Source organism: Sphingobacterium bovisgrunnientis, assembly GCF_009829085.1.
GTDB lineage: Bacteria > Bacteroidota > Bacteroidia > Sphingobacteriales > Sphingobacteriaceae > Sphingobacterium > Sphingobacterium bovisgrunnientis.
This window is the reverse complement of record NZ_WUQY01000012.1, coordinates 1-57,671: the sequence shown is the minus strand read 5'-3', so window position 1 is coordinate 57,671 and position 57,671 is coordinate 1. Positions and strand designations below refer to the sequence as shown.

Sequence of the window (57,671 nt, the reverse complement as noted above, 5' to 3'; positions counted from 1 at the left end):
CTATTACTTTAAAATTTTTTTTAATGTCGTGTGCGTATAAGCTTTCTTTAGATCCTAAACATAGAAAACCAAACAAACTCAATGATTCATAAAATAAATTAAGTACTCGCTCTTGTAATTCTTTGTCAAAATAGATCATCACATTTCTACACATAATGAGTTGAAATTCATTAAATGCTCCATCTGAGACAAGATTATGCGTAGAAAACAGAACTTTACTTCGGTATTCTTTATTAATGATAGCAGCATCATACATCGCTGTATAATGGCTTGAAAAGTCTGTAACGGGCTTTGTTTGTAAATAATTCTCTGTGTAAGATTTGATTTTATTCAGAGAATACACTCCCTTACGCGCAATCTCCAATGCTCTTGGACTAATATCAGTTCCATAGATGAAGCTACGATCTAAAATGTCCATTTCGTTTAAAAGTATTGTTGTCGAATAAGCTTCTTCACCAGTTGAGCTTCCTGCACTCCATATACGGATTTGCGGATAGGTTTTTAGATACGGAATCACATTCTTTTTTAAGGATACATAAAATTGTGGATCACGAAACATTTCAGTTACGTTAACCACAAGCTCTTGTATGAAGTAATTATGAAAATCTTTTACATTCACAATTGCGTTTTTAAGATCAACCACATCCATTTTTTCAACTTGTAAAAAGCGCTCAATTCTTCTTTTAAGTGAAGATTTGGAATATCCTGACAAATCTATTTCCGTTACATTTTTGAGCAGATAAATGATGGATTCAAGATCATCATATTCAATTAAGATACTGTTATTTATCCCAACCATACTTGTAACAATGATGTCAATTTATCAATATCAATAGGCTTACTAACATAATCATTCGCCCCAATCTGAATTGATTTTTCTCTGTCACCTTTCATCGCTTTGGCTGTGACAGCGAGTATCGGCAAATTCTTATATTTTAATTCATTTCGAATAATTTGGATAGCTTCATAGCCATCCATTTCAGGCATCATAATATCCATTAATACGATATCTACACCATGATTTGGATTTTTCAATATATCAACTGCTTCTTTTCCGTTATTGGCAATCTCGATATTCATATCATAGTTTTGTAGACTAGTGGATAATGCGAATACATTACGCATATCATCATCTGCGATCAACACACGCTTACCATTTAAATTATTGGTCTGCGTAATAGTTGGTACTATTGCTGCAGGTTGATTAGCGTTGGTATTAAGCTTATTCAAAAACAAATTCACTTCGTCTATAAGTCTATCTCTTGATTTGTCTGATTTGAGAATGGTCGCTCTGGCATCTTTGAGAATTTTATCATATTGTTCTCTAGGTAATTCGTATGCCGTATTGATTATGATTGGAATTTGCGACAATGAACTATCTTCTTTGATTTTTTCAATTAGATCCAAGCCATTGCCATCGGGTAAGCTTAAATCTAGTATAATACAATCAATATTTTTCTCCTCATTTAATTTTGCCCAGGCTGAGTTTAACGAGAATGTTTGAATTACATTAATATTGTGACCAGCAAAAGAATTTTTAATATAATCGCTTTGAAGCTCTTGATCCTCTACTAAGAGAATTTTTTTAACAGATTTACTAAGATTAATATTAATATTCTCAAATGTACTCTGTATAGTATCTTCTGTCACAGGTTTGTGCATGAAGCCTATAGCGCCACGTTCCAAAAAGTCTTTTTTAGAGAATGTAGCAGCAGACATCATGTGAATAGGAATATGTTTTGTGCTGTCCGTGTCTTTTAATATACGTAGCACCTCCCAACCATCTGCAATAGGTAACATTACATCCAATATTATTGCACTTGGTAAATGTTTTTTTGCTAATTCTATACCCTTGGCTCCATCATGTGCTAATAGCACTTCATAACCATAGTCTTCCGCAAATCCTTTCAGAATATCAGCAAAATTTATATCGTCTTCAATAATCAATATTGTCTTACGATCTGCTACAGGAGTTTGAGCTTCTTTTTCCTCCTCATTTGCAACTTTAATATCTTCTTTTGGTAAGATGATAGGTTTTGGCGTAGGAGCTAAACTTCTTGTTTCTTTCTTATCTGACAATTCTGCTATCTGAACTGGGATGATTAGTGAGAATTTACTTCCAACTCCAATCTCACTTTCCAGTGCTATTCGACCGCCTAATAGGCTAGCAATTTCTTTACTGATGGATAGCCCAAGACCTGTTCCACCGTATTTACGACTCGTTGATCCATCTTCTTGTCTAAATGCTTCGAAAATTAAATCTTGCTTTTCTTTGGAGATTCCTTTGCCTGAGTCAATTACATCAAAGCAAAGGTTATTGGATTGTAAAGAGACTTTTAGCTGAACTGTACCATTTGATTCAGTGAATTTAAATGCATTAGATAGGAAGTTTTTAATAACTTGTTGTAGTCTATATTCATCTGAAAGAAATTCTTCAGGAACATCATTGTCAATAATAGTTTGAAATTTTATGTTCTTATCTTTCGCAATCGCCTTGAATAATTCTTCAATATCTTTGACAAATTCGCTAGATGAGATATTCTCAACATTTAAATCAACATGTCCTGCTTCTATTTTTGCTAAATCTAGCAACTCGTTAATCAATTCTAACAAGTCAGCCCCAGCATCATGGATTACTTTCGCATACTTAACTTGTTCTTGGTTTAAGTTTTGTTTTTTGTTGTCTTGAAGAAGTTTTGCTAAAATCAAAATACTATTTAGAGGCGTACGTAGCTCATGACTCATGTTAGCCATGAATTCTGATTTATATTTACTTGCCAATTCTACTTCTTGTATTTTTTGCTCTACGAGATTTTGTGTCCGGTTTAAATCTTGATTTCTAGACTCAAGTTCTTCTGCTTTTTTGTTTAATTCTAAGTTTGTCTGTGTTAGTTCTTCCTGTTGTACACGTAATTCTTCTTCCGAAGATTCTAACAAGTTAGTTTTATGTACTAATTCTTCATTAGTGATGCGTAATTCTTCTTGTTGAGCTTCTAGTTCTTCTGTTTGTCTTTGCGTTTCATCCAACAATTCTTGAACCAACAAGTGACTTTGTCCAAATTTAATTCGAGTTGCGATTGTTCTGCTAATCCGATTAAAATAGTCTTGTAGTCTATCCTTTAATTGTGCATCATAATCTGCCAATGCTATTTCAATCAACCCCAATGTAACACCATCGTGTACTAAAGGGCAATATAAAATAGAGTATGAGGAGTCTTTGATAAGTGTACTTTGAATGTTGAGGTGATCTTTTGGTTGATTTTCTAATACAATAATATCCTTATCTTCCGTGATTTTACCAAGGAAACCATCGCCTGAAATAAAATCTCTGATTGCTAAATTTCTATTTACGCCGTGATCTGCGCACAGTGTAAATACTGGAGAGTCAGGTTTACATACATAGATGGCAATGGCTGGAGTTTGTAAATGTTTATTTAATATGTTAATGACTACATGACATATTTCGCGCTCATCATCAAGACCACTGATTCCTTCAGATATGAGGGCACTTTTCTCTAATATCCAATTTGTGTTCTCAATTTTTACTTTTGCTTGAACAAATTCATTATTTATTGACGTAAGATTATCTGTCGTCTCCTTTAGCTTTTGTAACGTTTGAATTACTTTATAAAATGTGAATATAATGAAGATGATGATTAGTGTGATTAAAACAACTATTACAATCTTGGCTATATTAAAAGATTGTTCGTTATTCTCCATTTCAGCCACCCTATGCTCAACAACATCTTTAATGAATGTGTTTACAACAGTTAGTGTTTTCTGATCTTGTGCATTCCAATAAGCAATTAATTCATCTTTATCTGTGTAAATTGGATTTAAGGATGATTTTATTAAATCTTTTGTGTGGAGTTTTAATGGAATAACATATTCATTACCCTCCTTTGCTTCTTCTAATTTAGCAGTTTCTGTTTCTAATACTGTTGCTATATTTCGAATGTTTTGTTTTTGCGAATTAGGAGTTCGAGCCTCATCCATATTCGCATGAATCAATTCTTTTATGTGGGTATTGATTGATGTCGATATATATAATTTTTCTTGTGTATTACTAAGAATTTCTTCGTTCTTAGTCGTGAATACATTGATACTGTAAAATAAATAAGTAGCTCCAAATAACATAATTAGCAGAGATATTATACTACTCGAAATGAGCTGACTTTTCATTCTGTTATTTTTATTCATAATACGTTAATAAGTCTATTTTATACCATATTTATCATCATTAAAATAATATAAATGGCACTAATATGTTTTCAATAAAAGTAAGTAAACGTTGTGCAATATAAGTACAATGCAATAATAATTTAGATTTATATAAAAAATATAAAGAAAAACAGGATTTTTTATCGAAAAAATCGATAAAATAAAATTAATTAATATCTTTAGAAAAGTGATTATTGATTTAAATACATAATATTTATGAATCCTGAAATTAGTGTTATACTTACTATCGTAGGTGCAGTTGTAGCTTTATCCATCTTATTGTATTTACTACCTGTCAATTTGTGGTTTACTGCTCAACTTTCCAATGTGCGTATCAGCCTTCTTAATCTTGTATTAATGCGTCTGCGTAAAGTTCCACCTTCCTTGGTCACTAATGCAATGATTACATCCACTAAAGCAGGTCTAAGAATAACTACCAATGATATCGAAACGCATTATCTCGCAGGAGGTAACGTGAATAAAGTTATAAAAGCACTCATCTCAGCTGACAAAGCAAATATTCCATTAGATTTTAAATTGGCAACAGCGATAGACCTTGCAGGTCGTGATGTGTTTGATGCAGTGCAACTTTCTGTTAATCCTCAAGTGATCAATACACCTCCAGTTGCTGCTGTTGCAAAGGACGGTATCCAGTTGATCGCCAAGGCGCGTGTAACAGTTCGTGCTAATATCAATCAGTTGGTCGGCGGTGCAGGTGAAGAAACAATTTTAGCTCGTGTAGGTGAAGGTATTGTTACAACTATTGGTTCTTCGGTTGATCATAAACAGGTATTAGAAAACCCAGATCGTATATCGAAAACTGTTTTATCAAAAGGTTTAGACTCTGGTACTGCCTTTGAAATCCTTTCTATTGATATCGCTGATATTGATATTGGTGAAAATGTTGGTGCAAAATTGCAAACAGATCAGGCAGAAGCAGACTTGAAGGTAGCAAATGCTCGTGCAGAGGAACGTCGTGCGATGGCTGTCGCGACAGAACAAGAAATGCGTGCTAAGGCTCAAGATGCAAAAGCGAAAGTAATAGAAGCGGAAGCGCAAGTTCCTATGGCATTAGCCGAAGCATTTAGAAATGGTAATTTGGGTATTATGGATTACTATAGAATGCAAAATATCCAAGCGGATACGGATATGCGAACTTCTATATCTAATCCTAAAAGTTCGGATAAGAAATAATTGGTAAAAAACAAAACCTTGACGATGGGCGCCAAGGTTTGCTACTAACCAATTATAAACCTAAATTATGAAAAGACTCTTTTATGAACAATTCAGAATATTATTCCTGAGTTGTTGATACAAAGGTACTACAAGAATCAACACGTGTCAATACTTTTAGGTATAAAAGTTGTCCTAACAACTAGTTTGTGACAGTTTTGTGATTTTTTTGTATTATTTAGTCTCGTCCGACAAATAATATGTCCTTTTTGAATAAATATTTTTTTGTTTACTTGAGAATTAAGTAGTTACTTTGGCTTAATATGATATATTCAAAGTTGAAAAACATCAAATGCGTAGTGTTAGATGTCGATGGCGTATTAACGAGTGGAGATATTTTGGTAACAGATGAAGGTAGTCAACTTCGTACTTTTAATGTGAAAGACGGTTATGCTATTCAATACGCGATCAAACAAGGTTTAGATTTGTTTGTTATTACAGGTGCTAAATCACAAGGAGTTAAGCTTAGATTTGAAGGGTTAGGTGTTAAGGAAACTTTCTTAGGAATAAGTGATAAGTGGACTTTATTACAACAGCTTTTGGGAAAATACAACCATAATCCAACGGATGTCTTGTTTATTGGTGACGATATGCCCGATTATATCTGTATGCAGCAGGTTGGAGTTGCAGTAGCGCCAGCTGATGCGGTTGAAGATATTAAGAAGATCAGCGATTATGTTTCTAAACTAAAAGGTGGGGAAGGTGTGGCTCGTGAGATTTTAGAAAAAATGCTACGTTTACAAGGGAAATGGCATGCAGATGTATTAACTACAAGTGTTTAGCATGTTGGTAGATGCATTGAAAAATATAAAGGTGATTTTAGGTTCTCAATCACCACGCCGAAAAGAGCTTTTAGCATCCTTAGACATTGATTTCGAAGTCATTATTAAAAGTGTAGATGAAACAATTCCCGATGATATAATATCAACTGAAGCTGCTGAATATGTCGCTTTAAAAAAAATACAAGCTTTTAATCGGTTAGCATTTAATAATTCGTTAGTTATAACTGCAGATACCGTTGTCGTTGATGATGAGAACAATGTGTTGGGAAAGCCCAGTTGTGCAGAAGAGGCTATTCGGGTTTTAAAATCACTATCAGGAAATTCACATCAAGTTTTTACAGGTGTAGCACTACGTTATGGAGAACAAATTGAATCTTTTACGGAAGTTACTCGAGTTTACTTTTCTACGCTTAACAGTGACGAAATTCAATATTATGTAGATAAATATAAGCCTTACGATAAAGCTGGTGCCTATGGTATCCAAGAATGGATAGGTCGCGTGGCCGTGTCTCGCATTGAGGGTTCTTATGAAAATGTGATGGGGTTACCAACTGTAAAACTCTACAAAACCATTAATGAAATGATATAATATAAAAGGAGGCATCAGCCTCCTTTTATTATTTAATATGGTAACGGATACCCGAATAAAACATACGTCCTGTTAATGGTCCCCACAATAAGTTGGTGTCAAAATATTGTCCAAAAGGTTGATCAAATGCTAGAATTGGATCTTTCTGGAATGTATTTGATAGATTTTCGCCGCCTACATAAATAGTGAAGTTTTTATCCTTTCCAAATGATTTACTGATTTGTGCATTCATAGTAATATATGCATCAGAATTTGCAGCCAATTGGTATATATCTGGATTTGCTGTTGTGGACGGCAAACGTTTCGGACCTACTGTATTAAATGTATAATCAAAACTCCATCCGCTGTGCAAATTGTAAGCGAGATTCACAAAACCTCTGTGCTTTGCTGTCAATGGTTTCTGCAATCTGCCTTCTTTATAATCCGTTTGCACGTCTAATAATCTATATGCCATTCGCGCTTCTAGATGCGGTGCTGGCATAAAACGGAATTCTGCCTGTAAACTGTTAGAAAATGATTTTCCGTCAAGGTTATAAATAGATACTTCGCGCGGATTTTCCCAATCGACTACCACTTGATCTTGAAAATTGTTGTGAAATAGTTCTACTGAAATACCAGACTCGCGACCCAAGAATTGGAAATTTTGATCAATTGTGATCCCTGTATTCCATGAGACTTCAGGGCTTAGACCATATGCGTTATTTTGGTTTTGCAACGAAGTATAGTTTATCGACCGTGATGAAGCCAACATACTCATATTTTCTGCGAAAATATTTGCTGTACGTTGTCCTCTTCCTGTACTAAATCTAATGGTATTTCCTGTAAAAGGATTGTATCGAGCAACCAAACGTGGGGTCGTAAACCAACCATACAATGAATTATAGTCTTGCCTTAATCCTAGTACCATATCAAATTTTTCAGAAGGACTAAATGTATATTCCGCAAATACACCGGATACCGATTCTACGCGATCGAAGTTCCTAGCTTCTACATTTTCTTTGTATTTATCATAAGTTATTGATCCACCAACTTTGTATTTGTGTGCAACTGTTCCTATGATATCTTGAAAAATCAAATTAGCATATCCATTTGTTTGTTCACTGTCGTAATTGCGAAGACCAAAATAACTATCTTGTTTGTAGTTCGAGGCAGATAGCAATAAGCCAATACTTCTTAGACGATTCTGAGGAAATACGTAGCCTATTTTTGCAAAACCTTCTATACGCTCATTGTCAAATCCTAATCCGTAAATATCAGTTTTTCCTTTATCCCTGTCTTTATCAAAATCAACTTGACCACCTGTTCGATCATCTTTCAAGTATTTAATCCCGAATTGAGCGATAGTTCCTTTGCCATTCTCATAGTGCCATCTGTTGATACCGGAAAATAGATTTCCGACGGGAATATCTCTGAAACCGTTGTCACTGAAATTCATGTTTTTGTTATACATGAAATTGTCGTGAAGCAACAAGCCTACAGACCATTTCTCATTAATTTTCTGCGCTAAATTTAAATTGACATCTGTGCGTCCCATATTATTGGCGTACGCATTAAAATATAAACGTTCGGAATTGTGTGGTTTTTTCAATTCCACATTGATTTGACCAGCCATATTTTCATAACCGTTTACGACTGATCCGATTCCTTTACTGATATCAATTGATTCTATCCAAGTTCCTGCTATGCTATTCAATCCCAAAGGCGTCGCAAAGCCTCGAGGTCCTGGCAGATTTTCGACTGTCAATTGGGTGTAAATACCGCTAAGTCCCAACAATTGAATTTGTTTGCTGCCTGTTACAGCATCATTACTAACTACATCCACAGATACCGTAGTCTCGAAGCTCTCACTAAGGTCACAACATGCAGCTTTAAATAGCTCTTGTGCGGTTAATATCTCTGTTCTATTTGCGGATAAGGAATTAATATAGCTTGATTTTTTGCGGCGTGAAACGACCACTTCGGATAACACATTGTTTTGAGCATGAACCACTAATACTTCGTGGAGATTCTTTACCTCAATCGTGTCTGGCTGCATCCCTGCATAGGAAAATACAAGATTTTTATTTCCTTTTTCATGCTTAATTTTAAACACCCCATTTTCATTGGATGACGTTTGAAACTTAGGACCTTCAAGCCATTTTACGTTCACATTTGAAATTGGAGTTAGCTCAGCTTTGTTATCTTCATTTACCACTACACCTGTGATGATATGGTCGTGATCATGATCTTCCTCGTGTGCGTCTGTACCATTCGTCTTTGCGTGCGTTGCATGGTCGTGATCATGCGCATCACCTTCATCATGTTCGTGCGTGTTTTCACCTAATCTTTCGTAGACACAACACTCATGTAGCTTTTCATATACATCGTCTGGAGCTCTAAAATTAGGCGTATCATGGCCTGCGCTAGCGATTGCTTGTTGGATTTGCGCTAATTTTATTTTCGAAGAATTGTATTTAACCGTGATTTGATGATTTTCAACATTCCAAATCGCACTTTCTACACCTGATAAGGTTGCGGCTTTTTCGATTCTTTTTTTGCACATGCCACAATTTCCCGCAACTTCAAAAGTGGAAGTACTATCTGATTGCGCATAAATTGAGCTGGAAAGCACTGTGAATAGTGCTAATACGAATAACTTGATATAACTTTTCATTCTTAATTTTCTATTATTTAAATACAATAAAATTATAATTCAACTGCTGTTGATTATTTATTATGTTAATAATAGAAAATTCTAAATTCTAAAAATCCGATTTTGGATATATATGGGTGGAGATGAATCCGTATAAGAATAAAATAATTCAGTTTGCTGCTGTTTATTATAATCTTGTACGGGAATAATAAAGTTAACAATCCACAATAATGGCGTGATTGCTGGTGAAAAGTGTACAAAAGAAACTTGCTTTGTGTTGAAGTTTTTGTCGGTTAATTTATTGATATCTAGAACCGAATCTTTACATTCTCCCGCACAATGTTCATCCTTCTCAGCGGCTGATTTGTGGTGTTTCTCGCAGAAAGGACAGCTTTCTGTGTCTATTTGATTATAGAGACTAAGCATAGTCGCTTCTTTACATTGATGCAAATAAATATTACCACCTAAGGATACAAAGGTGAATATTATGCACACAAAATAAATAAGTAGTCTCATTGCGACAAACTTAATAAAAATTAAATTTATTTCTTTCATTAAATTATATATTTTTCTATATTAGAATTCTTGAAACCGATGAATTATGATACACTTATTCGATGATCCAAATGTGGCTGTAATAGGAATGCTAGGACTAGGAATTGCTGGTTTTGCGCTTGTTAAAGTCTATTCTAAGGTAATTTCCAAATTACACTAGAAATTTAAAAAACAATAGAAACTCTAGCTTAGGCTAGAGTTTTTTTATGGAATAATACGCGCTCTGACATCATATTGATATATAACAAATTTATAACCTTAATTGTTACTATCATGGTGTTTTTCAAATCATCGATTTATTCTAAAGATTGGATGGATATAGTATTTGCCAATCGAAATAAAGAATACGGCGCTTATCAATTGAGACAGATGTCTGGAAAAGCGACTAATATAGCTTTGCTCGTTGTTGTTACAGTCGTAGGTGGCTTGTGTGGTTTATCTTTTATCGATAAAGAGGAGAAAAGCTCATTAACATTGGACAACACATTTTCACCAACTGTCATGATTGAGCCTGAGACTATTTTGAAAGAAGAAATCGTCGAAGTTAAGCAAGAAGAGGCGAAAGTACAGCAAGTCGCAAAGGATGTTTCGGCGAAGGATCTAATCAAATTCACTGAGATCAATCCGACTGATAAATCCAATGTTAAGGAAGATATTACAGAGGAAAAGGAAGTGCTTGATAAGCAAAAATTACTTTCATCTTTTAATGCCAAAGGGCAGAAGGGGGGAGAACTAATTGCTAGAGGGACTTTTAGTACACACAAGCAAGAAGGTGGATCTATCGGTCGATCTATAGCGGATGAAGATGGAGAAGATGCGAGCGGGACTTTTACCACGGTAGAGATAATGCCTGAACCGAAAGAAGGTATGCCTGCATTTATACAGTGGATTGCAGCGAATTATATTTTTACACAAGCTGCGTTAGAAAATGATGTAAAAGGACTTATTCAAGTCAAGTTTGTAGTAGAAAAAGATGGGAGCTTAAGTTCCATTGAGGTATTGCGCGATATGGGGTATGGTACAGGTAAGGAAGCTGTGAGGTTGTTGCAGAAAGCAAAAAAATGGAATCCAGGTATTCAAAATGGAAGACCTGTACGTGTTACTTTCTCTCTTCCAATTCGTCTTAGTTTACAATAAAGTCAATATTTAATTCTGAAGAAGTTTTATTTATAAACTTCTTCAGAATTTATTCGAATAAAAATAGGATGGTTAGGATCTTTATTTTCCCAAGTTGGACCATTCATTAATATTTCTCTGATGTGTTGATTTATTATTTTATCGGATGATGATTTAATTTCAATAAGAGTTGGTTTTAGTGAGGCATCAAGAGAAAACGATATGTTCGCTTTATACGACGTTAAACCTTTTTTGTTGAGTTGCTCTTTTATATATGTATTAAATTTTGCCCAACCAATAATCGGATTACCATTTTGAATAGGTTTTGATATTATAGTTTCAAAAGTCTCCTTGCTAGATATAATACGTGAATCTGCACTAGCTTTATTTGCTAATGTATTCCCACTTATTAAAACATCGCTAATAGTACTTTCCGTTTGTTTTTCTTTTACTTCGACTTTATTGTCTTGCGCCTGACGAGCTAATATAGCTGTAAGATTTGCCTTTGTCTGAGGGTCGAGATCGAGTCTTTGTAAGTCGGCTTGAGTTTTTACTATAGAATTTGACGTTATCGGCTTTTGACTAGAGGAGCCTACTCTAGCATTCAAAACTTCTGTTTGAAATGCTGTGATGTCACTCTTGCCTGCAATTTGGATGATCTCTTCGTCTTGTTTTTTTAGATATCTGGGTCCTTCAATAATGACTTCCAATTTTGGTTTAGCAGAATAAGCCATTATTTTTTTTGGTGAAGGGGTCTCTTTTTTAGATGCAGTTTTCTCTCTTTTGATGGTTGGAGGAGCTGCGCTACTAATTTCCTCCGAATGGGAATCATCAGAATATGCAATTTGCGATGAATCAGGTATTAGGTTTTCTGTAATTTTATTTTCTAAAGGCACTATTTCCGGAGCTGTTTGAGCAAGCTCTACATGCGGCTCAGGTTTTAAAAAGTATAGTGCACCAGCAGCTAAAAGTCCAATAACCGAAGCAGCAACAGTTAACTTTCGAATATTAAAAATCTTGAATTCTTTCTTCTTTGCTGTGCGAGATTTAATTTTCGCTTGTAAATCACGCGCGGGATTTGCAGATTTCAGCGCTTTCTCTATTTCTAATCCTTCAATGATATCCATTAGCATCTCATCTGTATGCATAGCACGTTCAATCTCATACATTTGGGTAGGAGAGAGTTCGCCATTTACATATTGACGCAAATAATCGATATTTGAACTGAATTTACTCATCTGCTTTTTCCATGCAATTCTTTAAATTTCTTTTTCCGTTTTGAATATAACTTTTTACATCATTCATCGAGAAACCAGTAATTTCAACGACTTCTTTATAACATTTTTGATTGATAAAAAACAAATCAATGCTAATGCGTTGCTTTTCGGGAAGCTTCTCTATACAGCTTTCCAACTGCGATAATCGTTCCTCTTTTTCCGCATAGTTTTCTTGTGGATGCAAATTATGTGGAAATTCCACAAATTCCGATGTAGAAACTTCAATTTTATTTTTGCGCGCGCGCAATTCCATCAAGCAAAAATTCTTGGCTACCACATAAAGCCATTTCGGGAAATCTTGAATATCCTGTTTTTTTACTTTGACTATGAGTTGCTCGAAAAGTTGCATTACAGCATCTTTACTTTTTTCTTCTTCTTTGAAATAACGTAAGCAAACATAATACACCATCTCACTATGTCGTGCATATAACTCACCCAAAACCGCTAAATCTTCCGTGGACAAATATTTTGTCAACAAAGATTCATCAGATTCTAAAGAAGGGGATGAGTCATTTAGCTTCATAATCGGGGTGAAAATAATTTTTTTTTCTTGATTATGGAAATTTCATTTTTTCTGCATCCGTTAGGAAAATTAAATAAGGATTTAATATGAAAAGGCTACTAATATTATGTATGGTTCTATTTGCTATAGTAGCAAATGGCCAAAGTTTGATCGAAATCAAAGGTATTGTAATTGATAAAGATTCCAAAAATTCTATCGCTGGTGTATCCGTGCAGTCAAGTAAGAATAAAAATGTCCAAACCAATGAAAAGGGTGAGTTTTCAATCTCATCTTTCAAAGGTGATACGTTACGTTTTCAATTTTTAGGCTATAATACTTTTGAGCATATCGTTAAAAATGAAAAAATAATTAAGATATCTCTTGAACCAATAGCTAATACGATGGATGAAGTCGTGGTTGTAGGATATGGTACTCAAAAAAAGGAAACTTTAGTGGGATCAGCTAGTTATGTACAAGGAAATGTAGCAGGTTTGACCGTTAGTAACAATAAGAACGTAAGTGGGAGTAATTTAATGATTAGAGGAATAGGCAGAGTAGAGCAAAATACAGAATCTTATAAAGGTTTTGTGGAAAATAGTTTTGTCAGTCCGAACAAGGAAGCACTTTCAACATTCGCAGCAGATGTGGATGTAGCTTCTTACAATAATGTAAAAAGATTTTTGAACTCCGGAACTTTGCCTCCTGTGGACGCTATTCGTGTAGAAGAAATGATTAATTATTTTCAATACGATATGCCTTCGCCAGAAGGAAATAATCCAGTAGCTATTAAAACGGAATTGTCTCCTTCGCCTTGGAATAGTAAACACCAGCTTTTGCGCATTTCGTTAAAGGCTAAAGATATTCCGAAGGATAATTTACCAGCATCGAATTTTGTGTTTTTGATTGATGTTTCGGGATCGATGTATGATTCGAATAAATTGCCTTTGGTAAAATCATCTTTAAAATTGTTGGTGGATCAGCTTCGCGATAAGGATAAAGTTGCAATCGTAACCTATGCAGGAAATGCAACAGTTCGCTTGGAAAGTACTTCTGGTGGTAGTAAGATGAAAATTAAAGAAATCATCGACGGTTTGGAAGCTGGCGGGGGCACTGCTGGTGGTGATGGAATGAAAATGGCGTATTCCATAGCACGTAAAAATTTTCTTTCGGAAGGAAACAATAGAATCGTCATGGCTACGGATGGAGACTTTAACGTGGGTGCATCCAGTGATTCGGACATGGAAAAATTGATTGAGAGAGAACGCGAATCGGGTGTAAATATTTCTATCCTGGGTTATGGCATGGGGAATTATAAAGATAGTAAATTGGAACTTTTGGCTAATAAAGGTCGTGGAAACTATGCTTATATCAATGATATTTCGGAAGCGCGCAAAGCTATGATTTCAGAATTTGGCGGAACAATGTTTACGGTTGCAAAAGATGTTAAAATTCAAGTGGAGTTCAACCCGAAGTATGTACAATATTACCGTTTGGTAGGTTATGAAAATAGAATGATGGCTGCGGAAGATTTCAACAATGATAAAAAAGTAGGTGGCGATATGGGTGTGGGACATGTGGTGACAGCTATTTATGATATCATTCCGACTGGTGTCAAATCTGATGAGATTGGAAATGTTGATCCATTGAAATACCAAGAAAATAAATCAAAATCGATTTCTAATTCTTCTGCTGAATTAGCTACTGTGAAGTTCCGGTACAAAGATCCTCAAGGAGAAAAATCAAAATTGCAAGAGGATGTTGTATTGCACAATGCTGTCAAACCCATGAGTGCGGATTTCAATTTTGCTACAGCGGTAGCAGAGTTGGGGATGTTGTTGCGTAATTCTTCATACAAACAGCAAGCGAATTTTGATTCTCTTATCAAACGTGCGAAAGCAAGTAAAGGACAGGATGATGAAGGTTATCGTGCTGAATTTATCAAAATAGCAGAAAATGCAAAAGCTTTAATGAAAAGTAATGATTTGGTGCAGAAGTAAAATATAGTGATTCAAAAATGTCATGCTGAACAAAGTTAAGCATGACATTTTCTTTTTAGAGTGTGTTAGTTTTCTTCTTATAATTGGTCCACACGACTACAACAAGAATAAATCCAACACCGAGCCATTGCAATAGGGACACATTTTCATGCAATATGAAGTAGGACATAGCAACAGCTACAGGTAATTCGACTGCGCTTAAAATTGAACCCAATGCCAAATCGATTTTTGGCATGCCATAAGCAAATAGAAATGGAGGTAGAACGGTGCCGAACAACGCTAACAAAATCCCATATTTATAGATTTGTGTGTCAATATCGGGTTGAAATAATGTTATCGGTTGTAATAAAACTAAAATCATTAAAAAAGCTCCTGTGACCATCAATGCACTTTTCTGTACAGGTGGATAATCGTTTCCAACTTTTCCATTTACCATCAAAAATATGGCATACGCCAAAGCAGCAAATAGTCCATAAGCAATTCCTACTACAGAAATATCGTGAATCGAAGACTCAAGGGCACCAGTAGCAAATAATGTAGCAATCAAAATCAGGATAATTCCAATGCTTTGCTTTCTGGATGGTCTTTGTTTAAAAACAATGAAATTAATTAAAGCGCCTATCCAAATAAATTGCATCAATAATACGATGGCAATAGAAGCGGGAACAAGTTGTACACATTTGTAATATAGCACACTCACCACACCAGTCGAAATTCCTGAAATTATGATTTTCCAAAAGGGAGTTTTACGCGGATAATTTGAAAAATCAACTTTTCCAATTTTCATCATCATGAAAATTGTCCACAATATTATCATCCCCAACATGGCTTGCACACCCGTTACTTCACCCAAGGAAAAACCTGCAGCATAGGCTTTTTTTACAAAAGTAGATAATACGCCAAAACTTGCTGCGCCAATGAAAACAGCTAGAGCGCCTTGAAATTGTTTCATCTTGCAAAAATACCTAACTCATACGGATAAAAAGAATTAGCTGTTTCAGTTGTTTCATTTTGTTTTGGTATTTTAGACTATTATTATGAGACAAATTCAAATACTTATACTGCTGATCTGTGTGTTGTTGTTCTTAAACTCTTGTGGAATAAAGCGGAAATCTTCTGTTACAACAGCAAATAAAACAACAATTGAAAGATCTAATTCTGGCAAGAAAGCTGATGTTAAACAATATTATGCAGATTTATTGGGCACCAATCCAAAATTTTTAAATACTTCACTTTACGAGTTTGTGGATGAATGGATGGGAAGTCCGCATCGTTTGGGTGGGCAGACCAAATCAGGAATTGACTGCTCGGGTTTTGTAGGAATGGTATATCAACAAGTATATGGAAAAAACTTACCGCGTAGTTCGCGTGATATGGAAGAAGTGATTAAGCGGAAATATGATGACCAGTTAAAAGAAGGCGATTTGGTGTTTTTTTCGTTTGGAGGTAAAACGATAGATCATGTTGGCATTTATTTACACAATGACAAATTTGTACATGTTTCCACCAAACAAGGTGTCGTAATTTCTAATCTGAAAGATCCTTGGTATTACAAATATTTTACACGCTGCGGCACACCTGAATTATAATTAGAGTTGACGGAAGTAATACAAATGTCAATTGTAAGTACATAATCTACGAATACATTAATAGTGAAGACAATTTGTGTATTTTTGCCAGCATATTTTAATTAAGTCATGACTAGTAAATCAAAAAGAATCTTTTTAGCCATTTGTATTATTGTTCCATTTATTATTTATTGTTGGGTTTATTACTCTTCGATGATTAAAAATGCGCCTTATCGTTTTTCAGATTTTGAATCTATCGAATTGACTTTTGGTACACCGGATGAAATGTTGAATAAATATGATTCTAAAACTGCTGAATATCAATTTTTGACAAAAGATGATAAAGTGATAAAAGATACAGTGAAATTTAGAAAGGATGATTTGCTATACTTGCACCGCAAAGCGATGGAATTGGGATTTTGGAATGTGGATGATGATATGACTACACCAAGAGCAAATGCAGATGAAGGTAAAAATGTACCACGTTATATCTTGAAATATACGTATAAAGAAAAATCTAAAGAAGTTGTCCTGGACGCCGATTATGCCGGCACGCAAAAGATGAAAGATGCTGCTAAATCTACAATAGATGCAGTAATCACCATGATAGCAGAAGCACAAGCGAGACAATAAAGAATACATTTATAAAACAATAAAGGGGAAATCAGCTGATTTCCCCTTTATTGTTTTAATGTGTAATATTATCCACTTCTTGTGGATTGTGTTTGTGTTTGAATAGGATTGCAAAGGCAATTACTATTAATAATGTATATCCTGCAAATGTCAACCAGATGTTATGCCAATCCTTTAAATAAAGTACTTCGTTGAAAATCCCATCGTTGATGCTAATGCCTTTACTGTTTATAAACTCCAAAAATTTAGAATTATCTACTGTTGTTTCTAAGCGTTTTGCCAAGTCATTCACATTGCTGAATCCTTGTGTAAAATATTTATCGATCAACCAACCTGAAGAAATTGAGCCAAATACAGCACCAAAACCGTTGGTCATCATCATAAATAAGCCTTGCGCAGATGATCTGATTTTAGAATCTGTAGAACTTTCTACGAAAAGTGAGCCAGAGATATTAAAGAAATCAAATGCTAAACCATAGACTACGCAAGATAAAATAATCATCCAAAGTCCGTCAGAAGGATTGCCGAAGGCAAATAATCCAAATCGCAATACCCAAGCCACCATCGCAAATAACATTACATTACGAATTCCAAATCTTTTCAAGAAAAATGGGATAGCCAGAATAAATAAGGTTTCGGATATTTGAGAAATCGACATAATAATTGTTGAACCTTCTACTACAAGTGAGTTGGCATATTTCGGGTAAAAAGAAAATTCACTTAAAAATACATCTCCATATGCATTCGTCAATTGCAATGCTGCACCTAAAAACATGGAGAAGATAAAGAATAACGCCATTTTGTAATTGGCGAATAATTTGAAAGCTTCCAAACCTAAAAGTTCTGTCCATTTAGAATTTTCCTTTATTAAACGCTGCGGTGGACATTTTGGAATCACAAATAGTGAGTATAATGCCAGCGTGATAGATCCTGCTGCGGCAATGTAAAATTGAAACTCTGTCGCTTTATTTCCAGAAAGATTCGTAATCCACATAGCAGCTATGAAACCGACAGTACCCCAAACACGAACTGGAGGAAAGGCTTTAATTAAATCATATTTTGCTGCTGTGAGGGAAGAGTAAGCGATGGAGTTGGAAAGTGCTAATGTCGGCATGTAGCAACACATGGCTGCAAGCATAACATAGAAAAATGTGTTTGGATCTTCGACTCTAGCCAAATAAATCAAGCACAGGGCATATAGAAAATGTAAACAGGAATAAAGTTTTTCCGCATTGATCCAGCGGTCGGCTATTATACCAATGATAGTCGGCATAAAGAGTGATGCAATCCCCATTGTTGCGAATATGGTTCCAAACTGGGTACCATCCCAATTTTTAGTCCCAAACCAATAGTTGGCTATTGTAATTAACCATGCTCCCCAAACAAAGAACTGTAGGAAGTTCATGATGGTGAGTCTTAACTTGATAGACATAGTGTTATTTTATGATTTTCTTTTTTCTATTTCGTCGCGGATCTTTGCTGCGACTTCGTATTGCTCGTTTGCAATTGCTTTTTCTAGTGTACTTTCCAGTTGTTCTAATGTCAACGAGGCATAAGGAGAAACCTCTTTTGGCTTTTCGAACTCTTTTTTTGGAGATGGTGTTGTTACTTCTGAAGTGTTAGCGGAACTCAAATTTTCTAAAAAAGCGAAATCATTACTTTCGATAACGATTCCTGCAGACGACATGATGAAATCATACGTGTAGATTGGACACTCAAATCTAACTGCCAAAGCCACAGCATCGGAAGTGCGTGCGTCGATTTCATGTGTTTCATTCCCTTGGCTACAAATTAATTTCGCAAAGAAAATTCCATCTACTAAGTTGTAAATCAAAACTTCGTCAATGCTAATATTAAAAGTTTCAGAAAATGATTTGAAAAGGTCGTGCGTAAGTGGACGACTAGGTGTCATCTTTTCGATTTCCACCGCGATAGCCTGCGCCTCAAAACTACCAATGATGATAGGAAGGCGTCTGTTGCCATTTATTTCGCCCAAGACAAGTGCGTATGCTCCTGATTGTGTTTGGCTATACGATAAGCCAACAATATCTAACTTAAGTTTCTTCATCCGAACACCTTCAATGATACAAAGATGTGAATATTAATGCCAAAAAAAAAGTAGCACGCGCATTTTTTGTACGTACTACCTTAATTATAGATATGATTTTGTTTAGTTTCCTTTATATGCTTTTAACGCTTCTATCAATTTCGGAACTATGACGAAAGCATCGCCTACGATTCCGTAATCAGCGACCTTAAAGAATGGTGCTTCCGGATCTTTGTTGATGACCACAATAGTTTTCGATGAACTAACACCAGCCAAATGTTGAATAGCGCCTGAAATGCCTATTGCAATGTATAAATTTGGACTTACGACGATTCCTGTCTGACCGACATGCTCCGAATGTGGTCGCCAACCTGCATCAGAAACGGGTTTTGAACAAGCTGTAGCTGCCCCTAATACTTCCGCTAATTCTTCAACCATTGCCCAATTTTCTGGTCCTTTCATTCCACGGCCTGCTGACACAACGATTTCTGCTTCGGGAAGTGATATCTTATCTGTTGCACGAACAATATCTTTTACAATTGTTCCAAAATCCGATGCTTCTACAGGTGCAGAAAAATTCTCAACCTGTGCAGAGCCGCCAATCTCTTTTGCTGCATAGCCATTTGGATTTACCGTTATCACTTTTACGGCTGACTCTACAATGATGTTTGCAATAGCTTTATTTGAAAATGCAGTTTTCTTAATTTCAAATGTATCACCCGAAATCGTCGGAATAGTCGCTGCTCCAGATACTAAACCTGCTTCCAGTTTGGTCGCTATACGCGGTGCCAATCCTTTCCCACTAAAAGTGTTGGAAAGTACTACCACATTAGCATTTTGTTGCTTCGCTGCGGATGCAATGATAGCCGCGTAGGCTTGATTAACAAATGATTTTAAATCGTCATTGGATACATGTAATATTTTAGAAATACCATAAGCGCCCAATTTGCTCAATTCCTCTTGAGGAATATCCCCAATTGTGATACCTATAGCTTCTGTGCCTAATTGTGTAGCAATGTCTTTCCCGTATGTTGCCACTTCAAAAGCAGACTTCTTTAGTTGCCCTTCTGTATTTTCTATGTATACTAAAACTGACATAATCTTTTCTTTATTCTATGTTAGATAACTTTAGCTTCGCTGTGTAATAGATTCACTAACTCATTAATGTTGTTTTCGTCGATCAATTTTACGTTTCCTCGCGCTATCGGTGTGCTGTAATTATTGATTTTAGTCAATGGTTTGACTTCAATAGGTTCAACGACTTCCAAAGGTTTTGTTCGTGCTGCCATAATACCACGCATATTTGGAATTTTCGGTTCAGCAACCCCTTCTGCCGTACCCACTACTAAGGGTAATGATGCAGAGACAACTTCTTTCCCCCCCTCAATCTCACGTTCTATACTAGCTTGACTTCCTTCAATGTTTAATCCTTTAGCAATAGATACCGAGGGTAAACTCAAAAGTTCAGCAACCATTGCGGCAACTTGAGAACCATTGTAATCTATGGATTCACGTCCTGTTAATATCAAATCAAAAGAATGCTTTTTGGCATAATCGGCAATTTGATTAGCCACAAACCACGCGTCAGCTGGATTTGTATTTATTCGAACTGCATTATCCGCGCCAATAGCCAATGCTTTACGAATCGTTGGTTCGGTAGAGACTTCGCCCACAGTGATCACCGTTACAGTCCCGTTTGCACCTGAGTTTGTAAGTTCTATTGCTTTTGCCAAAGCAATTTCATCGTAAGGGTTTATGATATATTGGACTCCCGCTGAATTAAATTCAGAATTGTTATTCGTAAATGTAATTTTAGATGTAGTATCTGGAACATTACTTATACAAACTAATATTTTCATGTTTATAAGGTTTTGAATTAAGTTTATGTAGTTATGCTTGCTTATCAAATATAGACAAATAATTTTAATTTACTATGCAAGCATAGGAAATTATTTTGTAGAATATGTTCTTTTGTGTTGATATAGTTTATTTTTGTAGTATGAATCGAATTGAACAGTTAGAAGAGTTTTTGCGTGAAAGCCCACAAGATCCGTTCTTACATTATGCTTTGACCATGGAATTCCTAAAAGGTGATGATACTGCCAGAACACGTGCGGGCTTTGAGAATATGCTAACTAATTTTCCTGACTATGTTGGTAGCTATTATCATTTTGGAAAATTCTTGGAAAAATTAGGGGAATCGGAAAAAGCAGAAGAAGTTTATAAAAAGGGTATTTTAGTGGCTACAAAAATGCGCAATAACCATGCTAAAGGAGAATTGATGGGGGCTTTGAATATGTTACTTGGGATGGATGACGACGAAGATTGTTAAATTTTAAGAAAAAAAATTAATAACCAGTGTTTTGGTATTCTTTTTGAATAGCTTAAAACATTATGCGTTGGTTGTTATCTATATCGTTTTTGCTTATTCTGATAGCTGTTGCTCTTAGCTGTGTCAACAATCAGAAGTCTGTCGCGGCAAAGGATAAAACTGAAAGCATGGAGGTTTTATCAGCTAATTTGGCTGGATATTACAGTGGTGATTTACCTTGCGTTGATTGTGAGGCGATAAATACAATGCTCGAATTGCATAAGGATAACTCCTATGTTTTACGTTACATGTATGAAGGCAAATCCGAAGATCAATTTATAAAAGAAGGGGAGTGGTCGATCAAAAAAAATATGCTGACCCTGGAAGGTGTTGATTATCAGTATAAAATAAATCCGGACTATTTGATTCAACTTGATCTTGCTGGCAACGAAATCAAAGGAGATCTAGCTGAGAAGTATCAATTGTTACGAATCCGATAAATTTAAGTATATAACAACACAGGGTTGAAATTTTTCAGCCCTGTGTTGTTAATTGTGTTCGCAAATTTCTTTCAACTTCGCGACTACGGTATCAATTTCTTCTTTTGTATTATTCTTACTAAATGAGAATCTGACCGATGGTCTATCTGGATTGGCATTAATTCCACGTAAAACATGGGATCCGATGTCTGAACCCGAGCTACAAGCGCTACCGCCAGAAGCGGAAATACCAAAAATATCCAGATTGAATAACAACATATCGCTCATATCTGTACAAGGTAAGGAAACATTTAGTACAGTATACAAGGAATTAGCTGGATCAAGATTTCCATTAAATTGTATTGTCGGAATTGCTGTTTTTAGTGCGTCAATCATATAGCTTTTCAATCCTTGAATATAGGCATGATGCTCATCCATTTCGCGGTAAGCAATTTCCAGAGCTTTTGCGAGTCCGACAATTCCATACACATTCTCCGTGCCACCACGCATATTGCGTTCTTGTGCACCACCGAAAATTAGTGGTCTTATTTTGTTATTGCCATTAATATATAAAAATCCTACGCCTTTTGGACCGTGGAATTTATGACCAGCTCCGGTGATAAAATCAATTTTGAGCTCAGACAAATCATGCTTATAGTGTCCCATTGTTTGTACCGTATCCGAATGGAAAATAGCATTGTATTGCTGGCAGATTTCAGAAACTCTTTTGATGTCTGTAAGATTGCCGAGTTCGTTATTAGCATGCATTATGGAGACTAAACTGCGTGGATTTTTCGCCAACAATTCCTCCAGCTGATTTAAGTCAATATTTCCTTGTTCATCTAAGCGTAACAAATCCAACTGAATCTTGTCATTCTTTGCTAATTCTTCCAGTGTATGCAAAACCGCATGGTGTTCTATAGGAGTGGTAATCGCGTGAGTAATGCCGTATGCCTCAATCGAACGAACGATAGCCATATTATCTGCTTCTGTACCACCTGAAGTAAAGAAAATTTCTGCTGGTGAAGCATGTAGAAGATTGGCAATAGTCTTTCTTGCTTTTTCAACTATAGTTTTAGCCTGACGACCATGAGCATGAATTGATGAAGGGTTTCCATATTCATTTTTCATGGTTTCTACCATTACTTCAATTACTTCTGGGTCTAAAGGAGTGGTAGCGGCGTTATCTAGATATATGTGCATTCGGCAAAATTAGGCATTTGAAAAAAGTTTTCGAATTATTTTTTGTATTTCGAAATAATCAACAGAAGAAATGACAATAAACTACCAAATAACCCGAAATATACAATCAAATCTCCATTTTTTGTATAAAATGTCTTTTCGTCGTTTAAATTAATTTCTTGCGACAACGCAGTGGGTACCCACCATTCCGTATGCTGTACGATATCACCTTTTTGATTTATAAAGCCAGAAATTCCTGTATTTGCGGAGCGTGCTACCCAACGTCTATTTTCTATAGCGCGAAGTTTTGCATAAGCCATGTGTTGGTCTTTGCCCGAAGTATTTTTCCACCAACCATCGTTAGTCATTACAGCGATAAATTGCGCACCATTTTTTACATATTCTGCAACATAATCACCCCAAATGGACTCGTAACAAATTGTTGGTGCTGCACCTATTCCACTTTGAGAATATAACACTTTCGGCTCTGCATCTTTACCATAACCTCCTGTTGTGCCACCAAAATGATCGAACAATGGTGTCATAAAAGCCAACCAATCGCCAAATGGCAATTGTTCTACACCAGGAACAAGTTTTGATTTATGGTAATATTGTAAAATACTTGAGCCATCTATTAAGGTCGAACCATTGAAGCTATCTACATAACTCGCCCCAAATGGTCGTGAAGTGTTGGTCTGTTTATCTTGATAAATTCTGTAACTTTCGATTCCTGATAATACATTTCCGTTATGGTATTCGCCTAAGAAATTCACAATTCTTGTATAAGACGGGTATTGTCTAAAATCTTCTTCGTTAATACCTCCGCGTTCGGAAATGGCTGTTTCTGGCCAAACAAAAAACTCGGTATTGGGCTTCGCGACACTTTTCGAAAGCGTAATCAAATTTTCCAATTGTTCGGCTGGAGAAATGGATCCAAACTTTTGGTAAGGATCAATATTAGGCTGTACAACGACTATTTCCGAAGGATTAATAGGTTCTTCGTAGCTGTAATATTGAATTGCCGAAATTAAAATCGGCAAGGCGATGTAACCAATTCCTAATGAAAGAATAATCTTCTGCGAATATGCTTGTACCTTGTGTTTGTATTGCCAATAAAATAAGAAAGCCAAAATATTCACAATCCATATCCATAATGTACCGCCATAAACTCCCGTCACGCTGTACCATTGAATAATTTGATGAAAATTTGCGAATCCGTTTCCTAGCGTCATCCATGGAAATGCTAAATCCCATGTCTGGTGTAAGTATTCGTAGCCAATCCATAGTGATACTAGGCCTACAAAAGATATTAAAACAGATTGTTTTTTACGAAGTTCGTAATACATTCGAAATACAGTTGCCATAAGTAATGGTGCCAGTCCGAATGGGATGAGGGATATTAGAAGTGATACCCAAGATGGCAATACGGCATTCAATGAATTAAATACCCAATATATTGAAGCTGTGTTCCATACAAATCCTGTCAGAAACGATGTCCAGAATATTTTAGTTCCTTTTTTCGCAAGATCGCCACGAATAATATTTTCAACTGCTACCAATAAAGGAACAAAACCCACCAAAAGAAGTAGGCTACTATAGGGGATAGGAGGCCATCCTAACCAAAGAATAAAGGCACTTAAAAGTGCCAGTAAATAATTTTGTTTCACGTGCTATATTATAACTGTGCTAGAATTTCTGCTTTTTTATTTTCGTATTCCGCTTGCGAAATCAACTGCTTATCGTAAAGATTTTTCAGTTTCTTTAGTTTTAACGTCAATTCATCTTCGACTTCTTCTACCTCAGCAGCTGGCGGAGTGTAAATTGGAGTTTGATAAGTTTGATTCACAGGCGCAGTATACGTGTGGTCTTGTATCACAACAGGAGGCTGCTCGATTTCGATAATTTTTGGCTGTTCTTCGAATTTTGGAAGTGTAGTTTCTTCAACTTTTTCGCCATAAATATCACGAACTGGAACGACTGGTTTTGAAATTGATGGCTGTGTTTCAACAACTGGCTTTGGCTCAGTCTTCTTTGGACTTGATTTTATTTCTTCCAAAACTTCTTTGATAAGCTGATACAAACGTCGCGCTTGCGTTTTGGGGATATAATCTATGCTCAGATTTTCACTCGTAAATGGGATAACAGTTACTTTTGAACCAAATATTTCTTCTTTGAAAGCGATATCTTTAATATCTTTCCAATCAAATATTTCAAAATTTGTTGCCAAACCCAATTTTGTGAATTCACACAAGAATATACGTTTGTTACTAATCGCAATACTGTCCGGCAATAAAGTTACAGCTGGTTTTTTCTGTAAAGCAATATAGCTAACCACTTCATCTTGATTCAACATCGTTGAAATCTTAGTGTATATTTTCTCGATCACTTTTGGATCTTGACCATCTTGTACAAATTTATCTAAGCTCATAGTAAAGTGATAAGTTAAATTCTTGTTTATTTATTCTGACCCTGCTACACAAAATACAAATTCTCCCTTAATCGCATTGTTTTCAAAATGTAATTTTAGATCCGCTAAAGTTCCCCTTACATTTTCTTCGTACAATTTACTCAATTCTCTGGAAATAGAAGCTTGTCGTTCTTCCCCAAAGTAGGTTATGAATTCTTCAATGGTTTTTAAGATTCGATGCGGGGATTCATAAAAAATCATTGTTCTTTTTTCATCAGCAAGTTGTTTCATTCGGGTTTGACGACCTTTTTTCACAGGAAGAAAACCTTCAAAACAAAACCTATCATTCGGTAATCCAGAATTAACTAACGCAGGAACAAAAGCGGTTGCGCCAGGCAAACATTGTACTTCTAGTCCTTCTTTAATGGCTTCACGCACCAATAGAAAACCAGGATCTGATATTGCAGGTGTACCTGCATCCGAAATCAAGGAAATAGTTTGTCCTTCTTTCAAAAATTTGATGATCTCAGAGACAGCCTTGTGTTCATTATGCTGGTGATGCGCAAATACTTTCTTCTCGATGCCAAAATGCTTAAGCATAGGCGCACTTGTACGCGTATCTTCTGCCAAAATCAAATCTGATTCTTTTAAAATGCGTATCGCACGGAAAGTCATATCTTCCAAATTGCCGATTGGCGTAGGGACTAAATATAGCATACATCAAAGGTACGTAATATAAGATAGTTGCAAAACGATGTGATAAAAAAAGACTTAAACAGGGCGTCTAAGTCTTTAGGAAAGCTGTAATGGAAAAATTTATTCTGTTATAAGAACGGTCTATTACTGTGATTTGCTACAAGCTGTTTAGAATTGTTTTGTGGCAAATTTTAATGGATTGTCTGCCTCAGTTTCTTATCTTTGTGCCCATAAACTCAAAATAATATGTTGCAGTTAAATTATATCCGTGATAACAGGGATACGGTTGTTGAGAGATTAGCCGTTAAGAATTTCAAAGATGTAGCTTTGGTTGACGAAATCATTAGCTTGGATGAACAGCGCCGCAAGATTCAAAGTGAATCTGACGCTATTGCTGCAGAAGCAAATTCATCCGCTAAGCAAATCGGTGATTTGATGCGTCAAGGTAAGAAAGAAGAAGCTGAAGCGATCAAAGCAAAATCGTCCGGATATAAAGAGCAACAAAAACAATTCTTAGACAAATTGGCTGAAGTAGAATCTGCATTGCAGGAGAAAATTGTGCAATTGCCAAATTTGCCACATACATCAGTTCCTCTAGGGGTTTCTGCTGAGGATAATGAAGTCGTGTTGACACATGGTGAAATTCCCACTCTAGCAGATAGTAAAGTACCACATTGGGAATTGTTGACAAAATATGATATAGTTGATTTAGAATTGGGGGTAAAAGTTACAGGTGCTGGTTTCCCGGTTTATAAAGGAAAAGGTGCGCGTTTACAACGTGCGTTGATTAACTTTTTCCTGGATCAAGCTGCCGAAGCAGGATATACTGAGGTGCAGGTCCCGATAATGGTAAATGAAGCTTCAGCTTTTGCGACGGGACAATTGCCCGATAAAGAGGGGCAGATGTACCATGTAACGAATGATGATTTGTATTTGATTCCTACTGCAGAAGTACCAGTGACAAACTTGTATCGTGATGTGATTGTGAAAGAGGAACAATTCCCAATCAGACATTGTGCATATACGCCATGTTTCCGTCGTGAGGCGGGTTCATATGGTGCGCACGTACGTGGGTTGAATCGTCTTCACCAATTCGATAAGGTAGAAGCGGTGCAAATCGTACACCCAGATAAATCGTACGAAGTATTGGAAGAAATGAGCCAGTACGTACAAGGTTTGTTGCAAAAATTAGAATTGCCATACCGTGTATTGCGTTTGTGTGGTGGTGATATGAGTTTCACTTCAGCGCTAACGTACGATATGGAAGTGTATTCAGCAGCACAAGAACGTTGGTTAGAAGTGTCTTCGGTATCTAACTTTGAGACATTCCAATCAAATCGCTTGAAAGTACGTTTCAAAAATGCGGATGGTAAGATGCAATTAGCACATACGTTGAATGGTTCTGCTTTGGCATTGCCACGTATTGTAGCTTCTATTTTAGAAAACAACCAATCTGATAAGGGAATCAAAATTCCTACCGCATTGGTGCCTTACACAGGTTTTGAATATATTGACTAAAATCAATGTTAGATATATTGAAAATGGCTACATAATTCTGTAGCCATTTTTTTATATCATCTTAGATGGAATGAGCATCTCGTGAAACTTTTTAGATTTCTCCAATCTTCAAAATGACAAGCCATTGCCTTTTATTTATCCTTATTCTTTTGTTGCTCTTTATATTGTTTCGAGAAAGATTTATCTGGAAATTGAGGTAAATCACGGTTTTCGCCCCAAGCTTTCTTGAAGAAATTACGCATTAAGAAATTTTTAAACTTTCCGCCAAAGAAATCAATCCATTTTCTCTTCTTCACACCAAAAGTAAAACCTTTCCACAGGCGTTGTTCGGAAGCAGGAGATAGGTTCTCTTGTACAGAATCGCGTCTATTTAGCAAAAGCATTTTTTGGATATCAATATTTACAGGGCAAACTTCTGTACACTTTCCACATAGACTAGAAGCATATGAAAGGTGTTTAAATTCTTTCATTCCGTTAAGGTGAGGCGATATTAAAGAGCCTATAGGTCCTTGGTAAGTCGTTTCATACGTGTGACCTCCTATATTTTGGTAAATAGGGCAGGCATTAAGACAAGCGCCACAGCGTATGCAATATAATCCTTGTCGCTGATCTTTTTTCTCTAAGACATTTGTGCGACCATTGTTTAAAAGTACGACATACATTTCTTCCGGGCCATCTGTTTCTCCTTCTTGTCTTGGGCCACACAGCAAAGTATTATAAACTGTAAGGTTTTGACCTGTTCCATGGGAAGCCAATAATGGCCAAAACAAATCCAAATCCATCATGGTTGGAATTACCTTTTCTATACCCACTACGGCAATATGGACTTTTGGAAATGTGGTTGTCAAGCGCGCGTTTCCTTCATTTTCAGTAATGGCAATACTACCTGTATCCGCTACGAGGAAATTTGCCCCAGAAATTCCAATTTCAGCTGTTGTATATTTTTCACGTAGCAGCTCGCGCGCTTTCATCGTTAATTGTTCAGCAGTAGCATCTAACGGGGTTTCGAATTTCTCATGGAAAAGTTTGGCTATTTCTTCTAAGCTGAGGTGCATGGCGGGCGTCACGAAGTGATAGGGCTTATGATCCAATTGTTGAATGATATATTCACCTAAGTCACTTTCTATTGGTTCAATGCCTTTTTTTCCTAAGAAATGATTCAATTCAATTTCTTCGGTAGCCATAGATTTGGATTTAATTACCGATTTGGCATTGTGCTTTTCGAAAATTTTCCAAATCTCTTGTTGCGCTTCTTCCGCATTATCAGCCCAAATTACTTTTCCGCCATTTGCCGTAAAATTAGCTTCAAAGTCAACCAAATATTTATCTAAGTTCTCAATAGTACGCCATTTAATTAGATTCGCTTTCTTTTTAGAGTTTTCTAAATCGAAAAACTTACTCTTTCCCTTTTCGAAAGCCACGTTATATTTATCAATATTATTAGATATAATCTCTCGGTGTTTAAGATCAAATGATTTGGCTGAACTGTCTTTTAAAAACTTATTTTCGATATTTTGCGCCATGCTAACTCTACTAATTCTCCTACAAAAATAAAAGCTGGTTATATGCTAACCAACTTTTAAATATAGCCCTAAAAAATTTAATTATTGTATTTATATTTAATAAAATGGAAACTCTTGAAGGTTTGATTTCGCACTATATTTTTTATGGATAAGCATTTCTTGCACCGCGAATCTGGTTCGCCATTTCTGAATTTAGTAAGTATCTCATTATTTGTCTTGGAATATTCATTATACAGGAGAGTACCTTCTTTGTATGAGATAAATTTTTCTCATAGCTGCCTGATAGTTTACTCTCCTCTTCTCTGGGGGTGCAACTTGGGAAACACATAATTCCAAATAGTAAAACACAAATAATATTTATGTTCTTACTTAGGTTTTTCTTTTTCATAATAATAAAATATTAGGGTTAGTGATTTAAAATTAGTGATATATAGGGGTATGAAAAAGGGTGAAAATCCTGTTTTTTGAAATTTAATAAATAAGTGCCAGCAACAAAAAACGGGTGAACTATTTGAGTTCACCCGTTTCATATTATTTGATTTAGGCTATTAGCCTTTTAAAGCTAGCGCTAAACTTAATTCTTCTAATTGCGCCTGATCAACTGGGGCTGGAGCGTCAATCATTACATCGCGTCCTGAATTGTTTTTCGGGAAAGCTATGAAATCACGAATAGTCTCTTGACCACCTAAGATAGCTACTAAACGGTCTAAACCAAAAGCTAATCCACCATGTGGAGGTGCCCCATATTGGAAAGCATTCATCAAGAAACCAAATTGATCTTGCGCTTGCTCAGGAGTAAAACCTAAATTTTTGAACATCAAAGCTTGCATTTCTTTATCGTGGATACGGATAGAACCACCACCAATTTCATTGCCATTCAATACTAAATCATACGCGTTTGCGCGTACTTTTCCTGGATCTGTATCCAATAGGTGCATATCTTCAGGTTTTGGAGAAGTGAATGGATGGTGCATTGCGTGGAATCTTTCAGAATCCTCATCCCACTCTAATAATGGGAAGTCTACCACCCAAAGTGGAGCGAATTCATCTGATTTACGTAAACCCATACGATTACCCAATTCCATACGCAAAGCAGAAAGTTGTGCTCTAGTTTTGTTAGCAGGGCCAGATAATACTAAAATTAAATCGCCTTCCTGAGCGCCAGTAGCTTCAGCCCATTTTGCTAAATCATCTTGATCGTAGAATTTGTCTACTGAAGATTTGTATTGGCCATTTGCTTCGCATTTTACGTAAACCATACCTGATGCGCCTACTTGTGGGCGTTTTACCCAATCAATTAAAGCATCGATTTCTTTACGCGTATAAGTAGCTGCGCCTGGTACAGCAATACCTACTACTAATTCTGCTGAATTAAATACTGGAAAATCTTTGTGTTGAGCAATAGCATTTAATTCGCCGAATTTCATACCAAAACGAATATCTGGTTTGTCGTTCCCATATGTACGCATTGCCTCATCAAAAGTCATGCGTGGGAATTTTTCAATATCGATATTGTGGATTTTCTTTAATAGGTGACGTGTCAAGCCTTCAAATACATTCAAAATGTCTTCTTGTTCGATGAAAGACATCTCGCAGTCGATTTGCGTGAATTCAGGTTGACGATCTGCACGTAAATCTTCATCACGGAAACATTTTACAATTTGGAAATAACGGTCCATACCCGCTACCATTAGCAATTGTTTAAATGTTTGCGGAGATTGTGGCAACGCATAAAATTGACCTGGATTCATACGTGAAGGAACCACAAAATCACGAGCACCTTCAGGAGTAGATTTAATTAAGTAAGGTGTTTCTACTTCACAGAAATCAAGATTTGATAAGTAGTTACGAACTTCTTGAGCCACTTTGTGACGGAACAATAAGCTATTTTTTACAGGATTACGACGGATGTCTAGGTAACGATATTTCATACGAATATCTTCACCACCATCAGTTTCGTCTTCAATTGTGAATGGAGGAAGCTGAGCTTCGTTAAGAATAGTTAATTCTGTAACTAAAACCTCAATTTCACCTGTCGGAATATTATTGTTTTTAGATTCGCGTTCGATTACTGTCCCTTTTACTTGGATTACAAACTCACGACCTAAAGATTTAGCTAATTGCATTACAGCAGCTTCTGTACGTGCCTCATCAAAGATTAATTGTGTGATACCATAACGATCTCGTAGATCCACCCAAATCATAAAACCTTTGTCACGTGATTTTTGTACCCAACCAGCAAGTGTTACTTCCTTATTTACATCAGCGATTCGAAGTTCGCCGCAATTTTGACTTCTATACATAGTATTAAGTAGAAAATATATCCTGCAAAATTATCGGTTTTGAAGGAGAATAACGAATGCATTCGTAGAAATAAAATTGACTAAATGACTACTCAAAATACTGATTTTCTACTGTGAATAATGTCCTACCACTTTGCCCCACTTTTTTGATTTTTTATGCGAAATCAATGTGTTTTTCTGTTAATAATTTCTGTTTTGTGGCTTAAAAATGACATAATAGGTTGGTGAAATTAACATGTTGATTTTCAATAAAAAAAGTGCTTAATGATGCTTTTGGTGGTGTTTTTTGTTAATGATTTTAACATAAATTGTGATGTGGAAAACTTTTTTGTGGGGGATTGTGGGAGTATGTGGGGGAAAGTGTATACTTTTACATTAAATTTGATTAGCGATATAGACTACAGATGAATTTTTTAATCGGAGAATACGAATGCAAGCTGGACGCCAAAGGTAGAATGGTGGTTCCTGTAGCGCTCAAACGTCAGTTGCCTGATGTGGAGCGTGAAGGGCTTGTTGTGAATCGTGGCTTCGATGGAAATTTGGTGATTTATACACGTACAGAGTGGAATAAAATTTTATCTCAATTGTCGAGGTTAAATCAATTTCAAGCGAAGAATCGTGATTTCGTGCGAAAGTTTACGAGCGGCGCTACGGAATTGACATTGGATTCTGCGGGTCGTGTGTTGTTGCCTAAAAGTTTGTTGGATTACGCACAGGTGGGTTCAGAATTGGTGCTGGTGTGTAATTTGAGTAAAGTAGAATTGTGGTCTAAAGCTAAGCATGAGGAGCGAATGAATGCTATTTCGGAAGAGGATTTTTCAGATTTGGCGGAGTCAGTAATGGGAGATTTTGATTTAGAAGGAGGTTTTAATGTCTAATGAACAAGTGTATCACGTGCCTGTAATGCTTCATGAATGCATGGAAGCTTTGGATATTAAGCCAGATGGTGTGTATGTGGATGTGACTTTTGGTGGTGGTGGTCATTCGCGTGAAATATTAAAAAGATTAGGTCCATCGGGGAAATTGATCGCATTTGATCAGGATCCTGATGCTATAAACAATATAATTGCTGATGACCGATTTGTGTTGGTTCATCAGAATTTTCGTTTTCTGAAAAACTACCTAAGACTTGAGGGGGTGAAAGAGGTGGATGGTATTTTGGGTGATCTGGGTGTTTCTTCTCATCAGTTTGATGATGCAGAGCGCGGCTTCTCTATACGCTTTGATGCGGATTTGGATATGCGTATGGATCAGGTTTCGGATTTGGATGCGCGCAAAGTTTTGAATACCTATTCGGAAGAAGATTTGCATCGCATCTTTGGGATGTATGGTGAGGTTCAAAATGCCAAGTCATTGGCTAAAACAATTGTTACGGCGCGCTTGACAAAAGAAATTAATACGGTAGCTGAATTGAAAGAGGTGATTAAGAAGTTGGTTCCAAAAGGAAAAGAACATAAATATCATGCTCAGGTTTTTCAGGCATTGCGTATTGAGGTAAATAAAGAATTGGAGGCCTTGCAAGAGTTTTTGATGCAAAGTATCTCTGTTCTGAAAGAAAATGGTCGTTTGGTCATTATGTCATATCACTCTTTGGAAGATCGTTTGGTGAAAAATTTCATGCTGAAAGGAAAATTTAGAGGAGAGGTGGAAAAAGACTTTTTCGGCAATGAAATTAAGCCTTTTCGAGTAATTACACGAAAAGCGATTACAGCTTCTGAAGAAGAATTGCAATTAAATAATCGTTCGCGTAGTGCAAAATTACGCGTAGCGGAAAAGATAGCTAATTAACAATCACGGTTGTGTCGAGAAGAAATACGTTGCGTAACCAAGAGCTGAGTGAAGATGTCCAAGAGGAGATCTCGGAATCGGTAGAAGAAAAAGTAGAGGAGACTCGTAGTTTTCTTCGTGATTTGTTTTCACCAGCAAGGTTGTCAACGTATTTGGTGACAAGAAATTTGCCTTTTGGGGCTTTCTTAGCTTTTTTGGCGCTGTTGTATATTTCTAATCGTCACTTGGCGGAGCGTACAGTTAGGCAAATTGATCGTTTGGGTCGTGAGGTAAAGGAATTGAGTTGGGATTATAAGTCTTTGTCTGCGGAGTTGATGAAATTAACAACGCAATCGGAGATCGCAAAAAGGGCTGATACATTGGGGTTGAAGGAGCGGACGGAGCCGCCAATTAAACTTGAGGTAGTAAAAGAGAAAAAATAAGTAGTAAATACTTAGTATGAATATAAGGAAGTCCATATTAATGCGTGTGTACCTGGCTTTCGGGCTTATGGTATTCGGAGCTTTAGCGGTTTTTGCTAAGCTTTTGCACCTGCAATATGTGGATGGAGAAAAATGGCGTTCTATCGCGGATAGTTTAACTATTCAAGAGCGTGTGGTCGAGGCGGCTAGAGGAAATATTTTTTCGGTGGATGGAAGTTTGTTAGCCACTTCTGTTCCGGAATATGAAATTAGGTTTGACGCGATGTCAATTCCTGAAGAGTACAATGACGTGTTTAATAACAAGGTGGATTCCTTGGCTTCTAAATTGGCTGGATTTTTTAAAGATAAATCTTCGCGTCAGTATTTAGTTATTCTGAAGCAAGCGAGAAGTAAAAAGCAACGTTATGTCTTGTTGAAACGTGCGGTTTCACATCAAGATTTGAAAGTATTGAAGACTTTTCCGTTGTTCAAGACTTTCCGTGAAGGTAAAAGAAGATATTCGAGTAGTCTGGTTGCGGTAAGACAGAATAAAAGGATTTTACCATTTACGAATCTTGCTGCACGTACTATCGGTTACAAGAATGATGAATTCAGAGTTGGGTTAGAAGGTGCTTACGGAGATTATATCGAAGGTAGAAGTGGTGCCCAAATGATGCAACGTATTGCAGGTGGTGTGTGGGTTCCGGTAAATAGAGAATTGGAAGTCGCGCCTGTGGATGGTTCGGATATTATTTCGACTATCGATGTGAATATGCAGGATATGGCGCAACGCGCATTGGGCAAGCAGATGAAAATCAGCAATGCTGATGAGGGATGTGTGATATTGATGGAAGTGCAGACTGGTGAAATTCGTGCGATAGCGAATTTTACGAAGGATAAAGATGGTGAATATCGGGAAAAATTTAATTACGCTATTGCGCAAACTGCTGATCCAGGTTCGACGTTTAAGCTAGCGTCCTATTTGGCTGCTTTGGATGACGGCTATATTGATACAGCTACGCGTATAGATATTGGAAATGGAACGTACAAGGTTCCTTCGCATACGATTCGCGATTCGCATGCGCCTAAAAAATCTAATATCAGCGTGAAAACTGCTTTTGAGGAATCCTCGAATGTGGCTATAACGAAATTGATTAACACGCATTACGGAGATAATCCAGCGCAATATACATCAAAATTGCATAGCTGGGGTTTGCATGAGCCATTGCAATTGCAAATTCCTGGAGAAGGCAAACCAGTGGTAAAGACACCAAAAAATAGATCTTGGAGTAAATTGTCATTGATACAAATGGCTTATGGATATGAATTGTTGTTGACACCATTGCAAACTTTGACATTATACAATGGTGTAGCGAATAATGGAAAGTTAATAGCTCCGTTGTTTGTACGTGAGATTCGTCATTTAGGAAATACCGTAGAAAGATTTGAAGCTCGTGTGATCAACAAACAAATGGCTTCTTCAGATGCGATAGCTAAAATGAAGGGTATGCTAGAGGGGGTTATGATTGACGGAACAGGCAAGAGATTGGCGAGTCCATTGTATTCAGCTGCTGGTAAAACAGGAACTGCGCAAATGGCTGATAATTCTCGTGGCTATGGGCAAAGACGTTATCAATCGTCGTTCGCAGGTTATTTTCCGGCAGATAATCCAAGGTATTCAATGATCGTAGTTATTCGCAACCCACGCAACGGTTATTATGGTGGGTCAGTAGCTGGTCCAGTTTTCAAGGAATTGGCGGATATGGTTTATGCAAACGACTTGAATTTGCATGGCACTTTTGCTACTAAAAGTGTGAATACAGCGGGAATGCGCACACCTTTAACGTTGAATGGTTCGAAAGAAGCGTCAACAAAAGTATATGAGTCATTGGGATTTAATCCTCAAAATTGGAATACAATTAGTCAAGGCGATTCGGCTGTAACACAACGCGGTTTTCCATTTGTGGAGGTAAATATAAAAGAAGGTATTGTTCCGAATGTAAAAGGAATGGGATTAGTGGATGCGATTTTTACAATGGAAAATGCGGGTTTTAAGACCAAGGTAGTAGGGAAGGGTAAAGTTATTGCACAGTCGTTGGCCGCTGGGCAGCGCTTAAAAATGGGTTCAAATGTCTCATTAGAGTTGAATTGATATGAAGTTAAAAGAGTTGTTACATGCTATTCCTGTATTGCAGGTTTTTGGTTCACTGGATGTAGATGTGGAGGCTATTGCTTTTGATTCCAGACAAGCGCAGCATGGAACTCTTTTCGTTGCGGTGAAAGGTGTGCATACTGATGGACATTTGTATATACCCAAAGTCGTAGAAAATAATGCTGCTGTTTTGGTAGTAGAGGAATTGCCAGAAGATATTAATGAGGAAGTAACTTACATTCAGGTTAGTGATAGTGCGTATGCTTTAGGAATTATCGCGGGTAATTTTTATGGAAATCCGTCCCAAGATTTAAAATTGGTAGGTGTTACAGGTACAAATGGTAAAACTACTGTTGCGACATTGTTATTCAACTTATTCAATCAATTGGGCTATCATGTAGGGCTGCTTTCAACGGTTGAAAATAGAATTGGTTCGGCTATAATTCCAGCAACACATACGACTCCGGATCCGGTGGCTTTAAATAAGCTTCTACGCCAAATGGTGGACGATGGTTGTGATTATTGTTTCATGGAAGTGAGTTCGCATGCGGTGATTCAGCAACGTATTGTGGGATTGCGTTTCGCTGGTGGAATATTCACCAACATTACGCACGATCATTTGGATTTCCATGGCACATTTGACAATTACATCAAAGCGAAGAAAAAATTCTTTGATGATTTGGATGGTTATGCTTTTGCATTGACCAATGTCGATGATAGAAACGGTAATATCATGCTTCAAAATACGTTTGCACATCGTAAATCCTACGGGTTGCAAAATATGGCTGATTTCAAAGCTAAAGTCTTGGAATCGCACTTTGATGGGATGTTGTTGCAGATTGACTCCCATGATTTGTGGGTGAAGTTAGTTGGCGGATTCAACGCATACAATTTATTAGCTGTCTATGCTGCTGCAATTCTTTTGGAACAAGAAACCTCAAAAGTTTTGGTGGCGCTAAGCGAAATTTCGGGAGCGGAAGGAAGATTTGAGACCATGCGTTCGACAAATGGTGTAGTTGGGATTGTGGATTATGCGCATACACCAGATGCAGTAGAAAATGTGTTAGAAACGATTAAAGACTTGCGTACAGTAGGTCAACAAATCATTACAGTATTAGGTTGTGGTGGAGATCGTGACAAAACTAAGAGACCAGAAATGGCAAAAGTGGCATTAAAATACAGTGATAAGTTGATTATCACTTCGGACAATCCACGTACAGAAGATCCATTTCAAATCATAAAGGAAATTGAAGCAGGTGTTTCACCAGAAAAAAAGAAAAATACATTCAGCATAGCTGATCGTCGTGAAGCTATCCGCGCAGCAGTTCATTTGGCAAATCCAGGTGATATTGTACTTGTGGCGGGTAAGGGACACGAAAAATATCAAGAAATAAACGGTGTACGTCATCATTTTGATGATAGAGAAGAGTTAGAAAATACCTTTAACGAGCAATAAGAGAATCGATGTTATATTATTTATTTGATTGGCTACAAGAAAACTGGAAGATTCCTGGATCGGGATTGTTTCAATACATTTCGTTTCGTACGGCGATAGCGGTTATTGTGTCGCTTATCATTACGACGGTTTTTGGTAGTCGATTGATCAATTTGTTGCACAAAAAACAAGTAGGTGAGACTATTCGTGATTTGGGTTTAGATGGCGAGAAAAAGAAACAAGGTACACCTACAATGGGTGGTTTAATTATCATCGCGGGTATTTTGATTCCAACATTGCTATTTGCCAAACTAAATAATATTTACATCATCATCATGGTGGTGACAACACTTTGGATGGGTGCAATTGGCTTTTTGGATGATTACATCAAAGTATTTAAGAAAAATAAGGAAGGTTTAGCAGGTCGTTTTAAAGTAATTGGGCAAGTGGGTTTGGGGATTTTAATCGCTATTACCATGTATTTCCATCCTGATATTGTTGTCCGCGAGCAGGTGATTAATCCTACTTCAGAAACGCCAGTAGAAGTGGTAATTAATCCTACTACAGGGGAAACTACCTACACGGAAAATGTGAAGTCTACAATGACCAATATTCCGTTTTATAAGGATAATGAGTTCGATTATTCGAAAGTGTTGCCAGTGATTGGTATCGATAGTCCTTGGGCTACGTTTGGGTTATTTTTGGTTGTTGTGGTATTTATTGTTACAGCAGTATCAAATGGAGCAAATATTACTGACGGAATAGATGGTCTGGCTACTGGTACTTCAGCTATTATCGGTATTACGTTGGCGATTTTGGCTTATGTATCGGGTAATATTATTTTCTCGGATTACTTGAATATCATGTATATACCAAATTCGGGAGAACTCGTGATTTTTGCTGGAGCTTTTGTGGGCGCGTGTACAGGGTTTTTGTGGTATAATGCGTATCCAGCACAAGTGTTTATGGGCGATACAGGATCGTTAGCAATCGGTGGTATTATAGCGGCTTTTGCGATTTTGATTCGTAAAGAATTGTTGATTCCTGTATTATGTGGTGTGTTTTTGATTGAAAATTTATCTGTCATAATGCAAGTTTCTTACTTCAAATACACGAAGAAAAGATTTGGTGAAGGCCGACGTATATTTTTGATGTCACCATTGCATCATCACTACCAAAAGAAAGGTTACCATGAGGCCAAAATAGTAACACGTTTTGTGATCGTGGGCGTGATATTAGCGATTTTGACCATCGTAACTTTAAAAACAAGATAATATGGGAAATATTGCCAATACATATTATCCACAATCGGGACGTTTAGTTGTACTTGGAGCTGGTGAAAGTGGCGTGGGAGCAGCTATTCTAGGTAAGGAAAAAGGTTTTGATGTCTTTGTGTCGGATATGGGAACGATAGCTGATTCGTACCAATCAAGTTTGGTCAAGGAAGGGATAGCGTTCGAATCGGGACAACATACGGAAGATTTGATTTTGAATGCAGCTGTTGTTGTCAAAAGTCCTGGTATTCCTGAGAAAGCACCATTGATTCAAAAGCTTCGTTCTTTGAATATTCCTATAATCTCAGAAATTGAATTTGCAGCGCAGTATACGGATGCAAAATTAATTTGTATTACGGGATCAAATGGCAAATCAACAACGACATTGCTAACACATTATATGTTGCAAAAGGCAGGCTTAAATGTAGGCTTGGCTGGCAATATTGGTAAAAGCTTCGCTTTGCAGGTTGCGCGTGAAACATTTGATACTTATGTATTGGAAATTTCCAGCTTTATGTTGGATGACATGTATCATTTCCGTGCAGATATTGCTGTGATATTAAATATTACACCCGATCATTTGGATCGGTATGATTATAAGATGGAGAATTATTCGAATTCAAAATTCAGAATGATTCAAAATCAACGTCCAGAAGACTATTTCATCTATTGCTTAGATGATGAGGAAACGGTAAAAGCATTGCCAAGATTTGAAATCACAGCACAGCAATTGCCGATGACACAAGAGCAAATAGTAGCCGTGGGAGCGTATTTGGACGAGAATAAAAATTTGAAAATTAACTTACCTAATAGAGACGAGTTCGAGATGAATATTGAAGAGTTATCATTACAAGGAAAGCACAATGTCTATAATAATATGGCATCTGGCTTAATCGCTAAAGTGCAAGAGTTACGCAACCAAAGCATGAAAGAGAGCATGGGGTCGTATGTGAACATTTCACATAGATTGGAGCATGTAGCGTTGATCGGTGGAGTTAACTACATCAATGATTCGAAAGCAACGAATGTGAACTCTGTTTGGTATGCATTGGAAAGTTTCTCGACAGACATCGTCTTGTTATTGGGAGGTGTAGATAAAGGAAATGATTACGATATGCTTCGTGATTTAGTAAAGCAAAAAGTAAAAGCAATAATCTGTATTGGTAAAGATACTTCACGTATTCACGATGCTTTTGAAGATGAAGTGGACGTGATTGTAAATAGTTCTTCGATGGAAGATGCTGTCATGATTGCTTCGCATATCGCATCTAAAGGTGATACAGTATTATTGTCTCCTGCATGTGCAAGCTTTGATTGGTTTAAAAATTACGAAGAAAGAGGCGATAAATTCAAAGAAGCTGTGATGGCATTGTAAATCTAGTTATGGAGAAAATCTTTTCAAAACTAAAAGGTGATAAATGGATTTGGATTATCGTGATAATCTTATCAGGATGGTCTTTGCTTGCGGTGTATAGTTCGGTGGGTACTTTGGCTTATAAAGAAGGCAAAGGAACAGAATTGTATCTGGTTAAGCACTTCTCCATTATTGCTATCGGTTTAGTTTTTATGTATTTGTCTCACAAATTGGATTACAGATGGTACGCTGGAATTTCGAAAATATTAATGGTCATTACCATACCCTTACTACTATATACATTGATATTCGGTAGTTCGGTGAATGAAGCATCGCGTTGGGTGACCATTCCGGTTATCAACCAAACATTTCAGACGTCCGATTTAGCGAAGTTGGCTTTGATTACATTCTTAGCACGCATGTTGTCGCGTAAGGCACATGAAATTAAGGATTTGAAAAAGTCGTTTATCCCAATTATGGGAACAGTATGTGCGGTGTTTGTATTAATTGCGATTGCGAATTTATCGACAGCACTGATGTTGTTTGGAACAAGTATTCTTTTGTTAGTAATTGGTCGTATTGACATAAAACAAATTGGTCTTGTTTGTCTTGGTGGTGGCGTTCTTTTGACATTGGTTATTCTATTAGGACCTCGTCGTGCTACTTATATAAGCCGTATAGAAGGATTCTTCAAAACAGAACAAGTAGACGGTAGAAATACAAGTATTCCCTTTCAAGAGGATAAAAATTTCCAAGCTAACAATGCAAAAATAGCGATAGCGACAGGCGGATTATTTGGAAAAGGTCCTGGTAATAGTATTCAACGTAACGTATTACCACATCCATATTCGGATTTTATTTTCGCTATAATCATTGAAGAGTATGGAGCGTTAGGAGGTTTTGTATTGTTGTTCTTGTACTTGGCACTGATGTATCGGGTGATTCGTATTGTGACGATGAGTCCACGTGCTTTTGGTGCTTTTCTAGCCGCAGGACTAGGCTTCAGTTTGACTATCCAGGCATTAGCAAATATGGCAGTAGCAGTAGGATTGGGGCCAGTAACAGGTGTTCCATTGCCATTGGTAAGTATGGGAGGTACCTCGATATTATTCACAAGTGTTGCATTAGGTATTATTCTTTCGGTAAGTAGAAGTATCGAAGAATTAAAAAATAAAGAAGAATTAGAAGAAGGAACGATTACTGGTCCAAAAACCGCTAGAAAAGTAGTTGTAGGAACAGTTTAGTTTAGAGAATATGGCGCATAAAGTAATCATAAGCGGAGGTGGAACTGGGGGACATATTTTCCCGGCAATTGCGATTGCGAATGCATTGCGTCGTGTAGAGCCGAATATTGAAATATTGTTTGTAGGAGCGAATGGCAAGATGGAGATGGAGAAAGTGCCCGCGGCAGGTTATACAATTGTGGGATTAGATATTCAGGGATTCAATCGTTCATCACTTCTTAAAAATATATGCTTGCCTTTCAAGATGATTAGCAGTCTGTTGAAAGCAAGAAGAATTATCAAGGATTTCAAAGCAGATGTAGCGGTCGGTGTGGGAGGTTATGCTTCGGGTCCATTGTTGATGATGGCAAACATGATGGGCTTGCCAACATTAATTCAAGAACAAAACTCTTTTGCGGGTAAGACTAATAAAAGTTTGGGTAGTAAAGCGAATAAAGTTTGTGTAGCCTACGAAGGAATGGAGCAATTCTTTCCTGCAGAAAAAGTCTTGTTGACTGGAAATCCTATTCGTCGTACTTCGGTGGATATCGAAGGAAAAAAAGGAGAGGCTTTGGTTTCTTTCGGTCTGGAAGCTGGTAAGAAAACAATATTAGTAACGGGTGGAAGTCTAGGCGCTGGTACATTGAATGATTGTGTGAAACAAGCTTTTGAAAAAATCAAAGAAGCTGATGTACAAGTGATATGGCAATGTGGAAGCTATTATCATGAAGCATTGAATAAGGAAATTCAAGATTTACCTTACAATGTGAAAATGATGCCATTCTTACAACGTATGGATTATGCCTACGCCGCAGCAAATTTAATTATCGCTAGAGCTGGCGCAGGGACGATTTCGGAATTATGTGTAGTGGGTAAGCCAGTGATTTTAGTTCCATCACCAAATGTTGCAGAAGATCATCAAACTAAAAATGCAATGGCATTGGTTAATAAAAACGCTGCTTTGATGGTGAGAGATGTGGAAGCAAGAGAGAAATTAGTGAATGAAGCTTTGGCTTTATTACAAGATGAACATAAAATGAACGACTTAGCGGAGAACATTAAGAAGCTTGCCTTGTTGGATGCGGACGATGTAATTGCTAATGAAGTGTTGAAAATAATAAAATAGACAAATGATAAATATTGATCAAATAAAGCAAGTTTATCTTATCGGTATCGGTGGAATTGGTATGAGTGGTTTGGCGCGTTACTTCCAGCATTTGGGTTGTAAGGTTGTCGGCTACGACCGTACAGAAACTGATTTGACGCTTGCACTTGTACAGGAAGGAATTGATGTCGTTTATCAAGATGATATCGCTTTAATTCCAGCTGAATTTGATCAACCTTCAGCTGAGACTTTGGTGATTTTTACGCCAGCTGTTCCGAAGGATTTGAAAATCAAAAACTATTTTATTGATAAAGGTTTCGAAATTTTTAAACGTTCTCAAGTTCTAGGATTTATTAGTGCTAGTCGTTTCACCATTGGTGTGGCAGGTACGCATGGTAAAACTACGACGTCGACGATGATCGCGCATATATTAAAAGATTCGGGCTATGACTGTTCAGCTTTCTTAGGCGGTATTAGTTCCAATTACAATACGAATGTGTTGTATGGTGACAACAATGTTGTGGTGGTAGAAGCGGATGAGTACGATCGTTCTTTCTTGACGTTACATCCTAATATCGCGGTAGTGACTTCTGCGGATGCGGATCACTTGGATATTTACGGAGATGAATCGCATTTGATCGATTCGTTCAAAATGTACTTGGATAGAGTGGTAGAAGGTGGTCATCGTATTGTGAAAAAGGGTTTGCCGTTTTCGGGTGATATTTCTTATTCGAAAGACGAGCAAGCGGACGCACATGCAGAGCATATTGAAGTAATAGAAGGTGAATTTCATTTTGATTATGTAAAAGGTGATTTGCGTATCGCGAATATCAAGATGGGTATTGCGGGGCTACATAATATTGAAAATGCTGTTGCGGCAGTTACAGTTGCATTATTGTTGGAAATTGATCAAGATAAAATTGTTGCTGCATTAGCAAATTTCAGCGGAGCTAAAAGACGTTTTGAATACATCGTGCGTCAGCAAAATGCTATATATATTGATGATTATGCACATCACCCAGAGGAGTTAAGAGCATTTCTTTCTTCGTTGAAGAAGCTTTATCCTGCGAAAAAGATTACGGTAGTTTTCCAACCGCATTTGTTCTCGCGTACACGAGATTTTGTAGAAGGATTTGCAGAAGTGTTGGGTATGGCGGATGATTTATTGCTGATGGAAATTTATCCAGCACGTGAATTGCCAATCGAAGGCGTGACTTCTTCGTGGTTGTTAGAGAAAATTGATTTAGAAAACAAACGTGTAGTAACTCCTGAGCAAGTTTTGGAGTACGTTGAAAATGAGAAGCCAGAGCTTGTAGTGACGGTAGGAGCTGGTGATATTGATAGATTGGTAAAACCACTTAAAGCAATTATTGCGAAATAATTATGAAGAACATCAAATGGGGACTCGTATTCTACACTTTCCTAGGCGTTTGCGCCTTGGTGGGATTGGTAGTGCTCATGGGAATGATTAGTAATAAGGATAACGCGCAGGTTTGCACAGCGTTGAAAGTAAATGTAGAAGGTAAGGAAACTTTTATCGATCAACATGATATTTCAAAGATGGTAAATAATCAATTCGGTGCTGTAATCGGTAAAGAATTGCAAACTATAAAATATGAAGATATAGAGCGTGCCATTGAGAAGTTACCTTATGTGTCCAATGCTGAGATTCATACGGATATGGATGGTACAATCAACGTCAATGTTCAGCAGCGAGAAGTGATTCTCCGTGTTATAAACAAAGATGGACGCGAATTTTATGTGGATACTAAAGGACATAAAATTCCTGTAACATTGAAATACGTGCCGCATGTTTTGGTTGCTAATGGCAAGATTAAGGAGAGTTATAATAAGCCTTTGGAACCGATTGAAACTAAAATGGTAAAGGATTTGGTTCAGATTGTGGAGCACGTAAAAGGAAATGATTTGTGGGAAAATCAAATTGTTCAGATTTATGTCAATGAACAAGATGATATTGAACTTATTCCACGTGTAGGCAAAGAATTGTTGGTAATTGGATCAGCGGATTCTTTGGAATACAAACTCAGAAGATTGGAAATGTATTACAAAAATATATTGCCAAAAGTAGGATCAGAAGCGTACGCTAAAGTAAATGTGAAGTACGGCGGTCAAATTATCTGTGAGCGAAGAGAGGGGTGGTACATGGACAGCTTGCAGATGAAAATTAACATGAAAAATTAAAAAATACAGCATATGAAACCAAGAATTACAGACATTGAAAAAGAAAATCCGATCATCGTTGGTTTAGATATCGGTACTACAAAGATTTGTGTTACTGTAGGACGACGCAGTGGTACAAACAAAATTGAATTATTAGGCGTGGGTAAGGCAGAGTCTGCCGGTGTGAATCGTGGTGTGGTAGCTAATATTCAAAAGACTGTATTTAGTATTCGTGAGGCCGTTTCTTCAGCAGAGGGACAGTCCAATGTAGATATTAAAGTAGTCAATGTAGGTATCGCGGGTCAGCATATCAAAAGTATTCAACATCGCGGAATATTAACCAAAAGCGATGATGATGAAATCAACCGTCTTGATGTAGAACGATTGATTTCGGATATGTACAAATTGGTTTTGCCTCCAGGGGAAGAAATTATTCATGTGTTGCCTCAGGAGTTTACGATTGACAATGAACCAGGTATCAAAGAACCAATAGGTATGGCTGGTCGTCGTATGGAAGCTAATTTCCATATCATTTCAGGTCGTGTTACTGATATCAAAAATATCAAGAAATGTGTAGATAATTCTGATTTAGAAGTGTCTTCATTGGTACTTGAGCCTCTTGCATCATCCGAAGCTGTATTGGATGAAGAAGAAAAAATGGCTGGTGTAGTTCTTGTTGATATAGGTGGTGGTACTACCGATGTGGCTATTTTCCACGAAGGTATTATCCGTCATACTGCTGTAATTCCTTTAGGTGGTAATATTGTAACAGAAGATATTCGTCAAGGTTGTGCTGTCCTTCGAAATCAAGCTGAGCAATTAAAAGTTAGATACGGTTCGGCTTTGGCTGACGAAAATAAAGAAAACGAAGTTATCTGCGTTCCAGGTATCCGTGGTCGTGACTCTAAAGAGATTTCTGTTAAAAATCTTGCTTATATTATTCAAGCGAGAATGGAAGAAATTATTGAGCACGTGTATTATGAAATCAAAGCTTCGGGTTACGAAGATAAATTAATCGCGGGCATCGTTATCACTGGTGGTGGTGCACAATTGAAACATTTGGTACAATTGGTGGAATACATCACTGGAATCGATTGTCGTATTGGATATCCAAATGAATATTTGGCAAAAACTGACATGCTAAATAAACAAACATTAGAGGAAATGAAATCCCCAATGTATGCAACAAGTATTGGTTTGTTGATCAAAGGAATTCAAACGGTCGAAGACGAACAAAATATGGCTTCAGAGGAGCGTGAGCTTAAAAAACCGCGCAAAGAGAAAGTTGGCGAAATCGCAGAAAAGCAAAGTAAAAAAGAGAGTTGGTTTACTAAAATTATCTCAGAATTTATCAAGGATAATCAAGAAATAGACGACGAAACTTATATCGGAAAAAAATAACTTTTCCACACTGGATGGAGTTTTCCACAATTTAACAAATGTGGAAAACTCTTGTTAAGATTTTGGTATTATTACATTCGAATTGTTGAGTTTGGGTTAAATGTTAAGCTTGGCAGTTCTCTTATAAATAGGATATTATTATGTCGATACAATTTGAAATGTTAAAGGAACAATCATCTATAATCAAGGTTATAGGTGTTGGTGGTGGCGGTGGCAATGCCGTTAATCACATGTACAAGCAAGGGATTAGCGGAGTTGATTTTATAGTGTGTAATACAGATGCGCAAGCATTGGAATTAAGTCCTATTCCTAACAAAGTACAATTGGGAACGAGTCTAACTGAAGGTATGGGTGCTGGCGCTGATCCTGATGTAGGCGAAAATTCTGCTATCGAAAGTATTGATGATATCAAAAGAATGTTAGGTACTAACACTAAGATGCTTTTTATCACTGCCGGAATGGGGGGTGGTACTGGTACTGGTGCAAGTCCTGTCTTGGCTAAAGCGGCTAAGGAAATGGGAATCTTGACTGTAGCTATAATCACAACTCCTTTTACATTCGAAGGTAAAAAACGTCGTTCACAAGCGGAAGAAGGCTTAAATGAATTGCGTAAATATGTAGATTCTTACCTTGTAATTTCTAACGATAGATTACGTGAGATCTTCGGAAACTTGACAATGACAGCTGCTTTTGCTAAAGCAGATGATATATTGACTACGGCTGCAAAAGGTATCGCCGAAATCATTACTATTCCAGGTTATGTAAACGTCGATTTTAAAGATGTGCGCACTGTAATGAATGATAGTGGTGTCGCTATTATGGGTAACCATATTGCTTCTGGAGAGAATCGTGCTATTGAGGCTGTAACTGGAGCATTGGCTTCTCCATTATTGAAAGATAATGAAATCGAAGGCGCTCGTTATATCTTATTGAATATTACTTCTGGTAAAAAAGAAGTAACGATGGATGAGGTGGCAATTGTGACGGATTACATCCAAGAAAAGGCAGGTTTAACAGCTGACTTAATTTGGGGTAACTGTATTGATGAGGCATTGGAAGATGATTTGTCTGTAACAATTATTGCTACAGGATTCCAAACGGCTGAAGAGCGCATGAAAGAAAAGGAAAACGAAAAAGTTGCTTTGCCTTTAACGCCAGATACAGTTCACTCATTTATTAAACCTGTATCACAAAATCAATTTGCTGAAAAACCAGTAGCGCAATCTACTCCAGCATATGTAACTCCTGTGGTTACACCAACTAATGTAGTTCAACCTGCAACAACGCCTCAAGCTGATCTTTTCAATCCGTTGAAAACAAATGTGTCGAATATTGCGGTGCAACAAGAATCAAATGTAGTACGTCATACTTTAGACGTTCAAGATGATTTTACGGCAGAAGAAACTGTTGAGGATAACGGTGGTTTTGAGTTAAAAACTTCACCTTCTGTTTTTGAATTCAAGTTACCTACTGTTTTTGATGCTTACGAAGAAAAAGTAGATGAGCAAGTAGAGGAAGAAGTAAATAATATTGTAGAAACTAATCATGTTTCGAATATTGCACATACTACTGTAAAAGTAGAAGAGGAAGTAAATTTTGAAGATCAATTACTAAAAACTAAAGAGCGTATCTTACGTTTGAAAGAATTGAGTATGAAGTTGAAATCTTCAAACGGTTTACAAGAATTAGAAAATGAGCCTGCATACAAGAGAAAACAAAAATCTTTAGACGATGTGCCTCATTCTTCGGATTCACAAGTCTCACGTTTTACGTTATCATTCGATGATGGTGTTACGGAGATTCGTTCGAATAATTCATTCTTACACGACAATGTCGATTAAAAGAAAGTAAAGTTATATAGTAAAGGCTCAACAATTGTTGAGCCTTTTTTATGTCTTAGCGAAATACATTCTATTTACTAGGTGTTTTGCGCATGTAACTTAAATAGTTCGATCAACTCGGGAATATTCGTTACCCCTAATTTTTCAAAAATACGGCTCTTGTAGGTGCTTACTGTTGAAGAGCTTAAATCCAATAGATTTGATACTTCAAGGATGCCATGACCCTCTATGAGGTGCTTAGCGACGTCCATTTCACGGTTAGACAATTTATTAAGGAGATTAACCTTATCTATACTTGATTTGGTGCTTGTCAACTTTTGAATATATAAATCTCTTACAGCAGGAGACATGTATTTCCCCCGTTCTTGAATACTTGTGATAGCGTTATTCAGTTCTTCCATCGCTGTATTCTTATTTAAATACCCTGCAGCGCCCGCTTCTATGTAGCGTAACGCATAAATATTTTCGTCATAAGATGAAAATACTAATATTTTTAAATCCGGTTGTAAATCCAATACCTCTTTAATGACGCTGATATTATTTCCGCCAGGCATGTTAATGTCCAAAAGGAGCAGATCAAAACGTTTGAAATTCAGGTGAGAGTACACCTCTTTAATAGTGGATGCATGCGTTATCTGTGCCTCCTTGAATGTTTCATTAATGGCTACAGCAGTACCAAATCGTACAATGCTGTGGTCATCTGCTATAAGGATACTATTCATGGTGATTTGGTGTGTTATTTTTCGATAATTAATATAAGAATATTTTTATTATTTTAAACTAATTATTCTATCAAAGATAATCTTTTAATTTTAAAAATCTGATGTATATAATTGTGCTATCTAAATTAGAACTTTTATCTTATTTTTGTTTCATTAAAATAAAATTATTATGGGATTTATAAAAGAATTTAAGGAATTCGCTATGCGTGGTAACGTAATTGACCTAGCGGTCGGTGTTGTTATCGGCGGAGCATTTGGCAAAATTGTCACTTCTTTAGTGGATGATTTGATTATGCCAATTATTGGTGTCATTACAGGAGGCGTTGATTTCTCTGAGAAGGTATTAACGTTGAAAGAGGCTGTTTTGAATGCAGATGGTTCTATTTTGACTCCAGCTGTAACATTAAATTATGGCAATTTTATAAATGTTGTTATTCAGTTCTTGATAATTGCATTCTGTATTTTTGTGGTAATAAAAGCTTTAAATTCCTTGAAGAAAAAAGAAGAAGAACCAGCTGCTGCGCCTGCAGGGCCTTCTAATGAAGAAGTGTTACTTACAGAAATAAGAGATTTGTTGAGAAATAAATAGTTTTTTCTGTTCCAAAAAAGGAAGAAAGTTCATAAGTGTATTGTGAACTTTTTTCTTTCATATACTTGTATATATTGAAATTATACAGTACTTTTGCATTCCTCTTAGGGGGTAATATTTGGTTAATAGAAAAAAATAATAAAGATAATAGAGCGTCATGAAAAGAACATTTCAGCCTTCGCAAAGAAAAAGAAGAAATAAGCACGGTTTTAGAGAGCGTATGAGCACAGCTAATGGTAGAAGAGTATTAGCGTCTCGTAGAGCAAAAGGTAGAAAACGTCTAACAGTTTCTGACGAATACCGTCATAAAGGCTAATTCTTTTTTTAGCGCCAGTGACTTTTACTGTGGCTATATTCCGGCCAAACTAGTCATCTGATGAGAAAAACATTTACCAAAGAAGAACGACTGTGTAGTAAGAGAAAAATTGATTCTCTTTTTCATAGGGGTTCTTCTTTTGTTGTTTACCCCTTTCGAGTTGTTTATTTAGTTAGTCCAGCTCAAGAGAACCTATATCCTGTTCAGGTAATTTTATCTGTTTCGAAGCGTAGATTTAAGCATGCACATGACCGCAATCGTATTAAGCGATTAATACGCGAAGTGTATCGTTTACAAAAAAATGAGTTACTGTACGAAGAAGTAAATAAACTCTCGTTAAATTTGGATATGGCAATTCAATATGTGGGCAAGGAAGAGTTGGGTTTTGAGTTGTTGTTTACTAAGATGAACAAAACACTTAAACAGTTGGTCGATGCAATTTCTGCTTAACATTTGGAATTTGATATTATGGTGTTTGAAGCACCTATTTTTATTTCTCATAAAAATATATCAGCTTTTCATTTCGCCTTTGCTGGGTGCCAATTGTAGGTATACACCTACTTGCTCACAATTCGGCAAAGAAGCGATATTGAAGTATGGTCCTTTTAAAGGTGGTTGGCTAACAGTAAAACGTATCGCAAGATGCAATCCTTGGGGCGGTCATGGACACGATCCTATTCCTTAATATTATTGGTTGAAGATGAGTACATATATTTTGCAAATTGATACGGCGACTGAAGTTTGTTCTGTTTCGCTCAGTCTTAATGGTCAGATTATAGATAAGGTTGATGCAGCAGAACCAAATTTGCATGCTTCAAAATTGACTGTTTTTATTGACCAATTGTTGCAAAACACAAATCTGACTTACCAAGACCTTTCCGCAATAGCGGTAAGTAAAGGTCCTGGATCTTACACAGGTCTGCGTATTGGAGTTTCTACAGCCAAGGGGTTGTGTTATGCATTGGATATTCCATTGTTAGCTGTGAATACTTTAGAAAGCATGTATATGGGTTATACTTCGCAGCCGCTAGATAAGTTTGACCTGTATATCCCGATGTTGGATGCGCGTCGTATGGAAGTGTATATGATGACTCTGGATGCACAAGGAAATATACTGAAAGAAACCGAAGCTGTGATTATTGATTCGGAAACATTTTCAGCTTACGCTGATAAGCAAATTTGTTTATTTGGTTCGGGCGCAGAAAAATTAAAAGCTACTTTTGAGGAATCATCTAATATTACCATTGATAGCAGTTATAAACATTCTTCTGAATATTTAGCGAAATTAGCTTTCGAGAAATTCAACAAACAAGATTTTGAAGATCTTATCTATTTCGAACCTTATTATTTGAAAGAATTTATTGCTACGACACCGAAAACAATTAAATTATAACCATTTCTTTCTTTTGAACCAGAGGTAAATAATTAGACTCAATACCAACATAGCCCCAAGTACAATGGGATAGCCATATTTCCAATGTAGCTCAGGCATATTATCGAAGTTCATACCATAAACTCCAACTATAAACGTTAAGGGCATAAAAAATACGGAGATTATAGTTAAAATTCGCATAATCTCGTTGGTATGATTGGATTCAATATTGAAATAAATAGAGAGGAGCTGTGCTGTATTCTCTGAAGTATTACGATATAAGGTGCTGGTTCTAGAAAACAAATCCCTCAAATCTTGTGTATATACGTTTTTATATTCTGGCAAGTGAAAATAATCCACAATATCTTTATATAACACTAAGATTGACCGGATTACATCAATTTGGCGTTTGATATAATATAATTTCTTTAAGAATGGCTTGCGTTTTTGATGCAAGAAAACGATCTCTTCGTATTCATCTAATTTAGTCGACATATCACCCAATACCAATGTTTCAAATGATTTTAAGGCTTCTGAAAGTAAAGTATTGACCAAAGATTTACTGGATGCAAGTACGCGACTTTTTGAGTCAAGTTTTTTGATGTTTTCAAGAAATGTTATGTTATTACGATGCGTAGTAATGACAAAATTGTTCCCATAAAAAATCGAAATTCTATCGGTTATTTCTGTCAATGAATCTGAATCTTCTTCGAGTTTCGAACGTGTAGAACGAATAATTAAAAAATGATAATTGTCAAATTCTTCAATTTTGGGCAAGTGCCCTACTTCCAGACAATCTCTTATGGACTCGTCTCGAAGGTTGAATTTTTCTTTCAATTCTTTGAAATCTTCCAATGTTGGGTTGGTGATGTCAATCCATTCAAAGGGATGATTCTCTGGTGTTAGAATATGAACAATCATAAGCGTCGTTTATACTTTAAATTTAAAACAAAAAGGGATTTAATCTGCAAGATTAAATCCCTTTTTGTTTTTTATAGGCTGTAAAGAAAGACTATTTCTTCTCAGCGCCTTTTTTGCTTGTATATTCTTTGTTCAAAGCTGCAACAACTTCTTTCGTAATGTCTAATTTTTCATCTGCATAGATTACAGCAGGGTTAGTTTTAGAATACGTTAAAACATATTGGTAACCATTTTCTTTTGCATGCTTTGTTAAGTACTCCGTGATAGAATTGTAAACAGCAGTCATTTCTGATTGCTCGTCTTGAGCCAATGATGATGATGCATTTTGGTTCAATTGTGCTAATTCTTGTTGTTTACGCGCTAATCTTTCTTCAGTTGCTTGACGCTCAGAGGCACTCATTGTAGCCGCTTTTTGCTCTGCTTCAGCCAATTCTCTTTGGAAAGCTTGACCTTTTGATTGTAAGTTTTCTTGTGCTTTTTTAGCTTTACCTTCTAGTTTCGCTTTCGCGTCTTTGAAGTATTCGTATTGAGCAGATAAAGTATCTGCATTTACATAAACTATTTTATCAGCTACTTTTGTTTCACCAGTATTTGATGATGTACTATCATTTTTTGCAGAAGATGTATTTGATGTGTTTTGACCACAAGAAGCAGCACCTGCTACGATTGCGATTCCCAAAGTAACTTTAGATAAGTTTGATAAAAATTTATTCATTTGTTGTCTATTTTCAGTTTAAAGAACAAACCTACTATAAAAAAATTAAAATTCCATTTTTTGTTATTTTTTTCGAATTATTATCGTCATTTTCCATGGTTTTTACCTCGTGAATCTGTTGTTTAAGTCCTTAATTTTTATTAACTTTGAATGTTAATTTAATCAGATTTTTTTTAATTCATGAGCGAAGAAAAAAACAATCCTACAGCGTATTCAGCGGATAATATTCAGGTTTTAGAGGGTTTAGAAGCGGTACGTAAGCGCCCTTCAATGTATATCGGTGATACTGGACCTAAAGGTCTACATCACTTGGTGTATGAGGTAGTGGACAACTCTATTGATGAGGCTGTTGCTGGATATTGTGATGATATACTTGTTACTATACATGAGGATAATTCTATTTCCGTAGCTGATAATGGTCGTGGTATCCCGACAGGAATCAACAAAAAGGAAAATAAATCAGCCTTGGAGTTGGTTATGACGATTCTTCACGCAGGTGGTAAGTTTGACAAAGATACATATAAGGTTTCCGGTGGTTTGCACGGTGTTGGTGTATCTTGTGTGAATGCTTTATCTACACATTTGAAAGCTGAAGTACACCGCGAAGGCAAAATATTCAATCAAGAATACGAACGTGGTAAACCGATGTACGAGGTGAAGGAAGTCGGTGTTTCAGATAAAAATGGAACTATCGTTACGTTCAAGCCAGATCCAGAAATTTTTACACAGACTACAATATACAATTACGATACATTAGCGAATCGTCTTCGCGAATTGTCTTTCTTAAATAAGGGAATCACGCTTACATTGATTGACAAGCGTGAGCAAAATGAAGATGGTACAGATAAAAAGGATGTTTTCTTGTCAGAAGGTGGACTTCAAGAGTTTGTCAAATTCTTAGATGGTACACGTTCGGCTTTGATTCCAAATCCTATTTATTTGGAAGGTATCAAACAAGGTATTCCTGTAGAATTGTCTTTCCAATACAATGATACGTATTCAGAGAATGTGCATTCTTATGTGAATAATATCAATACAATCGAGGGGGGTACACACGTAGCTGGTTTCCGTAGAGGATTGACTCGTATTTTGAAAAAATACGCCGATGAGTCAGGATTGCTTAAGAATTCTAAGGTAGAAGTTACGGGTGATGATTTCCGTGAGGGATTAACTGCTGTTATTTCTGTAAAAGTTGCGGAACCTCAATTCGAAGGTCAGACGAAAACGAAGTTAGGTAACACGGAGGTTTCGGGTGCGGTAGATGTTGCTGTGGGTGAGATTCTAGGTCAATATCTAGAAGAAAATCCAAGAGAAGCTAAAACCATCGTACAAAAAGTAATCATTGCAGCGCAAGCGAGAGCAGCAGCGCGTAAAGCGCGTGAGCTTGTACAGCGTAAAACAGTGATGAGCGGTTCGGGTTTGCCTGGTAAATTGGCTGACTGTGCGAGCAACGATCCTGCTTTATGTGAAATATTCTTTGTCGAGGGAGATTCAGCGGGTGGTACTGCAAAACAAGGGCGTGATCGTAATTATCAAGCAATTATGCCATTACGTGGTAAGATCTTGAACGTAGAGAAAGCGATGGAGCATAAAATCTATGAGAACGAAGAGATCAAAAATATGTTTACCGCTTTGGGGGTTTCTGTAGGTACAGATGAAGATCCTAAAGCGTTGAATACGGCTAAACTTCGTTACCATAAAATTATAATCATGACGGATGCTGATGTCGATGGTAGTCACATTGCTACATTAATATTGACATTCTATTTCCGCTACATGCGCGAATTAATCGAAAGAGGATATATCTATATTGCAACTCCTCCTCTTTACTTAGTGAAAAAGGGCAAGGATTTCGAATATGCATGGACTGAAGATCAGCGTTTAGCAGCAATTCAACGTTTGAAAGGTGCTGGTAAAGAAGATTCTGTGAACGTACAACGTTACAAAGGTCTTGGTGAGATGAATGCAGATCAATTGTGGGATACTACAATGAATCCAGAGCACCGCACTTTAAGACAAGTAACGATAGAAAATGCAGCGGAATGTGACCGCGTATTCTCCATGTTGATGGGCGATGAGGTAGCTCCACGTCGTGAGTTTATTGAGAAAAATGCAAAATATGCCAAGATTGACGTCTAAGCAATATAAACAGGATATTAAGACCGATAAGAGATTATCGGTCTTTTTTACCTCCACGCAATTTCTTTTGTGTTAATTGTTTTTCCTTATCAAGGTTTTGTTTGTTAAATTTAGGTAGCCAATTTCCTCGGTATGATCACACGAATACTATTTTTCCTGCTTTTTGTATGCAATTGAATGCGCAAACATTTAACCCAGATTACGCAGTAGATATTTTCATTTGAAGATCTATCGGGTAATCCCAAAGTCCCCTGAACCATTTTCTACGTTTTTTTGTTAGTGCAATTTTGAGCTTGAGTGTATCACCTACCTTTTCAAAGTAAGCTCCAATTGCAAAAGTTCTATAACGTAGTGTTGATAATGTTTTTTGCGTTTTTTCCTGCAAGACGAATATTCTGAATATCGACATTAGATTATAGGCTATCATGGAGAATATTCATGCAGCTTCTGTTGCATAAAATCCTTTCAGGTTAAAGCTTTCTGCTCCAAAATCAGCCTTCAATTCTTTGATTCTGTTCTCCGCATCCCCACGTTGGCGATACATCCGCCATACATCAGTTGCAGCAAATTCATTATTGGTAAAGTATGCAGAATAGCGATAATTTCTGTGGATTTCATCGTCGGGAAATAAACTTAAGGTTCTGCCCGTTGCATTGGGTCTATTGGCTATCTTCTGTCGGACGATTACTAGTCTGCGTTGCTTGTCCCAGGTTTTCCCCTGATAGTGCTTCTCGCAGATCTCAATTCCCTCATCCACCATCAACCAGGTGTCTTGCTTGTTGATTAAATGCTGTACAGGGTGGGTAAACTTTGCAGCAACAATATATTTCAGCGCTTTGTGTTCCAAATGTTCAAAAATATCTTTTTGACAAAAGCCACTGTCTAATCGAACCATACCCACTTTTTTAGTACCAAAAACCGATAAAGTTTCTTCTAAAAAGCCAATAAAATTATTCGCTGAACTCGTGTTTCCGCTCCTGAGCCAAAAGTTAGCAACCATTTTTACCTCATTTACGAAAGCTATAATGGGATGGAGGCTGTTTCTTCCCTTTTTCTTCGGATTATACCCTTTCTTGGCTCCATCTTGTGCGCCATAGCGGGTAACAACTGAGGAATCAATGTCCAAAGTGAAATAGTTGATATTAATATTTTGAAAAAACCAACTAAAAAAATGATGACCTACCTCTTGATTCGTCTTTTGTGTGAACTTGCCGAAATAACGTTTATACGCATCTTGACCGGGTGTTTTTTTCCAATCGAAAATTTGACCAAGAGCCCTGTCTGAACGTGTAATCTCCGTATGCAGAAAACGGTTTGCTCCACACCAAATACTTGTAATAAAGGACTCCAGAAGAACTTCCTTTTTGTAGGCATTATTGGATTGGGATACAGGTAAAGAAGTACAGTTTTCTATCTCCTCCCGAAAGCCAATTTTGTCTAACATTTGCTTCAAAAAAACCATTCCGCCCCAGGGTGTAATCTCTTGATTAGTAAATGATAACTCGAATTTCATAGCGCACTTTTTTCTACTGCTACGCAGTTGGATTTTAAATCTCTAAATTAACTATTTTTTTCTATTGCGTAATCTGGGTTAAAGTATTTTTGCCATTAGGTATTAATCTAGCTAATGGGTTAATCGTTACATTAGGTCTTATAAACAGTTCTCTCAAATTCTCAGACATACGTTTTCTGCCAAATAATCTTACATTACCATTTTGATCAAATGTTAATCTAACTACAGGAATTTCTTGACGGGGACTACTTGCGGAGCCGTGGTTAATATGATAAATTACAGGTATTCCTGGTCTGCTGCTAGGAATATCCGCACTTCCATAATATGTCAAATCACTAAAATAAACATCATGGAATGGGAATCCTTCAAAGTTAAGTTCTCTACTAAATAAATTTTGTCCATTAATATTTAAATTAAACGAGTTATCTAAATACCAAATATCGATTTGCGCTCCAAAAGTAGGGTTTTCAAATTCTACCGTATGAGTAAATGGGACATCTGTTGTTACTGTATCAACGAAATGGAAATGTGGATTGGCGCCAATCAATGTTGTTTCAGGTACATTAAACGTGAGTACTAAATTGTATTTAACACCTGGTGTAAGGTTTAAATTCTCAATATCCACACGTCTTGATACATCTCCGATAGTTAAAGCTTCAATTGTAAATTCACCCTCGGTAGATGGTTGATGGGGTATTTAATATTGTCGGATTTATAGAGGTAGTGCTTTTTACAGTTAAATCACTGAAAGGTATAAAGGGAAAAACAACAGGGGACCCTAATAAGTTCTCATCTGTTGCTGCGGCAGTAATCGTACTATTACTAACTTTAAATTTCGTTTTTGAATAACTTGGTTTAAAATATGATGCACCTCCAACACCTCTGATTTGTGTATAGACAGAAGTGCTATTATCCAATTTTATAATGGTAGTAATCTGAGCAAATTGATGTTTGAATTTTATTTTAATCGTTGTATTACTATTATGAGCTACTGTGACATCTTGCTTTTGAAACATAAAAGATACTTGCTGATTAGTAATCACTGCAGTGTTAATATTAGATGCATTTTCAATTTCAGCAGGATACTGTGTTTGGGAGTCTATAGAGTAGGCAACAATCGTGTATTCTTTTCCACCAAAAACTAATAAGGGGCCTGTCTGACTTTATTGACCGCGAATGTAGCTTTTCGAAGTGGCCAATGCACCAGTAGCTTTATCGTATGCATATACTCTATAGTGCGTATTTAATTCGACTTCTTTTGTTTTTAATTCAGCAAGCTTACCTTTTTCCTTCAATGATGATTTGACATTGTTACTTTCGTTTGATACAGGTTCTAAAGAAACAGTACAATTAAAACCACTATTTGGTGTATTGGAAATGTTTGACAATCCCGCAACAGATTCATTAATCTTTACTGTTGGCTTTTTAATGTCTGCAAGCTTTTCTTCTTGAATTTGTATTCCATCCATTTCAATGTTAAGCGCTACATAGCCATCTGGTATATCAATTGATGTAGTATTTTCTTCATTTGTTTGCTTACTACATGATAGAGTTAAGTAAGTAATACTAAATAATATTAATATCACAGCTGTCCTAAATAAATTTAGGGTGTAAAAAAATCTGCCCTCTTCTATTAATTAGGAAAGCTTTTTGTGAAA

General features: G+C 36.7%; 55 protein-coding genes (1 of these 55 running past the window's edge). 29 read left to right on the top strand and 26 right to left on the bottom strand.

The window, feature by feature from the left end:
* Positions 1 to 799 carry the 5' portion of a CheR family methyltransferase gene (locus tag GOQ16_RS07820; RefSeq protein ID WP_160068780.1) on the bottom strand. 35 nt of this gene lie to the left of the window's left edge, so 799 of the gene's 834 nt are visible here — the first part of the coding sequence; it begins with the start codon at positions 797 to 799; its stop codon lies beyond the left edge, outside the window.
* Positions 787 to 4,182, bottom strand: coding sequence for a response regulator (locus GOQ16_RS07815; RefSeq protein WP_160068779.1), 3,396 nt, complete (start codon positions 4,180 to 4,182; stop codon positions 787 to 789). The genes GOQ16_RS07820 and GOQ16_RS07815 overlap by 13 nt, the downstream gene beginning before the upstream one ends.
* Positions 4,183 to 4,437: 255 nt before the next feature.
* Between GOQ16_RS07815 and floA the strand changes: the two genes are divergently transcribed.
* From floA to GOQ16_RS07800, 3 genes are all read left to right on the top strand, one after another.
* Positions 4,438 to 5,415: a flotillin-like protein FloA gene (floA, locus tag GOQ16_RS07810; protein ID WP_160068778.1), complete on the top strand. Its 978-nt coding sequence runs from the start codon at positions 4,438 to 4,440 to the stop codon at positions 5,413 to 5,415.
* A 302-nt stretch (positions 5,416 to 5,717) separates the two neighbouring features.
* Positions 5,718 to 6,236, top strand: coding sequence for a KdsC family phosphatase (locus tag GOQ16_RS07805; RefSeq protein ID WP_160068777.1), 519 nt, complete (start codon positions 5,718 to 5,720; stop codon positions 6,234 to 6,236).
* Position 6,237: 1 nt separating this feature from the next.
* On the top strand, positions 6,238 to 6,825 hold the full coding sequence (locus tag GOQ16_RS07800; protein WP_204987451.1) for a Maf family nucleotide pyrophosphatase: 588 nt from the start codon (positions 6,238 to 6,240) through the stop codon (positions 6,823 to 6,825).
* A gap of 28 nt (positions 6,826 to 6,853) precedes the next feature.
* Here the strand turns inward: GOQ16_RS07800 and GOQ16_RS07795 are convergent, their stop codons facing one another.
* Together GOQ16_RS07795 and GOQ16_RS07790 are read right to left on the bottom strand one after the other, a co-directional pair.
* Positions 6,854 to 9,478, bottom strand: coding sequence for a carboxypeptidase-like regulatory domain-containing protein (locus GOQ16_RS07795; protein ID WP_160068776.1), 2,625 nt, complete (start codon positions 9,476 to 9,478; stop codon positions 6,854 to 6,856).
* A gap of 81 nt (positions 9,479 to 9,559) precedes the next feature.
* Positions 9,560 to 9,973, bottom strand: a complete 414-nt coding sequence (locus GOQ16_RS07790; protein WP_498365960.1) for an HYC_CC_PP family protein — start codon at positions 9,971 to 9,973, stop codon at positions 9,560 to 9,562.
* Between the two features lie 312 nt (positions 9,974 to 10,285).
* On the opposite strand from GOQ16_RS07790, the gene GOQ16_RS07785 reads away from it, so the two are divergent.
* Entirely contained in the window at positions 10,286 to 11,149 is an 864-nt protein-coding gene (locus GOQ16_RS07785; protein WP_160068774.1) for an energy transducer TonB, read from the top strand.
* Between the two features lie 26 nt (positions 11,150 to 11,175).
* Here GOQ16_RS07785 and GOQ16_RS07780 read toward each other — a convergent pair whose 3' ends face one another.
* Both GOQ16_RS07780 and GOQ16_RS07775 read right to left on the bottom strand, forming a co-directional pair.
* Positions 11,176 to 12,366, bottom strand: a complete 1,191-nt coding sequence (locus GOQ16_RS07780; RefSeq protein ID WP_160068773.1) for a hypothetical protein — start codon at positions 12,364 to 12,366, stop codon at positions 11,176 to 11,178.
* On the bottom strand, positions 12,359 to 12,928 hold the full coding sequence (locus GOQ16_RS07775; protein WP_160068772.1) for an RNA polymerase sigma factor: 570 nt from the start codon (positions 12,926 to 12,928) through the stop codon (positions 12,359 to 12,361). The genes GOQ16_RS07780 and GOQ16_RS07775 overlap by 8 nt, the downstream gene beginning before the upstream one ends.
* Positions 12,929 to 13,014: 86 nt before the next feature.
* Here GOQ16_RS07775 and GOQ16_RS07770 point away from each other — a divergent pair, with 86 nt between their 5' ends.
* Positions 13,015 to 14,904 (top strand): vWA domain-containing protein, encoded by a 1,890-nt coding sequence (locus GOQ16_RS07770; protein WP_160068771.1) that lies wholly within the window; start codon positions 13,015 to 13,017, stop codon positions 14,902 to 14,904.
* A 55-nt stretch (positions 14,905 to 14,959) separates the two neighbouring features.
* Here the strand turns inward: GOQ16_RS07770 and GOQ16_RS07765 are convergent, their stop codons facing one another.
* Positions 14,960 to 15,856, bottom strand: a complete 897-nt coding sequence (locus tag GOQ16_RS07765) for an EamA family transporter (RefSeq protein ID WP_160068770.1) — start codon at positions 15,854 to 15,856, stop codon at positions 14,960 to 14,962.
* 85 nt (positions 15,857 to 15,941) lie between these two features.
* On the opposite strand from GOQ16_RS07765, the gene GOQ16_RS07760 reads away from it, so the two are divergent.
* Complete coding sequence (locus GOQ16_RS07760) at positions 15,942 to 16,493, top strand: C40 family peptidase (protein WP_160068769.1); 552 nt, start codon at positions 15,942 to 15,944, stop codon at positions 16,491 to 16,493.
* 192 nt (positions 16,494 to 16,685) lie between these two features.
* Entirely contained in the window at positions 16,686 to 17,105 is a 420-nt protein-coding gene (locus GOQ16_RS07755; RefSeq protein ID WP_160068768.1) for a hypothetical protein, read from the top strand.
* A 55-nt stretch (positions 17,106 to 17,160) separates the two neighbouring features.
* Here GOQ16_RS07755 and GOQ16_RS07750 read toward each other — a convergent pair whose 3' ends face one another.
* From GOQ16_RS07750 to GOQ16_RS07735, 4 genes are all read right to left on the bottom strand, one after another.
* The gene (locus GOQ16_RS07750) at positions 17,161 to 18,537 is read right to left on the bottom strand and encodes a nucleoside permease (RefSeq protein ID WP_160068767.1); all 1,377 of its coding nucleotides are present in this window, start codon (positions 18,535 to 18,537) and stop codon (positions 17,161 to 17,163) included.
* 9 nt (positions 18,538 to 18,546) lie between these two features.
* Complete coding sequence (locus GOQ16_RS07745) at positions 18,547 to 19,173, bottom strand: bifunctional nuclease family protein (RefSeq protein WP_160068766.1); 627 nt, start codon at positions 19,171 to 19,173, stop codon at positions 18,547 to 18,549.
* Positions 19,174 to 19,275: 102 nt separating this feature from the next.
* Positions 19,276 to 20,250 carry an electron transfer flavoprotein subunit alpha/FixB family protein gene (locus GOQ16_RS07740; RefSeq protein ID WP_160068765.1) on the bottom strand — a complete coding sequence of 325 codons (975 nt, stop codon included), beginning with the start codon at positions 20,248 to 20,250 and terminating at the stop codon, positions 19,276 to 19,278.
* Between the two features lie 20 nt (positions 20,251 to 20,270).
* Complete coding sequence (locus tag GOQ16_RS07735; protein ID WP_160068764.1) at positions 20,271 to 21,011, bottom strand: electron transfer flavoprotein subunit beta/FixA family protein; 741 nt, start codon at positions 21,009 to 21,011, stop codon at positions 20,271 to 20,273.
* A 140-nt stretch (positions 21,012 to 21,151) separates the two neighbouring features.
* Here GOQ16_RS07735 and GOQ16_RS07730 point away from each other — a divergent pair, with 140 nt between their 5' ends.
* Together GOQ16_RS07730 and GOQ16_RS07725 are read left to right on the top strand one after the other, a co-directional pair.
* Entirely contained in the window at positions 21,152 to 21,484 is a 333-nt protein-coding gene (locus GOQ16_RS07730; protein ID WP_160068763.1) for a tetratricopeptide repeat protein, read from the top strand.
* 62 nt (positions 21,485 to 21,546) lie between these two features.
* Positions 21,547 to 21,963 carry a copper resistance protein NlpE gene (locus GOQ16_RS07725; protein WP_160068762.1) on the top strand — a complete coding sequence of 139 codons (417 nt, stop codon included), beginning with the start codon at positions 21,547 to 21,549 and terminating at the stop codon, positions 21,961 to 21,963.
* A gap of 48 nt (positions 21,964 to 22,011) precedes the next feature.
* Here the strand turns inward: GOQ16_RS07725 and GOQ16_RS07720 are convergent, their stop codons facing one another.
* The 4 genes from GOQ16_RS07720 to rsmI are packed head-to-tail and all read right to left on the bottom strand — an operon-like array spanning position 22,012 to position 26,248.
* Positions 22,012 to 23,145 carry a cysteine desulfurase family protein gene (locus GOQ16_RS07720; protein WP_160068761.1) on the bottom strand — a complete coding sequence of 378 codons (1,134 nt, stop codon included), beginning with the start codon at positions 23,143 to 23,145 and terminating at the stop codon, positions 22,012 to 22,014.
* Positions 23,146 to 23,180: 35 nt separating this feature from the next.
* Positions 23,181 to 24,791 (bottom strand): apolipoprotein N-acyltransferase, encoded by a 1,611-nt coding sequence (gene lnt, locus GOQ16_RS07715; protein ID WP_160068760.1) that lies wholly within the window; start codon positions 24,789 to 24,791, stop codon positions 23,181 to 23,183.
* Between the two features lie 8 nt (positions 24,792 to 24,799).
* Positions 24,800 to 25,552: a PH domain-containing protein gene (locus GOQ16_RS07710; RefSeq protein WP_160068759.1), complete on the bottom strand. Its 753-nt coding sequence runs from the start codon at positions 25,550 to 25,552 to the stop codon at positions 24,800 to 24,802.
* 30 nt (positions 25,553 to 25,582) lie between these two features.
* Positions 25,583 to 26,248 (bottom strand): 16S rRNA (cytidine(1402)-2'-O)-methyltransferase, encoded by a 666-nt coding sequence (gene rsmI, locus GOQ16_RS07705; RefSeq protein WP_160068758.1) that lies wholly within the window; start codon positions 26,246 to 26,248, stop codon positions 25,583 to 25,585.
* A 225-nt stretch (positions 26,249 to 26,473) separates the two neighbouring features.
* Here rsmI and serS point away from each other — a divergent pair, with 225 nt between their 5' ends.
* Positions 26,474 to 27,745 carry a serine--tRNA ligase gene (gene serS, locus GOQ16_RS07700; RefSeq protein WP_160068757.1) on the top strand — a complete coding sequence of 424 codons (1,272 nt, stop codon included), beginning with the start codon at positions 26,474 to 26,476 and terminating at the stop codon, positions 27,743 to 27,745.
* 131 nt (positions 27,746 to 27,876) lie between these two features.
* Here serS and GOQ16_RS07695 read toward each other — a convergent pair whose 3' ends face one another.
* The 3 genes from GOQ16_RS07695 to aspS all read right to left on the bottom strand — a co-directional run bounded on the left by GOQ16_RS07695 (position 27,877) and on the right by aspS (position 31,571).
* Positions 27,877 to 29,268, bottom strand: a complete 1,392-nt coding sequence (locus tag GOQ16_RS07695) for a LutB/LldF family L-lactate oxidation iron-sulfur protein (protein WP_160068756.1) — start codon at positions 29,266 to 29,268, stop codon at positions 27,877 to 27,879.
* 142 nt (positions 29,269 to 29,410) lie between these two features.
* Complete coding sequence (locus GOQ16_RS07690) at positions 29,411 to 29,656, bottom strand: hypothetical protein (protein WP_160068755.1); 246 nt, start codon at positions 29,654 to 29,656, stop codon at positions 29,411 to 29,413.
* A 160-nt stretch (positions 29,657 to 29,816) separates the two neighbouring features.
* Complete coding sequence (aspS, locus tag GOQ16_RS07685; protein ID WP_160068754.1) at positions 29,817 to 31,571, bottom strand: aspartate--tRNA ligase; 1,755 nt, start codon at positions 31,569 to 31,571, stop codon at positions 29,817 to 29,819.
* Positions 31,572 to 31,975: 404 nt separating this feature from the next.
* Between aspS and mraZ the strand changes: the two genes are divergently transcribed.
* From mraZ to ftsZ, 13 genes are all read left to right on the top strand, one after another.
* Entirely contained in the window at positions 31,976 to 32,449 is a 474-nt protein-coding gene (gene mraZ / locus GOQ16_RS07680; RefSeq protein ID WP_160068753.1) for a division/cell wall cluster transcriptional repressor MraZ, read from the top strand.
* Positions 32,442 to 33,359, top strand: coding sequence for a 16S rRNA (cytosine(1402)-N(4))-methyltransferase RsmH (rsmH, locus tag GOQ16_RS07675; protein ID WP_160068752.1), 918 nt, complete (start codon positions 32,442 to 32,444; stop codon positions 33,357 to 33,359). The genes mraZ and rsmH overlap by 8 nt, the downstream gene beginning before the upstream one ends.
* Before the next feature lie 11 nt (positions 33,360 to 33,370).
* Complete coding sequence (locus tag GOQ16_RS07670; protein ID WP_149914069.1) at positions 33,371 to 33,781, top strand: FtsL-like putative cell division protein; 411 nt, start codon at positions 33,371 to 33,373, stop codon at positions 33,779 to 33,781.
* Between the two features lie 16 nt (positions 33,782 to 33,797).
* Positions 33,798 to 35,912 carry a PASTA domain-containing penicillin-binding protein gene (locus GOQ16_RS07665; protein WP_160068751.1) on the top strand — a complete coding sequence of 705 codons (2,115 nt, stop codon included), beginning with the start codon at positions 33,798 to 33,800 and terminating at the stop codon, positions 35,910 to 35,912.
* 1 nt (position 35,913) lies between these two features.
* On the top strand, positions 35,914 to 37,368 hold the full coding sequence (locus tag GOQ16_RS07660; protein ID WP_160068750.1) for a UDP-N-acetylmuramoyl-L-alanyl-D-glutamate--2,6-diaminopimelate ligase: 1,455 nt from the start codon (positions 35,914 to 35,916) through the stop codon (positions 37,366 to 37,368).
* An 8-nt stretch (positions 37,369 to 37,376) separates the two neighbouring features.
* Entirely contained in the window at positions 37,377 to 38,621 is a 1,245-nt protein-coding gene (gene mraY, locus GOQ16_RS07655; RefSeq protein ID WP_160068749.1) for a phospho-N-acetylmuramoyl-pentapeptide-transferase, read from the top strand.
* A gap of 1 nt (position 38,622) precedes the next feature.
* Positions 38,623 to 39,996, top strand: a complete 1,374-nt coding sequence (murD, locus tag GOQ16_RS07650; protein WP_160068748.1) for a UDP-N-acetylmuramoyl-L-alanine--D-glutamate ligase — start codon at positions 38,623 to 38,625, stop codon at positions 39,994 to 39,996.
* An 8-nt stretch (positions 39,997 to 40,004) separates the two neighbouring features.
* Positions 40,005 to 41,219, top strand: coding sequence for an FtsW/RodA/SpoVE family cell cycle protein (locus GOQ16_RS07645; protein ID WP_160068747.1), 1,215 nt, complete (start codon positions 40,005 to 40,007; stop codon positions 41,217 to 41,219).
* 10 nt (positions 41,220 to 41,229) lie between these two features.
* A complete protein-coding gene (gene murG / locus GOQ16_RS07640; protein WP_160068746.1) occupies positions 41,230 to 42,324 on the top strand; it encodes an undecaprenyldiphospho-muramoylpentapeptide beta-N-acetylglucosaminyltransferase in 1,095 nt (364 codons plus the stop codon).
* A 7-nt stretch (positions 42,325 to 42,331) separates the two neighbouring features.
* Positions 42,332 to 43,684 carry a UDP-N-acetylmuramate--L-alanine ligase gene (murC, locus tag GOQ16_RS07635; RefSeq protein ID WP_160068816.1) on the top strand — a complete coding sequence of 451 codons (1,353 nt, stop codon included), beginning with the start codon at positions 42,332 to 42,334 and terminating at the stop codon, positions 43,682 to 43,684.
* Positions 43,685 to 43,686: 2 nt separating this feature from the next.
* The gene (locus tag GOQ16_RS07630) at positions 43,687 to 44,505 is read left to right on the top strand and encodes a POTRA-like domain-containing protein (protein WP_240140979.1); all 819 of its coding nucleotides are present in this window, start codon (positions 43,687 to 43,689) and stop codon (positions 44,503 to 44,505) included.
* Positions 44,506 to 44,517: 12 nt separating this feature from the next.
* Entirely contained in the window at positions 44,518 to 45,885 is a 1,368-nt protein-coding gene (ftsA, locus tag GOQ16_RS07625) for a cell division protein FtsA (RefSeq protein ID WP_149914061.1), read from the top strand.
* Positions 45,886 to 46,025: 140 nt separating this feature from the next.
* Positions 46,026 to 47,726, top strand: a complete 1,701-nt coding sequence (gene ftsZ, locus GOQ16_RS07620; protein ID WP_160068745.1) for a cell division protein FtsZ — start codon at positions 46,026 to 46,028, stop codon at positions 47,724 to 47,726.
* Between the two features lie 77 nt (positions 47,727 to 47,803).
* Here ftsZ and GOQ16_RS07615 read toward each other — a convergent pair whose 3' ends face one another.
* Positions 47,804 to 48,448 carry a response regulator transcription factor gene (locus tag GOQ16_RS07615; protein ID WP_160068744.1) on the bottom strand — a complete coding sequence of 215 codons (645 nt, stop codon included), beginning with the start codon at positions 48,446 to 48,448 and terminating at the stop codon, positions 47,804 to 47,806.
* Positions 48,449 to 48,617: 169 nt separating this feature from the next.
* On the opposite strand from GOQ16_RS07615, the gene mscL reads away from it, so the two are divergent.
* From mscL to tsaB, 5 genes are all read left to right on the top strand, one after another.
* Positions 48,618 to 49,037, top strand: a complete 420-nt coding sequence (gene mscL, locus GOQ16_RS07610; protein WP_160068743.1) for a large-conductance mechanosensitive channel protein MscL — start codon at positions 48,618 to 48,620, stop codon at positions 49,035 to 49,037.
* A gap of 157 nt (positions 49,038 to 49,194) precedes the next feature.
* The gene (gene rpmH, locus GOQ16_RS07605; RefSeq protein WP_003002285.1) at positions 49,195 to 49,353 is read left to right on the top strand and encodes a 50S ribosomal protein L34; all 159 of its coding nucleotides are present in this window, start codon (positions 49,195 to 49,197) and stop codon (positions 49,351 to 49,353) included.
* 60 nt (positions 49,354 to 49,413) lie between these two features.
* Positions 49,414 to 49,803: a ribonuclease P protein component gene (rnpA, locus tag GOQ16_RS07600; protein ID WP_223225200.1), complete on the top strand. Its 390-nt coding sequence runs from the start codon at positions 49,414 to 49,416 to the stop codon at positions 49,801 to 49,803.
* Complete coding sequence (gene yidD / locus GOQ16_RS07595; protein WP_160068742.1) at positions 49,787 to 50,038, top strand: membrane protein insertion efficiency factor YidD; 252 nt, start codon at positions 49,787 to 49,789, stop codon at positions 50,036 to 50,038. The genes rnpA and yidD overlap by 17 nt, the downstream gene beginning before the upstream one ends.
* A 15-nt stretch (positions 50,039 to 50,053) precedes the next feature.
* Positions 50,054 to 50,746, top strand: coding sequence for a tRNA (adenosine(37)-N6)-threonylcarbamoyltransferase complex dimerization subunit type 1 TsaB (gene tsaB, locus GOQ16_RS07590; protein ID WP_160068741.1), 693 nt, complete (start codon positions 50,054 to 50,056; stop codon positions 50,744 to 50,746).
* On the opposite strand, the gene GOQ16_RS07585 is transcribed toward tsaB, so the two are convergent.
* Both GOQ16_RS07585 and GOQ16_RS07580 read right to left on the bottom strand, forming a co-directional pair.
* Positions 50,741 to 51,646: a magnesium transporter CorA family protein gene (locus GOQ16_RS07585; protein WP_160068740.1), complete on the bottom strand. Its 906-nt coding sequence runs from the start codon at positions 51,644 to 51,646 to the stop codon at positions 50,741 to 50,743. The genes tsaB and GOQ16_RS07585 overlap by 6 nt on opposite strands.
* A 91-nt stretch (positions 51,647 to 51,737) precedes the next feature.
* Positions 51,738 to 52,361 carry an OmpH/Skp family outer membrane protein gene (locus tag GOQ16_RS07580; protein ID WP_160068739.1) on the bottom strand — a complete coding sequence of 208 codons (624 nt, stop codon included), beginning with the start codon at positions 52,359 to 52,361 and terminating at the stop codon, positions 51,738 to 51,740.
* A gap of 180 nt (positions 52,362 to 52,541) precedes the next feature.
* On the opposite strand from GOQ16_RS07580, the gene gyrB reads away from it, so the two are divergent.
* Complete coding sequence (gene gyrB / locus GOQ16_RS07575; RefSeq protein WP_160068738.1) at positions 52,542 to 54,500, top strand: DNA topoisomerase (ATP-hydrolyzing) subunit B; 1,959 nt, start codon at positions 52,542 to 52,544, stop codon at positions 54,498 to 54,500.
* Between the two features lie 199 nt (positions 54,501 to 54,699).
* Here the strand turns inward: gyrB and GOQ16_RS17605 are convergent, their stop codons facing one another.
* The 5 genes from GOQ16_RS17605 to GOQ16_RS07555 all read right to left on the bottom strand — a co-directional run bounded on the left by GOQ16_RS17605 (position 54,700) and on the right by GOQ16_RS07555 (position 57,599).
* Complete coding sequence (locus tag GOQ16_RS17605; protein WP_204987449.1) at positions 54,700 to 54,909, bottom strand: hypothetical protein; 210 nt, start codon at positions 54,907 to 54,909, stop codon at positions 54,700 to 54,702.
* Between the two features lie 27 nt (positions 54,910 to 54,936).
* A complete protein-coding gene (locus GOQ16_RS07570) occupies positions 54,937 to 56,013 on the bottom strand; it encodes an IS1380 family transposase (protein ID WP_204987448.1) in 1,077 nt (358 codons plus the stop codon).
* Positions 56,014 to 56,074: 61 nt separating this feature from the next.
* The gene (locus tag GOQ16_RS07565; RefSeq protein ID WP_160068737.1) at positions 56,075 to 56,638 is read right to left on the bottom strand and encodes a hypothetical protein; all 564 of its coding nucleotides are present in this window, start codon (positions 56,636 to 56,638) and stop codon (positions 56,075 to 56,077) included.
* Positions 56,639 to 56,681: 43 nt separating this feature from the next.
* The gene (locus tag GOQ16_RS07560; protein WP_160068736.1) at positions 56,682 to 57,056 is read right to left on the bottom strand and encodes a hypothetical protein; all 375 of its coding nucleotides are present in this window, start codon (positions 57,054 to 57,056) and stop codon (positions 56,682 to 56,684) included.
* 120 nt (positions 57,057 to 57,176) lie between these two features.
* Positions 57,177 to 57,599: a hypothetical protein gene (locus GOQ16_RS07555; RefSeq protein ID WP_160068735.1), complete on the bottom strand. Its 423-nt coding sequence runs from the start codon at positions 57,597 to 57,599 to the stop codon at positions 57,177 to 57,179.
* Between the last annotated feature and the right edge of the window lie 72 nt (positions 57,600 to 57,671).

Coding starts and splice junctions, on each gene's coding strand:
- GOQ16_RS07815 (WP_160068779.1), bottom strand. CDS start 4,182: ATGAAAAGTCAGCTCATTTCGAGTAGTATAATATCTCTGCTAATTATG.
- floA (WP_160068778.1), top strand. CDS start 4,438: ATGAATCCTGAAATTAGTGTTATACTTACTATCGTAGGTGCAGTTGTA.
- GOQ16_RS07805 (WP_160068777.1), top strand. CDS start 5,718: ATGATATATTCAAAGTTGAAAAACATCAAATGCGTAGTGTTAGATGTC.
- GOQ16_RS07800 (WP_204987451.1), top strand. CDS start 6,238: ATGTTGGTAGATGCATTGAAAAATATAAAGGTGATTTTAGGTTCTCAA.
- GOQ16_RS07795 (WP_160068776.1), bottom strand. CDS start 9,478: ATGAAAAGTTATATCAAGTTATTCGTATTAGCACTATTCACAGTGCTT.
- GOQ16_RS07790 (WP_498365960.1), bottom strand. CDS start 9,973: ATGAGACTACTTATTTATTTTGTGTGCATAATATTCACCTTTGTATCC.
- GOQ16_RS07785 (WP_160068774.1), top strand. CDS start 10,286: ATGGTGTTTTTCAAATCATCGATTTATTCTAAAGATTGGATGGATATA.
- GOQ16_RS07780 (WP_160068773.1), bottom strand. CDS start 12,366: ATGAGTAAATTCAGTTCAAATATCGATTATTTGCGTCAATATGTAAAT.
- GOQ16_RS07775 (WP_160068772.1), bottom strand. CDS start 12,928: ATGAAGCTAAATGACTCATCCCCTTCTTTAGAATCTGATGAATCTTTG.
- GOQ16_RS07770 (WP_160068771.1), top strand. CDS start 13,015: ATGAAAAGGCTACTAATATTATGTATGGTTCTATTTGCTATAGTAGCA.
- GOQ16_RS07765 (WP_160068770.1), bottom strand. CDS start 15,856: ATGAAACAATTTCAAGGCGCTCTAGCTGTTTTCATTGGCGCAGCAAGT.
- GOQ16_RS07760 (WP_160068769.1), top strand. CDS start 15,942: ATGAGACAAATTCAAATACTTATACTGCTGATCTGTGTGTTGTTGTTC.
- GOQ16_RS07755 (WP_160068768.1), top strand. CDS start 16,686: ATGATTAAAAATGCGCCTTATCGTTTTTCAGATTTTGAATCTATCGAA.
- GOQ16_RS07750 (WP_160068767.1), bottom strand. CDS start 18,537: ATGTCTATCAAGTTAAGACTCACCATCATGAACTTCCTACAGTTCTTT.
- GOQ16_RS07745 (WP_160068766.1), bottom strand. CDS start 19,173: ATGAAGAAACTTAAGTTAGATATTGTTGGCTTATCGTATAGCCAAACA.
- GOQ16_RS07740 (WP_160068765.1), bottom strand. CDS start 20,250: ATGTCAGTTTTAGTATACATAGAAAATACAGAAGGGCAACTAAAGAAG.
- GOQ16_RS07735 (WP_160068764.1), bottom strand. CDS start 21,011: ATGAAAATATTAGTTTGTATAAGTAATGTTCCAGATACTACATCTAAA.
- GOQ16_RS07730 (WP_160068763.1), top strand. CDS start 21,152: ATGAATCGAATTGAACAGTTAGAAGAGTTTTTGCGTGAAAGCCCACAA.
- GOQ16_RS07725 (WP_160068762.1), top strand. CDS start 21,547: ATGCGTTGGTTGTTATCTATATCGTTTTTGCTTATTCTGATAGCTGTT.
- GOQ16_RS07720 (WP_160068761.1), bottom strand. CDS start 23,145: ATGCACATATATCTAGATAACGCCGCTACCACTCCTTTAGACCCAGAA.
- GOQ16_RS07710 (WP_160068759.1), bottom strand. CDS start 25,552: ATGAGCTTAGATAAATTTGTACAAGATGGTCAAGATCCAAAAGTGATC.
- rsmI (WP_160068758.1), bottom strand. CDS start 26,248: ATGCTATATTTAGTCCCTACGCCAATCGGCAATTTGGAAGATATGACT.
- serS (WP_160068757.1), top strand. CDS start 26,474: ATGTTGCAGTTAAATTATATCCGTGATAACAGGGATACGGTTGTTGAG.
- GOQ16_RS07695 (WP_160068756.1), bottom strand. CDS start 29,268: ATGGCGCAAAATATCGAAAATAAGTTTTTAAAAGACAGTTCAGCCAAA.
- GOQ16_RS07690 (WP_160068755.1), bottom strand. CDS start 29,656: ATGAAAAAGAAAAACCTAAGTAAGAACATAAATATTATTTGTGTTTTA.
- aspS (WP_160068754.1), bottom strand. CDS start 31,571: ATGTATAGAAGTCAAAATTGCGGCGAACTTCGAATCGCTGATGTAAAT.
- mraZ (WP_160068753.1), top strand. CDS start 31,976: ATGAATTTTTTAATCGGAGAATACGAATGCAAGCTGGACGCCAAAGGT.
- rsmH (WP_160068752.1), top strand. CDS start 32,442: ATGTCTAATGAACAAGTGTATCACGTGCCTGTAATGCTTCATGAATGC.
- GOQ16_RS07665 (WP_160068751.1), top strand. CDS start 33,798: ATGAATATAAGGAAGTCCATATTAATGCGTGTGTACCTGGCTTTCGGG.
- GOQ16_RS07660 (WP_160068750.1), top strand. CDS start 35,914: ATGAAGTTAAAAGAGTTGTTACATGCTATTCCTGTATTGCAGGTTTTT.
- mraY (WP_160068749.1), top strand. CDS start 37,377: ATGTTATATTATTTATTTGATTGGCTACAAGAAAACTGGAAGATTCCT.
- murD (WP_160068748.1), top strand. CDS start 38,623: ATGGGAAATATTGCCAATACATATTATCCACAATCGGGACGTTTAGTT.
- GOQ16_RS07645 (WP_160068747.1), top strand. CDS start 40,005: ATGGAGAAAATCTTTTCAAAACTAAAAGGTGATAAATGGATTTGGATT.
- murG (WP_160068746.1), top strand. CDS start 41,230: ATGGCGCATAAAGTAATCATAAGCGGAGGTGGAACTGGGGGACATATT.
- GOQ16_RS07630 (WP_240140979.1), top strand. CDS start 43,687: ATGAAGAACATCAAATGGGGACTCGTATTCTACACTTTCCTAGGCGTT.
- ftsA (WP_149914061.1), top strand. CDS start 44,518: ATGAAACCAAGAATTACAGACATTGAAAAAGAAAATCCGATCATCGTT.
- ftsZ (WP_160068745.1), top strand. CDS start 46,026: ATGTCGATACAATTTGAAATGTTAAAGGAACAATCATCTATAATCAAG.
- GOQ16_RS07615 (WP_160068744.1), bottom strand. CDS start 48,448: ATGAATAGTATCCTTATAGCAGATGACCACAGCATTGTACGATTTGGT.
- mscL (WP_160068743.1), top strand. CDS start 48,618: ATGGGATTTATAAAAGAATTTAAGGAATTCGCTATGCGTGGTAACGTA.
- rpmH (WP_003002285.1), top strand. CDS start 49,195: ATGAAAAGAACATTTCAGCCTTCGCAAAGAAAAAGAAGAAATAAGCAC.
- rnpA (WP_223225200.1), top strand. CDS start 49,414: ATGAGAAAAACATTTACCAAAGAAGAACGACTGTGTAGTAAGAGAAAA.
- yidD (WP_160068742.1), top strand. CDS start 49,787: ATGCAATTTCTGCTTAACATTTGGAATTTGATATTATGGTGTTTGAAG.
- tsaB (WP_160068741.1), top strand. CDS start 50,054: ATGAGTACATATATTTTGCAAATTGATACGGCGACTGAAGTTTGTTCT.
- GOQ16_RS07585 (WP_160068740.1), bottom strand. CDS start 51,646: ATGATTGTTCATATTCTAACACCAGAGAATCATCCCTTTGAATGGATT.
- GOQ16_RS07580 (WP_160068739.1), bottom strand. CDS start 52,361: ATGAATAAATTTTTATCAAACTTATCTAAAGTTACTTTGGGAATCGCA.
- gyrB (WP_160068738.1), top strand. CDS start 52,542: ATGAGCGAAGAAAAAAACAATCCTACAGCGTATTCAGCGGATAATATT.
- GOQ16_RS17605 (WP_204987449.1), bottom strand. CDS start 54,909: ATGTCGATATTCAGAATATTCGTCTTGCAGGAAAAAACGCAAAAAACA.
- GOQ16_RS07570 (WP_204987448.1), bottom strand. CDS start 56,013: ATGAAATTCGAGTTATCATTTACTAATCAAGAGATTACACCCTGGGGC.